This window comes from Klebsiella sp. 64 (genome assembly GCF_018223915.1).
In the GTDB taxonomy this organism is placed as follows: Bacteria; Pseudomonadota; Gammaproteobacteria; order Enterobacterales; family Enterobacteriaceae; genus Klebsiella; species Klebsiella pneumoniae.
Genome location: NZ_JAGRQZ010000019.1, coordinates 1 through 57,671 on the forward strand (window position 1 = coordinate 1; position 57,671 = coordinate 57,671).

Consider the following 57,671-nt stretch of genomic DNA (forward strand, 5'->3'; position numbering starts at 1 on the left):
GGGAGAGGGGACCGCCCGGTAGTCGTTGCAGCCTGGAGTATCCCCGTTACCGACCGGTAGCGCCGCGCTTACCCCCGCCGATGCGCCCACTCGCGCATACGTTGAAACAGTACATACAGCGACGGGATAAACAGGATGCCAACCATCGTCGCCACCAGCATCCCGCTGAATACCGTGGTGCCGATGATCCGCCGGCTCTGCGCCCCGGCGCCGGTGGCGAGCATCATCGGCATGATGCCGATAATAAACGACACCGCGGTCATCATTACCGCGCGGAAGCGGCGGGTAGCCCCCTCGCGCGCAGCGTCGACTATCGACAGCCCCTCCTCGCGCCGGCTGCGGGCGAACTCAACGATCAGAATCGCATTCTTCGCCGCCAGGGCGATCAGCAGCACCAGCCCTATCTGAACATACACATCGTTGGCATAGCCCGCGGTCCACAGCCAGAGCAGCGCTCCGCCGATGGCGAACAGCACCGAGAGCATGACGCTCGCCGGCAGCGTCCAGCTCTCATACTGCGCCACCAGGAACAGCCACGCCATCGCCACCGCCGCCAGCACGATCCACACCGCCTGATTACCGGTCTGCTGCTCCTGCCAGGAGATCCCGCTCCAGGCATAGTCATATCCCGGCGGTAGATGGGCCTGCAAAATCTGCTCCATGGCCGCCATCGCCGTGCGGCTGCTGACCCCCTCGGCCGCTGAACCGCTCACCGACACGGACGGGAACTGATTGTACTGCTGAATAAACGGCGCCCCCACCGTCGGCGTAATGGTGACCAGATTGCTCAGCCGCACCCGCTCGCCGTCGCGGCTGCGGACGTACAGCTCGCTAATCTGCTCAGCCCGCTCGCGCCACTGCATCTCATTTTGCATCACCACATGATAGACACGATTGTTACGGCTGAAATCGCCGGCGCGCGTGCCGCCGAACGCCGTCTGCAGGCTGCTGAAGATCTGCGCCACCGGCACATCCAGCAGCGCCGCCCGGTCGCGGTCAACCGTCAGGGTCAGCTGCGGCACGTTGCTGCTCCAGGTGGTAAACACCCGGCTCAGCTGCGAATGCTGGTTCGCCAGTTGGAGGATCTCCCGCGTCACCTGCTCCAGCTCCGCCGACGACTGACCGGCCTGCGCCAGGATGCGCAGATCAAACCCCGAGGCATTGCCCAGGCCCGGCAGGGTCGGCGGTGCGAAGGTCATGATCGTCGCCTCCGGTAGCGACAGCAGCTGGCGCTGAATATCCGCCATCACCGCATCCAGCGGCGGCCGCTGATGCCAGTCCTTGAGCATTACCGAGATAAACCCGCCGTTAGAGGCGCTGGTGCCGTTGAGAATGTTGAACCCGGACACCTGAATCACATCCTCCACCGCCGGGTTAGCCATCAGCAGCTTGCGCGCCTGGGCCATCACCGCTTCGGTACGCTCCAGCGACGCCGCCTCCGGCAGCTGCACGCTGGCAAACAGGTAACCCTGATCTTCCTGCGGCAGGAAGCCTTTCGGCATCGAGGTGAAGCTGAACGCCACCAGCGCGCCTGCCGCCACCGTCGCCGCCAGCGCCAGCCAGGGACGGCGGTTCATCCTGCCTACCAGCCGGCCATAGCCGTCGCGGGTGCCGTCGAGAAGACGGTTAAACGCCCGCCACACCGCCGCCGGCCGGGCAGGACGCGGGCGCAGCAGCAGCGCGCAGAGGGCCGGCGTCAGGGTTAGCGCCACCAGGCTCGACAGGGCCACCGCGGTGGAGAGCGTCACGGCAAACTGCCGGTACAGCTCGCCGACGATCCCCGGGAGCAGCGCCACCGGCACAAACACCGCCAGCAGCACCAGGGTCGTGGCGATTACCGGCCCGGCGATCTGCCGCAGCGCCTGGGTGGTGGCCTGCAGGCGATCCAGCCCTTCCGCCATTTTGGTTTCCACATTCTCCACCACCACAATGGCGTCATCCACCACCATCGTCAGGGCGAGAATGATCGCGAACAGGCTGAGGGTGTTGGCGCTGTAGCCCAGCAGATAGAGCACCGCAAAGGTGCCGATCAGTGACACCGGGATCGCCAGCACTACGATCAGCGTCGCCCGCCAGCTCTGCAAAAATAGCGACACCACCACGACCACCGCCAGCAGGGTCAGCGCCAGCGAGACGCCGATCTCTTTGATCGTCGCCGCCACAAAGCGGGTGGTATCGAACTTCACCTCCCAGGTGAGATCCGCCGGAAAGCGAGTGTGCAGGCGGTTAAGCTCCGCACGCACTGCGCTGGCGACCTGCAGGGCGTTGGCGGTGGGCGTCGGATAGATCCCCAGATAGGCCGACGCTTTACCGTTCAGCTGGGCGCCGGAGCTGTAGCTGCGGGCGCCCAGCTCAATGGTCGCTACGTCGGCGAGGCGCACCAGCTGCCCCTGCGCGCCGCGGCGGATAATAATCTCGCCAAAGCTGGCCGCCTCGTTCAGACGCCCCAGCCCGTTGATGGTCAGCGTCTGCTGCTGGCCGTTAAATACCGGCGGGGTGCCCACCTGCCCCGCCGCGCCCTGCACATTTTGCTCGCGCAGCGCCTGGGCGACATCATCCGTGGTGATGTTGAGCGCGTTCATGCGGTCCGGGCGCAGCCAGATACGCATGCTGTAATCCCGGGCGCCAAACATCTGCACCTCGCCGACGCCGGGCAGGCGGGCCAGCGCCTCGCGCACCTGGGTGCTGGCGTAGTTGCTGACAAACAGCGGCGTCAGTGTGCCCAGCGGCGAGTAGAGGCTTACCCCCATAAGCAGATTGCTGGCGCGCTTGCGCACCTGGACGCCATTCTGCTGCACCTCCGCCGGGAGCTGCGCCAGCGCCTGCGCCACCCGGTTTTGCACGTCGATCGCCGCCAGGTCGGCATCGGTGCCCGCCGCGAAGGTTATGCTCAGGCGGTACGTCCCCTCATCCGAGCTGGTGGACTCCATATACAGCATATGATCGACGCCGTTGAGCTGGGTCTCCAGCGGGGCGGCGATGGCTTCCGCCACGTCTGACGCGCTGGCGCCCGGCCAGCTGGCGCTGACGTTCACCACCGGGGGGGTGATCGCCGGGTACTGCTCCACCGGGATCAGCTTCAGCGACGCCGCGCCGACAAAGGTCAGCAGCAGCGCGATCACCATGGCAAATCGCGGACGACGGATAAAAAAGGTCAGCATCCCTTCTCCTTAGCTAGTTCAGCACCTGCACCGCGGCGCCTTCGCGCAACCGCTGCGCGCCGTCGGTGATCACCTGCTCGCCCGCCTGCAGCCCTTTCTCGACCGCAAACTGCTGCCCCTGCTGCCCCGCGAGGGTCAGACGACGCTGCCCGGCGGTGTGGTCCGGCTTCAGCACCCAGCTGAAAAAGCCCTGCGGATCCTGCTGCACGGCGGCGGCCGGGACCATCACTCGCGACGGCAGTTCCTGCGGACGGAACAGGATCGTCACGCTGCCGCCCGGCAGCAGACGGTGCTGCGGATTGGCGAACTCGGCCCGCACCGCTACGCTGCCGGTGCGGGCGTCGATCCGGTTATCGATAGAGGTCAACACCCCGTCGCGCCGTTTACCATCAACCTCAATCTGCGCCAGCCACGCCTGCTTCAGAGCGTGGATATCGGCGTGCTGGCCGGTTTTGCTGAAAAACGCGGCTTCGTCGAGGGCGAACGAGACCCGCACCGGATCCAACTGCACAATGTCCACCAGCACGCCGCTGGACGAATTGACCAGCGTCCCGACGTGAAAGGCGCTATGGCCCACGCGACCGGTCACCGGCGCCGCAATCTGAGTGTAGCTGAGCACAATCTGCTGGGCCTCGACGCGGGCTTTGGCCTGCTGTACGGCAGCGGCGGCGACGTCGCGCTGCATCCGGGCCGTATCGACGTCGTTGCGGCTGATGGAGTGATTGTTGATAAGCCGCTCGTAGCGAGTGAGCAACTGCTGCGACTGACGTAATGAGGCTTCGGCGCTTTTCAGCTCGGCCTGCGCCAGAGCCAGCGCCGCGCGGGGCTGCGCGTCGTCGAGGGTAAACAGCAGGTCGCCTTCGGTAACATACTGCCCGTCCTGGAAGTGGCGCTGAACAATCACCCCTTCGGTGCGCGCGCGAATGTCGACGGCGCGGATCGCCTCGACCCGCCCGGGGATAGCGCGTTCTTCAGCATGAGGAGCCAGTTCAACCGTGGCGACGCGGACCGGCACCGCCGGCGCGGCGGTCGCCGTCAGGGCACCGCCGACCAGACCGCAGGCCAGCAGAGCAAAGCGGAAGGTTTTAATCATAGAGGATCCTTGCGACAGTAACGCGCGCCTGCAGCGAGGCGCGCGAGATTGTTCAGGCCGTTTTGCGGAAGCGGCGCGTCAGACGCTTCTCGACTTCCACCACCAGGAACATGGCGACGCCGATGACCAGAGTGACAAACCAGTAGCGCAGCGGCAGCGCTTCCGTACCAAACATGCTCTGCATCAGCGGGACATAGATAATGACCAGCTGCATCAGCAGCAGGACGCCGGTCACCAGCCAGATGCCTTTGTTGCGCAGCAGACCCATGCTCAGGGAGAAGCTGTCGCTGCTGCGGCAGTTGATCATGTAGACCCACTGCGCCGTCACCAGCATCTGCAGCAGCACGATGCGGATAAACTCCGGACTGTGGCCGCGCGGCGCCAGCCAGGCCTCAAGGATAAAGGCGGCAATCGCGATCATCGACCCGACGAAAGCCACTCGCCACACGGCGAAACCATCCATCACATGCTGGCCGGTTTTACGCGGCGGACGGTTCATCACGTTGCGCTCTGCGGCCTCAAAGGCCAGGCCGAAGGAGAGCGTCGCCGACGTCGCCATGTTCATCCACAGGATCAGCACCGGGGTCAGCGGAATAATGTTCCCCGCCAGCAGGGCGATGATGATCAGCAACCCCTGCGCCAGGTTGGTCGGCATGATGAAGAGGATGGTCTTCTTCAGGTTGTCATAGACCCGACGGCCCTCTTTTACCGAGCTGGCGATGGTCGCGAAGTTATCATCGGTCAACACCATGTCGGCCGCCTCTTTGGTGACTTCGGTGCCTTTGATACCCATGGCGATACCCACGTCGGCCTGGCGCAGCGCCGGCGCGTCGTTAACGCCGTCGCCGGTCATGCCGACCACTTCGCCGTTATCCTGCAGGGCTTTAACCAGGCGCAGCTTATGCTCCGGGCTGGTACGGGCAAAGATGTCGTACTCCACCGCCGCCTTCGCCAGCGCCGCATCGTCCATGTGCTCCAGCTGGTAGCCGGTCATGGCCTGGCTGCTATTGGTGATCCCCAGCATCTGGCCGATGCTCATCGCCGTCTGCGGGTGGTCGCCGGTGATCATTTTCACGCGGATGCCGGCGGTCTGGCAGGCGTGGATGGCGTCAATGGCTTCCGGACGCGGGGGATCCATCATCCCGGCGATGCCGAGGAAAATCAGTCCCTCCTGCAGGTCCTCATGGTTGAGGGTGGTGGCATCAAGGCTGGCCGGCTTACAGGCCGCCGCCACCATCCGCAGTCCCTGACGGGCGAAGCGCGCCATCTCCTCTTCCCAGTACTGCGCCTCGAACGGCACCGCGCCGTGGCGGCTCATCTGCTCGCGGCACATGGCGAAGATAACGTCCGGCGCACCGGTGATCAGCACCCGGGCATTGCCATCGATGTGCTGCAGGGTCGACATATATTTGTACTGCGAGTCAAAGGGGATCTTGGCCACCAGACGGGCCTCCACCGCCGGGAGCTGCGCTTTCGCCGCCAGCACTTTAAGCGCCCCTTCGGTCGGCCCGCCGGTGATCCCCCACAGACCGCGCTCATCCTGGGTAAGCTGGCTGTCGTTACACAGGTCGATGGTGCGCAGCCAGGTCTCCAGCACGGTGCCGGGCTGAACCTGCACGGGCTCATCGCTCCCCTCGAGGAAGATCCGCCCCTGCGGCTCGTAGCTGTCGCCTTCCACCCGATAGCAGCAGTCGGCGGTGATGATCGCTTTGACGGTCATTTCGTTCATCGTCAGGGTGCCGGTTTTATCCGAGCAGACCACGGTCATGGCGCCGAGGGTTTCCACGGTCGGCAGCTTACGAATAATCGCCCGCTTGCGCGCCATCGTCTGCACGCCGAGCGACAGAATAATCGAGATGATCGCCGGCAGTCCTTCCGGTACCGCGGCTACCGCCAGGCTAATCAGCGACAGCAGCAGCTCGCCCATCGGGATATCCCGCAGCGCGAGGCTGAAGATAAACAGCGCCACCATCATGGCGAGAATAATGGCGAAAATCGCTTTGCCGAGCTTATCCATCTGCACCAGCAGCGGGGTACGGTGCTTCTCAATACCCGCCATCATCTGGTTGATATGGCCGAGTTCGGTCTGCGCGCCGGTGGCGGTCACCACGCCGACGCCGCCGCCGGCGCTGACGGTGGTCCCGGAAAAGACCATGTTCACCCGGTCGCCCAGCGGCAGATCGCCCTCCAGCGCGTCGGTGATTTTATCCACCACCGTCGACTCGCCGGTGAGGATCGCCTCTTCCACCCGCAGGTTGTGGGTTTCAATCAGGCGCATATCCGCCGGCACGCGGTCGCCGGCGCGCAGGATAACGATATCCCCCGGAACCAGGTCGCGCGTCGGGATAGTCTCATGCTTGCCGTTACGCTGGACGCGGGCATCGCTGGAGAGCATGTTGCGGATCCCCTGCAGCGATTTTTCGGCGTTGCTCTCCTGGATATGGCCGATCAGGGCGTTAATCACCGTCACGCCGAGGATCACAAGGGTATCGACCCAGTGCCCCATGATGGCGGTCAGCGCCGCGGCGGCCAGCAGCACGTAAATCAGTACGTCGTTAAAGTGGGCGAGAAAGCGCAGCCAGCCCGGTTTGCCTTTCTTTTCCGGCAGCGCGTTCGGCCCACAGGTATTCAGGCGCTCGGCGGCGTCTGCGGAACTTAACCCAGCGGCCTGGCTTTTGGTCTGCGCCAGCACTGCGTCAACGGTCTGCTGCCAGACCTGCCGTGGCGCGGTGTCGCCCGAGGGCGTCGTAAACTTTGGGTTATTCATCTTGGTCAATTTACATTTTCCTTATAAATTCCGTGAGTCGGAAAGCCTGAAATCATTCCTGGCCAATGAAGTAAAAGAGGGCAAAAATGCCGATAAAAATGTGAACCAATACAAGTCTAAATTTTTCGCAAAATAAAAATTTTGTGATAAGTTAATTCCACAAACCAACTATTACAGAATATTAATAAACCAATACTAAACGAGGTAAAATATGTTTGGAATCTACCGCGGGCGCCGACTGGCGCTGTACATCGCGTTAGCCATTATCATTGCTACGCTGGTGGGATATAGCACTTACAGTTTTGTAAAAGCGCTGGCATAATAATGACGTTAATTTACACCCGGCTGCAATTAACTTAATTACAAATTATTTCAGATTAATTAACATGAGAGCGAAAGGCAGGCGATAATATTTAAAATAGTCGTGTTATAGCGAGTAAAAAAACAAAGCATATTGCGTTAAGCATTATTTTACCGGACAATATGTTTTTTAACTGATGATTAACATGACATGAAACATCCACTGGAAACGCTGCTCTCCGCCGCCGGGATCTTACTGCTGGCCCTGCTCTCCTGTCTGCTGTTGCCCGCGCCTTCGCTGGGCCTGACGCTGGCGCAAAAGCTGGTTGAGACATTCCATATGATGGATCTCAACCAGCTCTATACGGTGCTGTTTTGTCTGTGGTTCTTAGCGCTGGGCGCCATTGAGTATCTGGTGCTGCGCTGGGTGTGGCGTCGCTGGTTTTCCCTCGAGCGGTAAACCAGGAGAGGCGCGCCTCAGTGGGCGCGACTGTGGTTCTCTTTGCGGTAGGCGCCCGGCGGCTGATTGAAGGTCCGGGTGAAGACGCGGGTAAAGGTCTGTTGCGAATCGAAGCCATACTTGAGGCAGATATCGTAGACCCGCTGATCGGTGTCGCGCAGATCGCGGGCGGCCAGCAGCAGCTTCCTTTCGCGAATATAGCGCCCCAGGCTCTCCCCTTTGTACTGTAAAAACAGCCGTTGCAGATGCCATTTCGAATACCCGGCATGGCGAGCGATATCATCAATACGCAGCGGTTGATGCAGGTTATCATCAATCCACTCGACGATAGTATCAATCACCTGAGCGGAAATCGTCATATGCTCTCTCCTCTGATACTGCACTGGCGCTTAGCGCCACCAGGCGTTAAATGATTGCGTCTTATCGGCGACCCACACCGGCTCGCCCTGCACAGGCGTCAGCAGACGCCAGGCCCTTCCTTCGCTGGCAGCCGCCAGCCGTTGATACGGTTCATCCCAGCTGTGTTTCGCCAAAACGAATCGTCCTGCATGCCCAGGCAGCACCGCGCGAGCGCGCAGATCGTCGGCAGCCTGAGCCGTTTCATCCGGCATCATGTGGATATATTTCCAGTCCTGGTCATACTGCCCGTTCTCCATGATCGCCAGATCGACCGGACCGAACTCATCGCCTATCGCTTTAAAGTGCGGCCCATACCCGCTGTCGCCGCTGTAATAAATCTTTTGCTGCGGGGTAACGAACAGAAAACTGGCCCACAGCGTCTGGTTACGCTTCAGCCCACGGCCGGAAAAGTGCCGCGCCGGCAGCACGTGGACGGTGAGCTCGTCGCTGGCCGGTACCGCCTGCTGCCAGTCCGCTTCGGTAATCAGCGCCCCGTCCATTCCCCAGTAGCGCAGATGCGATCCGACCCCCAGCGGCGTAATGACCCGCTTAATTTTCGGCAGTAAGGCGCGAATGGTGGCGTAATCCAGATGGTCGTAGTGATCGTGGGAGATGATCAGCAGATCGATCTCCGGCATCCCTTCCGCCCGCCACGGATAGTCGCCGGGGAAGGCTTTATTGATAAAAGAGAACGGCGCCGCGTAATCGCTGAACACCGGGTCGATCAGGATGCGTTTTCCCGCCAGCTGCAGGTACCAGGAGGAGTGGCCGAGCCAGACCATCACGTCCTGCCCGAGGGGCAGCGTCGCCAGATCGGTCTTCACCAGCGGCAGCGGTTGCGCGGGACGGGCGTTTTCCCGTTTGGTCATCAGGAAATCCCACCACGCCGCCAGCATATTTTTCTGCCCGGTGAACCCTGGCGTGGGCAATTGGTTATGGAACTGGCCATCCCGGTAGTGGGGAGACGCTTCCACCTGGCTAAGCTGTGCCCCCTGCGGCGCCTTACCAAAACCGGCATTAAGAACAAACGGCAATGTCGTTGCTGCTGCGAGTAACATGATGGCGACCACGCTGAAAGTGACACGGTTCATATCCTGACCAGACAAAAGCCCCCATCCCGGAGGCTTTATGATATAACTTGATTATGAGTGAGTACGCACTCATTATTAGGAAAGCGATGAAAGTCGTCAAGACGATTTTCAATTTTTGCGTTCCGCCGTTGCAGCGACCTGGTCAGACGTGCCAAGATCGGCGGTTTGTTTAAACCTGCGTGAGGAAAAAAGTAGTGGCTCGTCCAAAGAGTGAAGATAAAAAGCAAGCGTTACTGGAAGCTGCCACCGCGGCTTTCGCCCAGTCCGGCATAGCCGCCTCGACGTCGGCCATCGCCCGCAGCGCCGGTGTGGCCGAGGGAACGCTGTTTCGCTATTTCGCCACCAAGGATGAGTTGCTCAACGAGCTGTACCTCGCGATTAAGCTGCGCCTGGTGCGCACAATGATCGCCGGGCTGGATCCGGACGAGAAGCGCCCGAAAGAGAACGCGCGCAATATCTGGAACAGCTATATCGACTGGGGCGTGCGCAACCCGATGGAGCACAAAGCGATCCGCCGGATGGCGCTCAGCGAGCGCATCACCGACGAAACCCGCCGCCAGGTAAAAGAGAGCTTTCCGGAGCTCAACGAAATGTGCCAGCTGTCGGTGAAAGAGATATTCCTCAGCGAGGCGTACCGCGCCTTTGGCGACGCCCTGTTTCTGTCGCTGGCGGAAACCACCATCGAATTCGCCAGCCACGATCCGCAGCGCGCCCGGGAGATTATCGCCCTCGGCTTTGAAGCCATGTGGCACGCCCTGCATGAGGCGGACGCCTAATGACGCCGGAAACACTGCATCCCTGCGCTCACCGTATCGCCCTGAGCTACCCGTTTACCGAACACTGCTGGCCCTTTGGGCCAGAGTACGACGTGTTTAAGGTCGACGGCCGCATCTTTATGATCACCATGACTATTCGCGGGCGGGCGCTGGTTAATCTCAAGGCCGAGCCGCAGAAGTCGCTGCTGAATCAGCAAATTTATCGCAGTATCGAACCCGGCTACCATATGAACAAGAAACACTGGATCACGGTGGTGCCAGGAGAGGATATCAGCGAGGATCTGCTGGCCGAGCTGATTGACGATTCGTGGCATCAGGTGGTGAACAAGCTGAGTAAAAAGGCGCAGCAGCGCCTGCGTCCGCGCTGATTTTCAGCCAAATGCGATAAGTGTTATCGCATTTTTCACCCTTATCATTTTGCGATCTTCGCTGTACTCTTCCTCTCCTGAACGCACCGGTAAGGTGCTGTAAACTGTGAGGAAGAGTTATGGATATCGTATCGGTCGCTTTGAAGCGCTATTCCACCAAGGCCTTTGACGCCACGAAAAAGCTGACTGCCGGGGAAGCGGAACAGCTGAAAACGCTGCTGCAGTACAGCCCGTCTAGCACCAACTCCCAGCCGTGGCACTTTATTGTCGCCAGCACCGATGAAGGGAAAGCTCGCGTGGCGAAAGCCGCCAGCGGCACCTACGTGTTCAACGAACGTAAAATTCTCGACGCCTCGCACGTGGTGGTGTTCTGCGCGAAAACCGCGATGGACGACGCCTGGCTGCAGCGCGTGGTGGATCAGGAAGAGGCCGATGGCCGTTTCGCCACCCCGGACGCAAAAGCCGCTAACCACAAGGGTCGCACCTTCTTTGCCGATATGCACCGCAAAGAGCTGAAAGATGACGATCAGTGGATGGCGAAACAGGTGTATCTCAACGTCGGCAATTTCCTGCTGGGCGTAGCGGCGATGGGTCTCGACGCCGTGCCGATTGAAGGGGTCGATTTTGCGATCCTCGATGAGGAATTTGACCTGAAAGCCCAGGGCTACACCAGCCTGGTGGTAGTCCCGGTCGGCCACCATAGCGTAGAAGATTTCAACGCTACCCTGCCGAAGTCGCGTCTGCCGCAGTCGACGACCATTACCGAGATTTAATTCCCTTCTGCCGGGAACGCCCGGGCCATGGCGCAGCAGCGTCTCGCCCGGGACTTTTTTCATCCACTCTTTCCCCCCTCTTTTTCTGCCGTTTGTGCCAAGTTTCTGGCGCTCATAAGCCCGCTTGTGCCAGGAATAACGACTTTAGTGTGAACCAGACGATTTAATTAATTGATAAATAATATTTTTTATTTCTGGCACGCCCTTTGCTCTTAACAGATACCGCTATCTGGATGAAGGAGAAACCGGGTGAAACATATCTATGTGGCCAGCCACGGCCATTTTGCTCGCGGACTGGTGAACAGTTTGTCGCTGCTGATTGGCGACGAACACGGCGTTATCCCGGTCTGCGCCTATGACGAAGATATCGTGACCACCGAACAGCTGGAGCAAACCCTGGAGCATCTCATCGTCCAGGCGAATGGTGATGAAGTGGTGATCTTCACCGACCTGCTTGGCGGCAGTATCAACAATAGCGCCGTGAGCGTCTTGATGCGACATCGCAACGTTTTCGTGGTCGCCGGCATCAATCTGACTCTGCTGCTGGAGTTTCTGCTGTGCGAAGAAGCCACTACCGAGGCCGCGATTATCTACGCCACCAGCGCGGCGCGTGAATCCATTGTTTTCATCAATCCTCTAATAACACAACCATCCTCTGACCCACAGGGAGAATCTCATGATTAAACTCGTGCGCATTGATTATCGGCTGCTGCACGGCCAGGTGGTTTTTGCCTGGACCCGAGCGCTGGATATCGACCATATCATCGTCGCCAACGCCAAAGCCGCGGCGGATGCCTTCATTACGATGTCGCTTAACCTGGCAAAGCCAGCGGGCGTCACGCTGGACATCGCCACCGTTGAACAGGCGGCGGAAAAGCTTAACAGCGGCAAGTTGGATCATAAAAAAGTCATGGTGGTCCTGGGCAATACTGCGGAAACCCTCGCGCTAGTGGAAAAAGTCCCAGGAATTAGCGCAATTAATTACGGCGGTCTGCCACAGAAGGAAGGGGCAAGACAATTCGGCAAGGCCATCTATCTGACCGAAGAGGAAATCGCCCATAGCAGAGTGCTAAAAGAAAAAGGTATTCGGCTGGAGATGCGTCAGGTACCCGCCCACTCGGCTGAACTCCTTAACGACCAACTTTAACTTCGGAGGTCACTATGTTGCTCACCGCAACGTTACTCGGACTGATCGCTGCCCTGGGGATACTTGATGGCCGCCTGCTTGGGGTATCAATGATCGATCGACCGCTGGTGATGTGCGCCCTCACCGGTCTGGTCTGCGGTAATTTACATGAGGGGATTCTGATTGGCGCTACGCTGGAGCTTATTTTCCTCGGCAACGTCGCCATCGGCGCCGCGCACCCGCCAGATATCGTGACCGGCTCCGTATTGGCCACCGCGTTTTCGATCATGTCCGGTCGTGGTCCAGAGGCTGCGCTCACCATCGCCATCCCTGTCTCAATGCTGGCGCAGACGCTGGGAATCCTGGTGCGCGTGGTGAACGCCCGCTTTGGTCATCTGGCGGACCGCTATGCGGCACAGGGTAATACCCGAATGGTCGGCCTGATGCACCTCGCCGGTCCGACGCTACTCTATTTTTTAAACGGATTTCTACCGGTATTTTTTGCCATTCTGCTTGGTTCTTCGGCGGTAAGCTGGTTCCTGGAGGCCATTCCACCGGTGATAACCAATGGATTGATCGTCGCCAGTAAGATCCTGCCAGCGCTCGGCTTCGCCCTGCTGATCAGCATGATGCTCAGCAGCAAACTGATGCCGTACCTCGGTCTGGGATTTCTGATAGCGGCATATACCAAACTGGATATCATCGCCATCGCGCTGTTCGCTGTGGTGTTGGCATTTATCATCAGCCAGTTCCTTAATCTTAAGCAGCAGGAGAGCTAATCATGAGCGAAATGACGCAAACTGTGACTGGCGCTACCCAGCCGCAAAGCGATGATGCAAGCCGCATCACCGCCCGCGATTTACGCAGCGTGTTCTGGCGCTCCTTTACGCTACAGGGCTCCTGGAACTACGAGCGCCAGCAGCATATGGGCTATGCCTTCGCAATGTCGCCAGCCCTGAAGCGCATCTATCAGGACCCAACGGAGCTGGGGCGCGCCCTGCAGCGTCATCTGGTGCTGTTTAACACCACGCCCCATCTCTCGACCTTTATCTTCGGCCTGTCGATTGCCATGGAAGAAGAGAACCAGCGTAACCCCGAATTTAATGAGGAGTCGATAAACGCGATTAAAACCAGCCTGATGGGGCCGCTGGCGGGCATCGGCGACTCCATATTCTGGGGATCATTAAAGGTTATCGCCGCCGGGATGGGTATCTATTTCGCCCAGCAGGGCAGCCTGCTGGGACCGATACTGGCGCTGTTAGTTTATAACCTGCCGCATCTTTTGTGCCGCTGGTATGGCCTGAAGCTCGGCTACCGGGCGGGTACGACCTGGCTGATGAGAATTTACCAAAGCGGCCTTATGGACCGGGTGACCTATATCGCATCAATTGTTGGCCTCATGGTCGTCGGCGCGATGACCGCCAGCATGATAGATATCACCACCCCGCTCAGCTTTACCGCCGGGCAGACCACCATGAAGGCGCAGGAGTTTATTGACAAAATACTTCCTTCGCTGCTGCCGCTGCTTTTCACCCTTGGGATGTACAAGTTGATCCGCAAGGGAGTCAATATTAACTGGATCCTGCTAGGAACCGTCGCGTTTGGCATGGCGGCCAGCGCGCTAGGCCTGCTTTAAGAAGAGGAATATCACCTATGCACGTAGAAGACTATATGAATGAAACACCCGCCTGTCTGCTCGCTATGCTGACGCAGACGCGGGAAGATCTCTGGCAGGCGGCAAAAGCGCTAACGGAGCGCGGCGTCACGCGTATTATCCTGACCGGCTCCGGTACCTCTTATCACGGCGCGCTGACCGCCCGCTCGTTTATGCAGCAGTGGTGCGGGCTACCCGTTGATGTCTACTGGCCTTTTCTGCTGGATGATTCGGCGCTGACCCTCAGCGACAAAGCGCTGGTCATCGGCATTTCTCAGGGAGGCGGCAGCCTCTCTACCCTCGCCGCAATGGAACGCGCCCGGGCAGCCGGGCATCTTACCGCTTCCATGGCCGGGGAAGCGCCAGCCGTTATCGACCGGGCGGCAGATTTGGTCTTAACAGTACCCTGTGGAGAAGAGCGGGCTGGCGCCAAAACCAAAGGGTATCACTGCACCATACTTAATCTGATGCTGCTAACGCTTGCTGTCGCCAGTCGCCAGCGGCGCCTGAGCGATGAGGAGCGCAAGGCGCTACTCGTCCGCATGGATATCACGTTTAATCATTTGCCGACGCTCATTGAGGCCTCGCAGGCGTGGGCTCTCAATCATGCCCGACCGCTTATCGACAGCGCGGACATTCGCCTGACCGGTCCGGCAAGGCTGTTTGGCACCGTTCAGGAAGGTGCGCTAAAGATGCTTGAAACGCTACGCTGTCCGGTTGCCGGTTACGAATTTGAGGAGTTCATCCACGGGATCTATAACGCCTTCGACGAGCGCTCTACCCTGATCATGCTCGATCCGTTTCCCGATGAGCGTCAGGATCGCCTGGCGGAAATACTTGGCGGCTGGACTCAGCATATTTATCGCATTGGTCCACAAGTCGAAAATAACGGCAAAAATATGCCCTTCGCATTTATTAACGATCCCGACTTTGCGGTCTTTGAATATATTATTCCGTTACAAATGGTTTGTGCCCGACTGCCGCCAGTGAAGGGCATCGATCCCGCAATACCGAAGGATCCGCATTTCCACCAGAAAATGAAAAGTAAACAACTCAATTAATTGACGCATAGTAAAAGTTATCCGCGTTTCAGCGGAGGACCCGTTACATCCCAAGGAGACCAATATGTCTATAGCTCATCAAAACGCACATACTATTATTCGCGATATTTTATCTAAGCAGCACATTGAGCGCGTATGGTTTGTTGGCTGCGGTGGTTCATTAACCGGTTTCTGGCCGGGGAAATATTTTCTCGATTGTGAAGCTAAAAAGCTGGCCGTCGGCTATGTTACCAGTAATGAATTTGTCCATGCGACGCCGAACGCGTTAGGTAAAAACAGCGTAGTGATCCTCGCCTCGCAGCAGGGCAACACCGCTGAAACGGTGGAAGCCGCCCGCATCGCGCGTCAGAAAGGCGCCGCCACTATTGGACTGGTATATACCCCCGGCACGCCGCTGTGCGAACACAGCGATTACACTATTGAATACTGCTGGGCGCGCTATCCCGAAACCGTCGATCCGACGCAGCAAAAAGCGGCATACAGCCTGTGGCTGGCGCTGGAAGTGCTTGCGCAAACTGAGGGATACGCCCATTAAGATGAGATGGTCAGCGCCTTTGCCAGTTTTGAATCCGTGGTACGCGGCGCTCAGCAGCAGGTTCAGGCGGATGCGCGCCATTTTGCCGAAGCCTGGAAGACCGAAAAGGTCATCTACATGATGGGCAGCGGCCCCTCATTCGGCGCCGCGCATCAGGAATCCATCTGTATTCTGTTGGAGATGCAGTGGATTAACTCCGCCAGCATCCACAGCGGCGAGTATTTCCACGGCCCCTTTGAGATTACCGAAACGGGAACGCCGTTTATTTTATTAAAAAGCAGCGGCCGCACCCGCCCGCTGGATGATCGCGCGATCCGCTTTATCGAACGTTACCAGGGAAAACTGCAGATTATTGACGTGGAAAAGGTGGGAATCGACGCACTGCACGCCAGCGTGCGCGAATATTTCTGCGGCCTGCTGCACAACTGCGTACTGGATGTTTACAACCTGGCGCTGGCCACCGCTCGCAACCACCCGCTGACCACCCGCCGCTATATGTGGAAAGTCGAATATTGATTCGCTAACCGCCTGCCAGCCCCGGCGTAATTCTCCGGGGCTGCGTTGAGGATTACCAGCTAAAATCTTCAATACGTAATTCAAAAATATCGTGAATATAGCCAATTTCCGCTACCGGTAGCGCCACGTTATAGAGTATTTTCAGGCGCTGGAACGAGTGATTCACCATGGCAATAAATTCACCATGCTGGCGGGTAAATTGCTCAAGATCTTTATAATGGCTAATTTCATTACGCATTACCAGACGCTCAATCATACAGCTGAGATGCACATATAAACTGATAATTAAGTTATTATTAAAATGAAAACCAAGCGTATTTTGCCACTCAGCGATAATGGTTTCGATATGGCCCATGGTTTTTCCAGCATTCAGTATCGTCAGAGAGTTGACAACGTTATGCAGTGAAAACTCACGAACCATATTTTTATTAATCAGCGCAATTTGCTTTTCATTAAGATAGCCGCTTAAGAGCTGACTCAGATGTCGATGCCCCTGCTCGCCAAGTAGTTCCTCAATGCCAACCCAGGGCACTCCGGCCAGCTGCGGGTCGTGGGTACCCACGACCGCAATAACTTCATACTGGTGGAGCAACGATACCGCCGTACGACTGTTTTTTAAGCGCGTATACTCGCAGGCGATGATGTTAATATCAAAATCGTTGAGCAGGCTCTTCTCCATTAGATTTTTAAATTTAAATGCGATACCGATACCTGTAATACAGGTCACCAGCAGCACACGCTCTTTTTTTTCTGCGGGCCAGAACACATCCCAACGCGACTGATTAAGCGGCACGATCTCTTCGGCGATTTGTTCGATGTTTTTTCCCAACGCGATCTCGCTGGCAACGTTCAGCGCCATGCGGGTCGTTACGTTATCCACCACTACCAGCGGGCCGTTAATCACCGACAAAAGCGCATCGGCAATCTCCTTGGTGTAGCCCATATCAATAAGCACCATCACACCCGCACGCGTGTCCGTATGCTGGAGATAATCAACCACGGCGCGACTGACATCGTTAAACGCCACCTCCATCGGCATATCCATGGCCTGGTAGATCTTCTCGCCAATCAGGCGGTTGGCAACGCCGGCAATGCTGCTGGCGGTCGAATAACCGTGGGCGATTATCAGCGCTTTCACTTTTCCGCCGCTGGTCGCATCGATAGCATTACTGACAATGGCGGTAATCGCCAGACGGTCAAGCGTATCGATGAGCAGATCGTATTTATTATTGACGACATCCAGTAGTTTCTCCGCGATGCGTTGCGCCAGCCCCGCCGAGGAGTCCAGCCAGCGCTGCATCACCAGACGCACGGGCTCAGCAACGCTGCGCGGCGCCAGAGGGAGGCTGGTGAGGTAGCGGCCGGTAAGATAAGCGAATTCGACATTTAGCTGAAGGTCATAATTGACAGCGATTGCTTTGCCCACATCTTCAATAAAGCGCAGCCGTTTGTCCTGCAGAGAGACCGTACTCTCCTGATTCATCAGCGCATCAAGATAGAGCGTCACGTTCTGATAAATAAGCTTTTCAAAGGTCCGCACGCTAATATTATCCTGAGCCAACTCCTCGCACAGGCTACAAATATTTTCCGTTAGCCGTTGGTATTCATGGTGACGACCAGAAAAAAGAGGCTGCGCGTCGCCATCGCGGTAAATCATAACCCGCTCGCTATTTTGCTGAAGGGTAAAAGGCGCATCCGCCAGTAATCGGTCGGGCAGCAAACCCGCTTTTATATGTAAAAGACCGCTATCACGTTCGCCAAATGTCCAGGCGCTGGCGCAAATATTGCGAATCAAATTTTCCAGCCCACCGACATTTCCTTCAAGCGTTTCACGCATTAGCTGGCTGACGATTTCGCCATCCAGCGCCAGATCGTGGTTCAAACGCTGGGCTTCACGGCGGAAAAAGTGGTGGATAAACGCCAGCCGCTCGAATTGGCCGCGTTCAGCGATCGGCAGAATTTTTACAATCACCGGAATACGGCGAATAAAGGTCGCCAGGAAGTGTTTTTCCAGATCCTCGGTTGAAGCAAAAATTAGCCGCACCGTGGCGCTGCGCTCGTCGGCGCTCTCCCCCAGCCGGCGCCAGCTACCGTTATCCATAAAATGAAACAACTTTTCCTGGCCTTCGGGCGGCAGCCGATGAACCTCATCGATAAACAACACCCCGCCGTTGCTGGTCTCGATAAGACCAGGAACGGCCTTATCGGCGCCGGTAAAGGCCCCCTTCGCATGACCAAATAACTTCGAGGTCAGTAGTTCTGGATTATTCGCGTACTCGGCGCAGTTAAATACGGTAAAAGGCGCATCGGCAGGTAAAATACCTTCATCTATTGCGTAGTGCCAGAGCTGGCGAGCTAGAAAACTTTTCCCGGTGCCAGTAGGGCCCCGCAGCAGCAGCGGCAGACCTGCGCCAGGGTAGCTGATGGCAGCCTTGCACTGGCGCAATGCTTCCTGCAGGCTGCCCTGCGCGCCAATCAGCTGCGCCAGACTATCCTGACGATCCGCGCACAGCGCCTGAATGGAGGCGTATTCGCCGTGCCGAACCGCCAGGCGGTGATGATCGCGCAGAACGGTAACGGGTAAAAACAGCACCGGGCGACCGTTCACTTTGACCACCCGCTGCTTGCGATGGAGATTATTCAGATGATGGCTGATGATGCTGCGTTTTTGCTTCAAGCTATCGGCGATGGCCATAGCGTTAAACTCGCCCAGCGCTTCCGCCGTCAGCGCTCGCCCGGCGATCCGTTGTTCTAGTTGGCGAAAAATCGACTCCTTATTCATCTCGCTCCCCTGTCAAAAGCGTAAAATTCGCTTATACGACAATTCGCGCAGGACGTCGCTGCCGCCAGCCACACTTCTTTAAAAACGCTTAATTTTTCATGGCTTAACGTTTCCCGCATGCCAGATGCGCTCGGCATAGCGGCCAATCACCGCCAGCGAGACGGCAAGGATCAGGAAAAACAGCACTTTGTGCATCCCGTTCCAGAAAAACTCAAAGAAACGGGTATAGAGATTGATCGCCAGGAAGGTTAGTCCGAAGCCGCGCAGCATTCCGTCATCGGTTTTCAGGCTGATAAAAATGCAGACGCCGGCCGCTACGGCAAACAGCAGCCCCCACGGCAGGAGTCGCGCCTGGCTCACCTGGTACCAGCTGTCTGCGTCGTAATTGCCGAAAATCGACATGATCCACAGCGCAATAAACAGGTACGTGAGGCCCATCGCCTTGCTGACGGTAAACAGCTGCCGCTGGCGAAGCAGGGATTGCGCGCCGTAGCAGAGCGCCAGCAGCGCGCCGCCGAACAGGACGAAGCGAATCGGGTAGTTCATGCCCAGCCAGTAGGCGCCCCACCCTGAGACGTAGCCGGTTTCCGCGCCGAACCAGTTGCCCAGCGCCAGCAGAAAAAAGAGCCACACCAGCCCGGAGCGGGCAATATAGCCGATGGCGCCGTAAATCACGCATCCGGCCAGAAACAGCGGTGCGATATGGCCGCTGCCGTTATCCAGCCGTTCGCCAAGCTGCCATAGCGCCACGGCGGTAAAGACGACGCCCAGAAACAAAATCGCCTCGGTGCTGTAGTGCCACTGCGTCTCCCGCCGCTGGCGACGAAAACCCCAGCCGTAGCAGACGACTGCCAGCAGCGCAGGCAGCAGGATCCGCATCAGCGCCGAGTGGCTGAACAGGCTCAGCAGCCACGCCACCAGCTCGCTGTCGGCGAACAGACTGCCCAGGGAAATCAGCACGCAGGCCAGCGCGGTCCAGAAGGCATAGCGGCTCAGGCGCCGCCAGTCGAAGGGGGAGACGCGCATCGTTTGCGCCAGCCGCTGGCTGTCCGAGGGGGTTAACTCCCCGCTGGCCTGCCAGGCATTCAGCGCGCGCTGAATAATGCGCTGCTCTTTTCGGGTTACGTTCATAGGCATTCCTTGAGACTGATGACAAACCTGTTTTCGCTAATATGCTCGCCTTTCTGCCGGGCAGCGGCTGTCGCCCTCCCCGGCCTACTTAACCATTTATATATCAGATTGTTACTCCTTACCGTAAGCCCACGTAAGCGCAGCGCCGCCGAGCATGATATCAGGCACGGAGCCGCTTTATTGCCGGGTGGCGGCTGGCGCCTTNNGAGCCCGGGGGTACAGGGGGCGGCGGCGACTGGCGCCCCCTGTGCGCTCCCTGCGCCATGAGTGACATAACGCAGAAGGCGTATCGGGAGCGCAATGTGTGCTGAAGTCGTAGATCACATACAGGACTTCCCGACAGTGCTTTCCCTCCCCTACTCCCGGAGGGAAAGGGAACCGTCCAGCAGCGCCGGCCGGGCAATACCCGAAGATGGCACATTGCCAGCCATCTGATTCCCTGTGATTAATGTTGGTCCAGCCACGCCAACGCCTGCTCACCCGCCTCGTCCATCGGCAGGTAGACCAGCAGGCGCGAGCCGTTGCGCGGCGCCGAATACCAGTACATCTGCTGCAGGCTGAATCGCCCGAGCTGCGGGTGGTTAAAATGTTTAATCTGGTTTTCCACGCCGCGCACCTCGTAGCGCTGATGCCACAGCGCTTCAAACTCCGACGAGGCGGCGAAAAAGCGCGCCAGTTTGTTTTCCCACGCCGGATCGCCGCGGTGCTCGGCCATCGCGGCGCGGAAATAGGAGACGAAGGTCGGCAGCACATCGCGATTTTCGATCCGGCTGCGCCAGGTCTCATGGGTCAGATAGAGATAAATGCAGTTGCGATCTTCTTCCGGGAGGGTGGCGAAATCGATGCCCATCAGGCGGCAGAAGCTGTCGTTCCACGCCACAATATCAAAGTTCGGTTTCTGAATGCTGGCCGGCTGCGGCATCAGGCTGTCCAGCATCCGGCGGGTCCCTGGGCTGATGCCTTCGCACACCGTCACCTGGGTGGCTTCCGGCGGGGTCAGCCCGGCGAGCACGAACAGATGCCGGGTCTCCAGCGGACTGCACTGCAGGGCATTCGCCACCCCCACCAGCACCGCCTCCGACGGATTCACCTCCCGCCCCTGCTCCAGCCAGGTGTACCAGGTAACGCCGACGTCGGCGAGCATCGCCACCTCTTCCCGGCGCAGACCCGGCGTGCGCCGGCGGCCCACCCGGGGCAACCCCAGGCGCTGCGGATCGAGGCTTTCACGGCGGGCGCGCAGAAAGGCCCCCAGCTGTTTGCGTCGATCGTCCGGCACGGCGATCGTCGACTCCCGTTGCGGCATCGTGGTCATCACCCCTCCAGCATAGTAGTGCCAATACCAGTATAGACAGGAACTGGTACCCGTTTAATTTATCGGTAATGCTACGTCGGTCTGCTGAATGACGCAATGGAGAATCCCATGAATACGTCTGCTGTTTCACCCGGCCGCGCCGGTCTGTTGCTGCTGCTGAGCGGCCAGATGCTGCCGCTTATTGATACCTCGATCACCAATGTGGCGCTGGACGCCATCACCCACACCCTGGCGGCCAGCGCCACGCAGCTGGAGCTTATCGTCGCGCTGTACGGCGTCGCCTTTGCCGTCTGCCTGGCGATGGGCAGTAAGCTTGGCGATAACTATGGCCGCCGGCGCCTGTTTATGTGGGGCGTCGCCCTCTTTGGCATCGCTTCCCTGCTGTGCGGGATGGCGAACAGCATCGGCGCCCTGCTGGCGGCCCGCACCCTGCAGGGCGCCGGGGCGGCGCTGATTGTGCCGCAGATCCTCGCGACCCTGCACGTCACCCTCAAAGGCCCCGCCCACGCCCGGGCCATCAGCCTGTATGGCGGGATCGGCGGGATTGCCTTTATCGTCGGTCAGATGGGCGGCGGCTGGCTGGTGTCGGCGGACATCGCCGGGCTGGGCTGGCGCAACGCCTTTTTTATCAATGTGCCGATCTGCCTGCTGGTGCTGGCTCTGAGCCGCCGCTATGTGCCGGAAACCCGTCGCGAGACGCCGTCGCGGATTGACTGGCAGGGTACGCTGTACCTCGCGCTGATCCTCTGCTGCCTGCTGTTCCCGATGGCCCTCGGTCCGGAGCTGCACTGGCCGCTGTGGCTGCAGCTGATGCTGGTGGCGGTCCTGCCGCTGCTGTTCGCCATGCGTCAGAGCGCCCTGCGCCAGCAGCAGCGTGGCGACCATCCCCTGCTGCCGCCGCGTCTGCTGCAGTTGACCAGCATCCGCTTCGGGATGGCCATCGCCCTGCTGTTTTTCAGCGCCTGGTCCGGCTTTATGTTCTGCATGGCGCTGACCATGCAGGAGGGACTGGGGATGGCGCCGTGGCAGTCCGGCAATAGCTTTATCGCCCTCGGCGTGGCCTATTTTATTTCGGCGCTGTATGCCCCGCGGCTTATCGCCCGCTACAGCATGGGGCGGATCCTGCTGACCGGTCTGGCGGTACAGATCGCCGGACTCTTGCTGCTGTGCGCCACCTTCTCCCGCTTCGGCGTCGCCACCAGCGCCCTGACGCTGGTCCCCGCCACGGCGCTGATCGGCTATGGCCAGGCGCTGATCGTCAACAGCTTTTATCGGATTGGTATGCGCGATATCAGCGCCAGCGACGCCGGGGCCGGGAGCGCAATCCTCAGCACCCTGCAGCAGGCGACCCTCGGTCTCGGACCGGCTATCCTTGGTTCGCTGTTCCTGGCGCTGGCCCGTCGCGGCGGCGGCAACTATCCGCAGGCGCTGATTGATATTCTGCTGGTCGAGGTGGCCATGATGCTGTTGCTGGGGGCGATAGCGCTGTGGCTGCGCCATCACCTCAACCGACAGCCGGCGACGGTGGCCTCGTAATACCGGCGGCGGTAATTTGCATAATAGCTATCCAGCGGTCATCATACCCGCTGGATATTCAGGAGACGTTATGCAGGAATTAATATCGCAAATTGCCGCCTTAGGAATCGAAATAACCCCCACCCGCTCGCTGATGATTATCTTCGGCATTATCTTGTTCACCGCCGTGGTCGTGCATCTGATATTGCACAAAGTGGTCCTGCGCGCATTTGAAAAACGGGCGCTGGCCAGCAGCCATCTGTGGCTGCAAATCATCACGCAGAATAAACTCTTTCACCGACTGGCCTTTACCCTGCAGGGGATCATCGTCAATGTGCAGGCGGTGCTGTGGCTGCAAAAAGGCAGCGAGGCCGCGGAAATATTAACCACCGTGGCTCAGCTATGGGTGATGATATATGCCATGCTGTCCTTCTTCTCGCTGCTGGATGTCATTTTAAAGCTGGCGCAGAAATTTCCCGCCGCCTCACAGCTGCCGCTGAAGGGCATATTCCAGGGAATTAAGCTGGTGACGGCGATTATTATCGGCATTCTGATTATTTCGCTACTGATAGGCCAATCGCCAGCGATCCTGATTAGCGGGCTCGGCGCGATGGCCGCGGTGCTGATGCTGGTGTTTAAAGATCCGATCCTCGGTCTGGTGGCCGGTATTCAGCTCTCGGCCAACGATATGCTCAAGCTTGGCGACTGGCTGGAGATGCCAAAGTACGGCGCCGACGGCGCGGTGATCGATATCGGCCTCACCACGGTCAAGGTGCGCAACTGGGACAATACCATCACCACCATTCCGACCTGGTCGCTGGTCTCCGACTCGTTTAAAAACTGGAGCGGCATGTCGGCCTCCGGCGGCCGCCGCATCAAACGCAGCCTTAACATCGACACCACCAGCATTCATTTTCTTGACGAACAGGAGAAGCAGCGCCTGATCCGGGCGAAATTACTCAAACCCTATATGGATTCGCGCCACGAGGAGATTAGCGCCTGGAACCAGCAGTACGCCGGGGAACAGTCGGTTCTCAATGAGCGGCGAATGACCAATGTCGGCACCTTCCGCGCCTATCTGCAGGAGTATTTACGCCATCATCCACGCATCCGCCAGGATATGACCCTGATGGTGCGCCAGCTGGCGCCGGATGCCAACGGCTTGCCGATCGAGATCTACTGCTTCACCAACACCGTGGTATGGGCGGAATATGAGGGGATCCAGGCGGATATTTTCGACCATGTCTTCGCCGTGGTGGATGAGTTTGGCTTACGCATTCATCAAACGCCCACCGGCAACGATATTCGCGCGCTGACCGGCGCCTTCTCCCGCTGATCCTCAGACGCTGGCGCGGTCTATCACGCGCCAGTCCATCATCACCCGTTCGACGGCAGCGTCGGGATCGTCGATGCGTTTCATCAGTAGAGACACCGCCGTACGGCCGATCGCCCGGGAGGGCTGTTCGACGGTGGTCAGCTGCGGGGAGACCACTTCCGCCAGCTCGGTGCCATCGAAGCCGATCACCGCGATATCCCCCGGCACCCGCAGTCCGGCCTGGGCGATAGCCCGCAGCGCCCCGGCGGCGAGGGAGTCCGAAACGGCAAACACCGCATCGGGCTTCTCGTCTTGCGACAGCAGTTGCTCCATCGCCCGTTTACCGGCCGCCGCGCTAAGATCCTGCGCGTAGGTCACCTGCTGATACGCCAGACCGTGCACGTGCAGCACGCTTTTATAGCCGCGCTCGCGCAGGCGGGCATAGCGATAGCTAAGGTCGTGATTAATGAGCGCGATGCGGCGGCGGCCGCTATCGGCCAACCGGGATACCGCCCCCTGAGCCGCCTCAACGTCGTTAATCCCGACGCAGGAGATGCTGCCGGTGTCGGCATACTCCGCGCACTGCACCCAGGGCGCGTCGCCAATCATGGTGGTCAGTTCCGGCAGGCTGGAGAGCGCGTTCATGGTAATAATGCCGTCGACCATTTTGCCGGAGAGTAGCTGCAGGCCCGAGGTCGAGCGGGCCAGATCCGACCCGGAGTTACACAGCAGAATGCGATAGCCATTCTTCTCCGCCTCTTCTTCTATCCCCTTCACCACCTCGGCGCAAAAGGGGTTAGCGATATTGGAGACCATCACCAGGATCATATTGCTGCGGGCGGTTCGCAGCTGACGCGCCAGCAGGTTCGGCTGATAGTTGCTCTCTTTGATCGCCTGCAGTACGCGCTCACGGTTTTTGGCTTTTACCGTATCGCTGTTGTTCAGCACCCGCGACACCGTGGCCACCGAGACGCCGGCCAGACGAGCAATTTTCTGAATAGACATAAACCCTGCACTTCCTGCGATAGAGGTGGATCCTGCAGGCTATCATAAATGACCTCTGATTGGCCTGCCAGCCTGGCGCGAAAGCGTAGCTCAGCGAGACGGTGTCCCGGGAAACTATTAATAATCAGGGCTTCTCTCCCGCCCCGTTAACGCGCATCCTTTTGCCGTTTCATATTCTCATTAGCGCAGGAGGCGCAACAGACCGCCTGCGCCCCATTTTTTCTTTTATGATTAAGGATGATATCCCCATGAGGCTCACCACCGCGGTTCTCGCCCTCAGCTGTGCCCTGGCAACGATCACCGGCTGCACCTCGTCAAAATCGTCACCGGAACGCCATGCCTACGCCTTCGTCGCCCACCGCTCCGATTTTGTCGGCGGCAACTTCACCGTCAACCGCCAGGAAAATTACCGTTTAAACCTGCCGACCTTTACGGCGATGTATGCCCGCGGACAGCAGGATAAAGCCGCTGGCATGAGCGAAAGCGATGCCCGCCGCACCGCGGAAGCCATCAAACAGCAGGCGGCGCAGGGCACCCGCACCGAGCACGCTTTCACCGGCAATGCCAGCGACAAATGGGATAATGCGATGGAAAATAAAGATGCCGTCCTGTTCGGCAACGAGCTCTCCGGTGCCTATCTCGACGGCTATCTTGGGGTGAAATAATCCTGCGCCCCACCTGCGCTCAGCGTTCGACGCTGACCCAGCGCTGCTGCTGATGGCTTTTGACGATCGCCTCGATGATGTACATCACATCGGCGCCGTCGTCGAAAGCGGCGAAGCGCCGGGCCCCGGCCGCCGGCATCTTCCCGGCGCGCACCGCCTGATAAAAATGCCCCATCATATTCTTAAAGGCGTCCGGCCAGCCCTCAATATGGCCGCCGGGGTAATGGGCGCTGTCAGCGATTTCCGGCCGCAGCAGGCTCGGGTCATCGCTGAGCAGGCGATCCGGCTGCTCGCGGTGGCCGATCCACAGCCGCTGGGGCACTTCCTGATCCCAGGCCAGAGAACAGAGGCTGCCGTTAATCTCCACCGCCAGACGGTTTTTCCGCCCGGCGCTCACCTGAGAGACCATAAAGCTGCCTTTGCTGCCATCGTCAAAACGCAACAGCACCGAGCCAAAGTCCTCGGTATCGACAGGCCGCGTTTCATATGCCTGCGCCTCGTGAACGGCGCTGAAGGTCGCTTTGCCATTGACCGGCGCTTTACGCGTTGGCCAGACGATAGACAGATCCGCCATCACCTCGACAATCCGCCGACCGGTCATAAACTGCACGGTATCGCACCAGTGGGAGCCGATGTCGGCCACCGTCCGCGACGCGCCGCCCTGCGCCGAATCGACCCGCCAGTTGTAGTCGGTCTCCAGCAGCATCCAGTCCTGCAGATAGCTGCCGTGGGCCGCGAAGATTCTGCCGACCTCGCCATGGCGGATCATCGCCGCCGCCTGCTGGACCATAGCGAACTGGCGATAGACGAAGCTGACGCCATGCACCACGCCGGCCCGGGCGGCAAGCGCCACCAGTTCCCGCGCCTCCTCCGCCGTCATACACAGCGGCTTTTCCGAGAAGACGTGCAGCCCGGCGGCGAGGATCTGCCGATTAATCTGGGCATGTAGATGGTTGGGCGTACAGTTATGCACCACCTGCAGCCCCGGATGGGCCAGCAGCGCCTCCACGCTGTCGTAGGCATGGGCAATGTTCAGCGCTCGCGCCTTGCGCTGCGCCGCCTCAAGGCGGCTGTCGCACAGCGCCACCACCTCGACATCTCCCAGCCGCCGCAGCGCCTCCAGATGCGCCGGGCCAATAAACCCTGCCCCTATAATCGCGACCTGAATCATGTTATTCCCTCCCGCCGGCGGCAAAGTCATCGAAGGCCCGTCCGGCAACGGGAATGATATGGCGGCGGATAAACTCGCTGCCCTCGCGCGCGCCGGTCTCACTATCCTTCAGGCAGCACTCCCACTCCAGCACCGCCCAGCCGGCAAAATCATATTCGGTCAGCTTACTGAACACCCCTTTGAAGTCGATCTGCCCGTCGCCGGGAGAGCGGAAACGCCCGGCCCGCTGCTGCCAGGGCTGGTATCCACCGTAGACGCCATTGCGCCCGTTGCGGCGAAATTCGGCGTCCTTGACGTGAAACGCTTTAATACGCGCATGATAGATATCGATATAGGCCAAGTAGTCCATCTGCTGCAGATGCAGGTGGCTCGGGTCATAGAGCATATTGCAGCGCGGATGGTTATCCACCAGCGCAAGAAAACGCTCAAAGGTCACGCCATCGTGCAGGTCTTCGCCGGGGTGGATCTCATAGCAGACATCGACCCCCTGCTCGTCGAAGAGGTCCAGCAGCGGCCGCCAGCGCCGGGCCAGCTCGGCAAAGGCCTCATCCAGAAGCGGCTGATTATGCGGCGGCCACGGATAAAAAAAGGGCCATGCCAGCGCCCCGGAAAAGGTCGCGTGCGCCTGCAGCCCCAGGCGGCCGGAGGCTACCGCCGCCTGGCGCACTTTCTCCACCGCCCAGCGCTGGCGCGCCTGCGGATCGCCATGCAGCGCCGCCGGGGCAAAGGCGTCAAACGCCGCGTCATACGCCGGATGCACCGCCACCAGCTGTCCTTCAAGGTGAGTGGACAGCTCGCTGATCACCAGCCCATGCTCCGCCAGGATGCCGCTGACCTCGTCGCAGTAGGTCTGGCTCGCCGCCGCCCGCTCGACATCAAAAATCGCCGGGTGGTTGCAGGGGATCTGCAATGCCTTGTACCCCAGGCCGGCGGCCCACTGCGCTATCCCCGCCAGGGTGTTGAACGGCGCCTGCGGCCCGATAAACTGCGCCAGAAAAATGCCCGGTCCCTTAATCGTTTTCATACCCCCTCCTGAAAAATTAGTGCGGCTCTTTCTCGTTGTACTGGAAAGAGAAAAGGAAAATCAGCGCGATAACCGCGGCGGCCACCGCCGGGATCCACCAGAAGGTCACCCAGGCCTGAGGCACGCTCTGGCCGGCCACCAGATGGTTATACAGCGCGCCGGAGATCTGCGAGCCCAGCAGCATGCCGATCCCGTAGGTGAACATCACAATCATGCTCTGCGCCTGGCCTTTTACCTTCTCGCCCGCCACGCGGTCGGTGTAGATAAAGCCAACGACAAAGAAAAAGTCATAGCACACGCCGTGCAGCAAAATGCCCAGATAGAGCAGGAAGCGCCCCTCCTCGCTGACTCCGAGAGCGAAAAAGGCGTAGCGGACGAACCACGCCGCCATGCCGATGAGCAGCATGTATTTCACCCCGAGGCGACGGAACAGCAACGGGATCACCAGCATAAAGACGATCTCTGACATCTGACCGAAGGACATCGCGGTGCTGACATCTTTGACGCCGGCATCCGCCAGATACGACGCGGTATAGGCGTAATAGGTGCCTAACGGCACGGAAATTAAGGTGGCGCAGAGGGAGAAAATCAGGAAATGGCGGGTTTTCAGCAGCGCGAAGGCGTCCGCGCACAGCAGGTCGCGAAACTGAACCGGCATGCCTTTGGCCGGCGCCGGGGTGTGCGGCAGCGTCAGGCTGTAGAGCGCCAGCGCGACCGAACAGAGCGCCGCCAGCGTGAAGATGCCGGTGGTATCAGAGATACCGGTCACCCCGATGCAGATCCCGGCGATAATCCAGCCGATGGTGCCGAACACGCGGACCACCGGGAAGGTTTTATCGACATTGGCCAGGCTGTGGAAGGCGATATTGTTGGTCAGCGCCAGGGTCGGCATATAGCACAGCGTATAGCCGAACAGCAGGCCAATCAGCAGGGCGCCGTTCTGCGCCACCAGCGCCTGCGGGACAAACCACAGGATCGCCGCCCCGGCCAGGTGCATCACCGCCATCACCTTCTGCGAGGCGAAAAAGCGATCCACCAGCATCCCCAGCACAAAGGGAGACAAGATGGAGGCGATCGGCCCGGCGGAGAACGCATCGCCGATCAGCAATGACATCTCATAGCGGGTCATCACCAGCCCCAGGGTCACCGACCAGCTGCCCCAGATAAAAAACTGCATAAACATCATTAACGACAGCCGCGGCACCAGAAAACGGTGGCTCACGCGGACACTTTCCCGACCTTCTGTTGTTGTGACCATGTTGCTCGCCCTCAGAAAAGTAATCGATTACAAAACCGCTCAAAACAAAAGTAATCGATTACAAAAAGAAGATCGCCAGGCAAATGCGCCGCCTGCGAAGAGGATCACAATAAAAAGGCAGGCAGCCCCGCCGGACGGCGGGGCATCTCGCTTACGCCGGGCGGCGCAGCAGTTTGAAGGCGATAAACAGGAACAGGATCCACACCGGCAGCAGGATCGCCGACAGACGCATGCCGTCGATAGTGCACATCAGCGCCAGGATCAGCCCAAGGAAAGCAATGCAGAAGTAGTTGCTGGCGGGCGCCAGCAGCGCTTTGAACTTCGATTCGCGCCCTTTGCGGCGCTGGGCGGCGCGGAACTTCAGGTGCGCCATACAGATCATGATCCAGTTCAGCAGCAACGTCGCCACCACCAGGGCCATCAGCAGCCCCAGCGCTTCATGCGGCAGCAGGTAGTTCAGCACCACCACCAGCGAAGTGATAATCCCGGAGAGCAGCAGGGAGTTCACCGGCACGCCGCGCTTGCTGACGCGGGCGAGAAATTTCGGCGCATTACCCTGCACCGACAGGCCGAACAGCATCCGGCTGTTGGAGTACACACCGCTGTTATACACCGACAGCGAGGCCACCAGAATGACGAAGTTCAGCGCGGAGGCCACCAGGTTGCTGTCCAGATTATGGAAAATCATCACAAACGGGCTGCTGTCGGATTTGATCTCCACCCACGGGTAGAGCGCCAGCAGCACCACCAGCGAACCGATATAGAACAGCAGGATACGATAGACCACCTGATTGACCGCTTTGGGAATGCTCTTTTCCGGGTTTTGCGCTTCGGCGGCGGTGATGCCGATAAGCTCCAGCCCGCCGAAGGAGAACATGATCACCGCCAGCGACAGAATAAGTCCGTGCCAGCCGGTGGCGAGGAAGCCGCCGTGTTTCCACAGATTGTCGAACCCGGCTTTGCTGCCGCCGTGGCCGCCGAACAGCATCCACAGGCCGAAGGCAATCATGCCGATAATCGCCAGCACCTTGATCAGCGCGAACCAGAACTCCGCTTCGCCATACAAGCGTACGTTGACCAGGTTGACGGCGTTAATAATGATGAAGAAAGCCGCCGCCCAAACCCAGGTGGGCACGTCGGGAAGCCAGTACTGCATATAGATCCCGGCGGCGGTCAGCTCCGCCATCCCTACCAGCACGAACATCACCCAGTAGTTCCAGCCGGAGAGAAAGCCGGCGAACGGCCCCCAGTACTTATAGGCAAAGTGGGCAAAGGAACCGGATACTGGCTCTTCCACCACCATTTCGCCCAGCTGGCGCATGATCAGAAAAGCGACAATCCCGGCCACGGCGTAGCCCAGTAAGACCGCCGGGCCGGCCATTTGAATCGCGGGACCAATGCCGAGAAACAGGCCGGTGCCAATCGCGCCGCCAAGGGCGATAAGTTGAATATGTCGGTTCTGTAAACCGCGATGAAGCGTCGGGCCACTTTCCGTGACGGTCTCCGACGACGTTGACGCGTCTTTCACGTCGTTCCCCTGTGTGTTTTTGTGAAGGGGCACCTTTTATCACTTAGGGGGGATTGTCGCAAGTTGCGTGGGGCGAGCGTCAGCCGCCCGCCCCGCTTTTTTAGCGTCAGAAGTCGTAGCTCATTGAGACGCGGACGGTACGCGGATCGCCTTCGAACAGATAGGTACCGGTATCGTCAATGCCAGACCAGTACTTCTCGTTGGTCACGTTGGTCACCCCGACGCGCCAGATCATTTCGTTCTGGTCGGCGTTCAGACGCATACGATAGCGCAGGCCTAAATCCAGGGTGGTGTAGCTATCCAGCTTCTTGGTATTGGCCGCATCGGCATACTGCGAGCCGCTATGATTGACGCGCGCGGTCGCGGTCAGGCCTTCCACCGGCTTGATATCATACTCGGCGCCGAGCACCGCGTAGAAGTTAGCCACCCCGATGGCATCTTTACCGTCGGTGGCGCCTTCAGCGGTTTTAGTCTGTTTGGCATCCAGCCAGACGGTACTGGCGTTAAGACGCAGTCCCAGCATCGGCTCGCCAAAGACGTTCATCTCTACGCCGCGGTTACGCTGCTCGCCGTCGAGGCCGTAATTGCCAGCGGTATCGGAAATGGCGTTCGGTTTTTTGATTTCAAACAGCGCCAGCGATCCTCCGATCGTACCGTAGTCGATCTTGACGCCCACTTCGTCCTGCTTCGAGTGCGCGATCCCGGTACTCTGCCCGGCATTGGCCGCCGTCGTCGGCGCCACAGAGCCCGGCTGCAGCGCTTCGGTATGGTTAGCATACAGCGACAGCTGCTCCCACGGCTTGTACACCAGGCCAAACGTCGGCATCCAGCGGCTTTGGGTATAACGCGAAGAGGTATCTTCCAGCCCGGTGGCGTTGCTGTAGTTGCGCACAACCACTTTCTGATGACGAGCGGCGGCGGTAAACAGCACTTTATCGTTAAAGAAGCCGAGGGTATCACTCAGCAGCCAGCCCTGCGTACGGCTGCGCGAGGTGACCAGCGGATCGTGGTAGTTGCCGCCAAAATAGGCGTTATCCGGCATCGCCACATCACGGTTGTCATAGATATTGGTGGTCGGATTCTTCGCCGACATCCGCCAGGCGGTCGCATCGGTATGCACCTGCGCCGCATAGCCGAGGTTCACCTTATGCGAAATCGCGCCGGTATTGAAATCGCCGCGTACCCCGCCCATGCCGCTGATCGCGTCGATAATGCGGTTAGTATCCAGGCGGCCCACCGTCGCATCGCCGTTTTATTCAGAAGCTTCGGCGCGCTGTAGGTACCAATTTCATGCGAATGCTGGCCGCCGAGGGCGCTGTATACCGTCCAGCTATCGGTCAGGTCATATTCTGCCTTCGCCATGCCGAACTCGCTTTCAATATCGCTATAGCCCCACTTCTGGCTGTAGTTTTTGCTGTTGTCCGGCAGCGCCGGAACGAAATCCACGCCGCTGATATTGACGCCCATCGTACCGCCGTGGAACGTTTTCTTCTGATAGCCGAAATCGAGCGAGGAGCGGAAACGGTCGCCGCGGTAATCAAGCCCCAGCGAAGCCAGCGTGGTACGGCGTTTATCATTATCGATAGCGCCTTCACCCTCGCGGTGCACCAGGTTGACCCGGGCGCCGAACTGGTTGTTGTCGCCGAAACGGCGCCCCAGGTCGAGGGTGCCGCCCACCTGAGAATCAGAGGTATAGTCGACGCCAACGCGTGCGGTCGGCAGATCTTCCGCCCGCTTCGGCTCGAGGTTAATCATCCCGCCGACGCCGCTGCTGGCCGCGCCGTTAAGCAGGCTGTTAGCCCCTTTGAAAATTTCAACGCGCTCCAGCATCTGGGTGTCCATCACCTGACGCGGCACCACGCCCGCCAGGCCGCCCATCGTCATGTCATCGCCATCGAGCTTAAACCCGCGGATTCGATAGGTCTCGGCGAAGTTGCCGTAGCCCTGTACGGCCTGCACGCCAGCGTCGTTACTGACGACATCGGCGATAGTTTTCGCCTGCTGATCCTGAATCATCTTCGAGGTATAGCCGATGACGTTAAACGGGACGTCCATCGCTTTTTGTTCGCCAAGCATCCCCAGACGGCCGCCGTGGGCGATCTGGCCATCGAGGAATGCCGGAACCACCAGGTCGCCGCCGGATTTAAAATCGCTGGTTTCGTTAGCCTCGACGATGAGGGTCTCTTCGCCAGGCTGCTTCGCGGCGGCAGCGTCCGCGGCCATCGCCGTTTGACTGGCGGCGCCGATGGCTAAGGCCAGCAGCGTTTTACGCAGCGGGAAGGATGAATAGTGCGTGGTGTGCATAATTTGCCCCATGGATGAGGATAAATGAATCAAAGGGCCCGTCGCCGGACCCGTTATTTTTATTGCGCGTTCAGGTCGATACGTACGACGCTGTCCGGGCCTTTAGTGGAGTGGTCTTTATTGAAGGGCTGTTTGACGGTGACAAACAGCGTCTGACCATCGGCGGAAAGCAGCAAGCTGTTGGGATTGGCCGGCAGCGCCCAGCTTTTCTTCAGCGTGTAGCGGCTGGCGTCAAGGCTGATGACCTTGCCGGATTCACGCTGTGAAATATAAATTTCGTGGCGTTTCTTATTGAACTGCACCGCCAGCGAATCGCCGACGTCGAGCTGTTTAAGCAGCTTGCCGCTGTGGATATCCAGCACCAGAGTGGTTTTCGCTTTCGAGTTGTCGGTCACGAACAGACGGCCGGTGTCGCTATCTTCGGCCATATTAAGCAGCAGCGCCGGCTTGTCGCCCAGCGGCTTCCAGCGCTGTTCAATGCGTTGGTTACGCGGGTTGATCACCAGAATTTCACCGCTGCCGTTAGCGGCGTACACGCGACCGGTTTGCGCGGAGTAGTGCAGGCCGGTCATCCATTTACCGGTATTTTTAATCCGCGTTTTCAGCTTCAGGGTAGTGGCGTCAACCACCCAGATTTGCGCCGGGTCGGCGACCGCGCCAACGTAGAGAGTATTATTCAGCAACAGCAGCTGACGGGCCCCATAAGGGCGACCTTTTTCATTGCGCTCGCTGAACAGCAGGCGGTTTTTTACCTTGCCGGTGGCGGTGTCGATAGCGCTGATGCCGCCGTCCAGCGAATTGCTGACATACAGCGTTTTACCCTCCGCAGAGAGCTGTAAAGCGAAGTTTTTCAGATCGGTATGCGTCAGGCCGATGGTATTGAGGGTGTGCGGATCCAGTGTGTAAACCGCCCCGCCCTGTACATTTTTAAAGCCTTCAGCGCTGGCGACGTACAGCGCATCACCCTGCGGGCTTAACGCCATCTCGTACAGCCCTTCCGCTAGCTGGCGCTGCAGCGGTTGCGCCACGTTAGGGACTGGCGAGTCGACAACCGGTTGGGAAACGGCAGAGGAATGAGGCGTCGCGCAGCCGCTTAACGCCGCGCTGATGGCCAGCGTCAACGCCGGAAGTGTGTATTTCATTGGATCAACCCTATAAAAAATCAATGACCCGATGGACGCGCAGCGGCCGATATTGTGTGTTTCCAGCCTGCTGTCTTTACGTCACCCTACGCCTTCGCGACTCTTAGTGAACGACTCACTGGCGCAGCTCGAACCTTGCCAAAATTACGAATGAAAAAGAGAATGAGAACTATACTCATTATCTAATGTCAAACAAGTCCTGGCGGGCAAAAAAGATAATCTGCTGATTTTTTTTACGGCAATGGCGGATTAGGAGGGGAAGAAAGGATCCGTGACGGGAAAAGCGTCCCGGAAGCGATGCCGTGCACCGCCCGGGTTGCGGGCCAGAAGGCACACAATGTGTTGCCTATCTGGCGCAAAGCGACACATGACAGCGCTATGTCGCTGAACGGCGATTAATAGCGCACCATCACCGACTTCAGCTCCGTATAATCATCGATAAACGCGCTGCCGAATTCGCGCCCGATGCCCGAGCCCTTCATGCCGCCGAACGGTACCGCCGGGTCGAGGAAGGTATGCATATTGACCCATACGATGCCGGCCTCAATCGCCTCCGAGTAGCGTAGCGCCTGACGAATATTATCCGACCAGACGCTGGCCGCCAGGCCATACGGTGAGGCATTCATCCGCGCCAGCGCCTCTTCTTCACTGCGATAGCCGATAAAACTGCACACCGGACCGAAGGTCTCCTCCCGCATCAGGGTGCTCTCTTCGCTGCGCACTTTGACCGCGGTCGGCTGCAGGAAATAGCCCTCCCCCGGCAGCGCTTCGCCGCCGCAGACGATGGTATCGCCCTCGTCGCGGGCGGTCTGAATGAGCCGCAAAACTTTGTCATACTGCTGGCGGTTGGCCAGCGGCCCCATCAGCGTCCGTTCATCCAGCGGCGACCCCGGCGCAAAAGCGCTGAGCTTGTCTTTCAGCAGCGCCAGTACCGCATCCAGTTTTCCCTGCGGCAGATAAAAACGTTCCGCAGCGGCGCAAATCTGCCCCTGGTTCAGGTAGCCAGCTTCAATAATGCCGTTGACCATCGCCTCCGGCGTCAGGTCATCGAGGAACAGCGCGGCGTTTTTCCCCCCCAGCTCAAGGGTCACCCGTTTACCTGACGCACTGGCCGACTGCTGGACTTTTTCACCGGTGGCCACCGAGCCGGTGAAGCTCACCTTGGCGCAGGCCGGATGCGTAATCAGCCGCTGGGCAATCTCGCCGCCGGCGCCGTTGACCACGTTAATCACCCCATCCGGGATACCCACCGCTTTTGCCAGCTCCGCCACGCGCAGCAGCGTCAGCGGCGTATATTCGCTCGGCTTGAGGACGATGGTGCAGCCGCAGACCAGGGCCGCCGCCAGCTTCCAGATGGCAATCATGATGGAGAAGTTCCACGGCACGATGCCAACCACCACCCCAAGCGGCTGGCGGCGGGTAAAGGCGGTATATTTCTCCCCGGCCATCGATGGCAGCGAGACATCCAGCGTTTCACCGGTGACTTTCCCCGCCCAGCCGGCGAAGTAGCGCAGGAACGCCACCGACTGGTCCAGCTCGAGCATCCGCGCCAGCGTGATAGTTTTGCCGGAACAGAGACTTTCCAGCTGCGCCAGCGCTTCGCGATGCTCTGCCAGCGTGTCCGCCAGCTTCAGCAGCAGCGCGCCGCGCGCCAGCGTCGGCATCTCGCGCCACTGACTAAACGCCTGGCGGGCGCTCTCCATAGCGCGATCCGCCTGGTCACTATCCGCCGCGGTGACCTCGGCAATCGCCCGCCCGGTCGCCGGGTTGATCACCGCGAACGGCGCGCCGCGGCCCGCCTCACGTTGACCGGCAATAAACTGCCCGTGCGGCTGGCGTAAGAAGGCGGTCACTTCCGCCAGTAAGGTTATCTCGCTCATCGTCAGCACCCGTTTTTCAGCAAAGTTAACCCATCACAGCACGGCTTCCCGCCGCAGCCTATCGTTCTAAAGAACGTCATTCTTCCGGACGATATTCAACGCCCGCGCGGCGTGCTGTGATGAGGGTCTTGAGCCAGGCAAGACCACAGGGTAACGCGATGAACATCAAGATCGATGCGCTGAACTACTACGGCGCGACGAAGAAATATCACCTCCATTTCCCGGCGCTACGGGAAGATATTGAAGCCGATGTGGTAATTATCGGCGGCGGCTTCTCTGGCATTAACACCGCCCTTGAGCTGGCGGAACAGGGGATCACCAACGTGGTAGTGCTGGAGGCGCGCCATCTCGGCTACGGCGGCACCGGGCGCAACGGCGGCCAGGTGATGGCCGGTATCGGCCACGATATCGAAGCGGTAAAAAAGCACGTCGGCAAAGAGGGGCTGGAGACGCTGTTTAAAATCGCCAACCTCGGCGCGGGCATCATTCGCGAACGCATCCGCAAATACAACATCGACGCCGATTTCGTGCCCGGCTACGGCTATCTCGCCTATAACCAGCGACAGCTTAAAACGCTGCGCCAGTGGGAGAAGGAGTTTAAAGCCGCTACCCCGGATGAAGAGATCGAACTGTATACCGGAAAAGAGGTGCAGCAGGTGGTGGGCTCCGAGGTCTACTGCGGCGCGCTGAAACATATGGGCGGCGGCCAGATCCATTCACTCAATATGCTGCTCGGTTCGGCGCAGGCCGCCCACTCGCTGGGGGTGAAGATTTTCGAATCCTCGCCGGTGGTGGAAGTGAATTACGGCAAACAGGTGCGGGTACGCACCGCGATGGGCAGCGTCAAAGCCGCCAAACTGCTGTGGGCCTGCGACAGCTTCCTCAACAATATGGAGCCGGAGATCTACAACAAGACGCTGGTCACTTACTCCTACCAGGTGTCGACCGAGCCGCTCTCCGATGAACTGATCGAGCGCATCAGCCCGCTGCGCGGCGCCTTCAGCGATATTCGCCCGGTAATTAACTACTACCGCGTCACCCGGGAAAACCGCCTGCTGTTCGGCAGCGCCACCCGCTTTGTGGAGTATACGCCGAACGATTTCGCCGCCTGGAACCGCACCTTGCTGGCGGAGGTCTTCCCCTATCTCAGGGATGTGAAGATCGATTTTGCGTGGGGCGGGCCGATGGCCTGTAGCGCCAACCTGTTCCCGCAGATCGGCACCTTACGCGACCATAACAACGTCTTTTACGTCCAGGGGTACTCCGGCTTCGGCGTCACCCCGTCGCACATCGTGTGCAAAATCCTCGCCGAAGGGATCAACGGCGGTTCCGACCGCTATCGCCTGCTGAGCAGCATCCCCCACGCGACCATCCACGGTCGTGACAGTCTGCGCTTGCTATTAGTCACGGCCGGAAAACTGATGCATCAAACCGCCGGTTTCTGGAAAGGCCGGAGTTAACCAGGAGAACGCTATGCACGCTTTTAAACTTAAACACCCGGTACCTGATCTGCAGCCGATCGGCAGCGTCAGCCTGCTCGGCGCGACGCCGACCGCCGGCGACCCGCAGGTAGCGGGCGCGATGATCTACGGCGAGCCGCAGGACGCCTTTACCTGCGGACTGTTTTCGTCCACTGAGGGGAGCTTTACCATGACCTATCCGTTTACCGAGCACGCCACCGTGCTGGAGGGCGAAGTGGAGCTGACCGTCGCCGGCGGCGAGCCGCAGCGCTTTGCGCCGGGCGACAGCTGGTTTGTTAAACAGGGCACCGAAGTGGAGTGGAAAATTCTGACGCCGCGCTTTGTGAAGCACTACCTGGCGAACGTCGAGACCCGCTAACAAACTGATAATGCCCGGCGGCGCATTACGCCTTCTCCGGGCTACCAAATCGCACAGCGCTGTAGCCCCGGTAAGCGGCAGCGCCCACGGGGGGGGGTTGAGGCCAAATTAAAGGCAGGCCGCACGGACCGTAGGCCGGGTAAGGCGCAGCCGCCACCCGGCAGAAACAGGCGCAATGTGACAGGACGGATGGCCCCGGTTTTCGGGGTCATATTGTTTATCCGCCGCGACATTCATCGACTGCGTCACAGAATCATGCGCCGCCCTCCACCTTCCGGACGATATTCGTTGAGCAGGATGCCCGCCTAAATTATGACTATCCGGGAGTGGCGCTGGCTATTCCCTGCCCTACCCCATTATTGTGCAGAGGTTGACTATGTTTAGTAACAGACTCGCCAGCCATCTTGAGCGCGGCGTCGTCGGCTTCCCGACCACCCTCGCCAGCTCCGTCGGGCTGATCATGGCCAGCCCGGTGATCCTGACGGTCACCAGCGGCTTCGGCATGGGCGGCGATACCTTCGCGCTGGCGGTGCTGCTGGCCTTTATTATGATGCAGGCGCAGGTCACCACCTTTGCCGAGGCGGCGACGCTCATTCCCACCACCGGTTCGGTGTACGACTATATCTCCTGCGGCATGGGCCGCTTCTTCGCTATCACCGGCGCGCTGTGCGCCTATCTGATCGTCCATATCTTCGCCGGGACGGCGGAGACGATCCTGGCGGGCATTATGGCGCTGGTGAACTTCGAGTCGATTAACGCCCAGATGGCCGCCCACCAGAATACCTGGATGGTGGGCGTCGGCATGGTGGTGATTTTCGGCTTGCTCAACGCCATCGGCGTGGAAATCTTCGGCAAGGTCGAAGTGGTGCTGACCTTCGGCATGTGGACCACGCTGACCATTTTCGGCCTGTGCGGCATTTTTATGGCGCCGGTGACTCATCTTTCCGGCTGGTTCGGCACGCCGCTGAACGTTAGCGATATCAACGGCCTGTTCGGCTATATCGGCATGGCGATGTTTATGTTCGTCGGTTGCGAACTGGTGACGCCGATGGCGCCGGAGATCAAACAGGCCCACCGCACCATACCGCGGGCGATGGCGCTGGGCCTGCTGGGGGTCGCCAGCTGCATGTTTATCTACGGCGCGGCGATCAACCGCCAGGTGGAGAATACCGTGCTCGACGCGGCCAACAACGTCCATCTGCTGGATACACCGATGGCGATCCCGGCCTTCGCCGAACGGGTGATGGGCCACGCCGGCCAGTACTGGCTGGGGGTCGGGCTACTGTTGGCCGGCTGCGCCACCATCAATACGCTGATGGCCGCCGTGCCGCGTATTATCTACGGCATGGCGCTGGACGGCGCGCTGCCCCGTTTCCTGACCTGGCTGCATCCGCGCTTTAAGACGCCGGTGATCGCCATTGCCATCGGGGTGGCGATCCCCTGCCTGCACGCCTGGTATCTGAACGGCGATCTGGACCGCATCGTGCCGCTGATCCTCGCCGCGGTCTGCGCCTGGGGCGTCGCCTATCTGCTGGTTACTCTGTCGGTGGTGATGCTGCGCATTCGCCGCCCGGACCTGCCGCGCGCCTACCGCTCGCCGTGGTTCCCGCTGCCGCAGATTATCTCCAGCGTCGGGATCATCATCGCTATCGTCAATATCACGCCGCCCGGGATGGACAGCCGCCAGGTGCTGGTGCCGTTCGGCATAATGCTCGGCCTGACCGCCGCTTACGCCCTGTTCTGGACGGTGTGCGTGCAGCGCGTCAATCCGTTCAAGCCGCTGGTAGTGGAAGAGGTGGTGGAGCGCGCCATCAACAATTATGAAAAACAGACCCGCGGGGAGATGACGCCAGATGTCCTCCGTCCCCTGGTTTGAAACGCCGTTAATGAACGCGGTGCAGCGCGATCTGGCGGGCTGGCCCAGCGAAAAGCTGAGCGAACGCAGCGCGCTGCTGCGCTTGAACGACGCCATCGCCGTCACCTTCAGCGTGCGTCAGAAGCGGCTGTTTATGGCCAGCATTCACAGCTGCGAGTTTGTCGTCGAGGGGCCGGTGACCCGGCCCGCTCGCGGCAAGATCCGCGCCCACCAATCCGGCTGGCTAAAACGCCTGCCAATCCGCTTTATCGGCAGTAAAGAGAGCGCGGAACTCGCTGGCTATCTCAACGGTTTTCCTAATCTCCAGCAGACCTTAAGCGAGCTGGACTACCGCCGCTTTTCGTTGACCTTTGACGATAGCGGCTGGCGCTGCGGCATTGAACCCTGGGCCGCCAGCGAAGTGGTCTGTAAAATGCCGCCGCTGCGCCGTTATCTGCGGCTGGAAGCCCAGCAGCGGATGCTGCTGCTCAGCGTGCTGGCGATGATTAATCAGGCGGTAAGTCAGTGGATGCGCGGTGAAATCGCAGAAGAGAAAGCATTGACTTCCCCGCCATCACCGCGGGGAAGCTGAGGTGGTTTATAGCAAACCAAACTGCTGCGCCAGCCGATCGATGGCCTGGCGCTGGAACTGCGCGAACGTGGCGCGCGGCTGCTGCTGTTGAATAAATTCCAGCAGCGGATCCTGGACCTCAGTGCGGATGCCGCTCAGGGCTTCCATCACCGCCAGGCCGCAGAACGGCACGTAGGATTCGGCGTAGCCGCCCTCGTGCACCATCACCAGTTTCCCGCCGCACAGGCGATCCGCCGCCTGCTGGACCTGTTCGGTCATCGCCCGGAAGCTATCGCTGTGCAGCTGCATCCGCGCTAATGGATCCATGGCGTTGGCGTCATAGCCGCAGGCGATAATAATCAGCTCCGGCTCAAAACGCGCCAGCGCCGGAATAACGATAGTTTCCAGCGCATAGCGCCAGCTGTCATCCCCCGCCCCGGCCAACAGCGGAATATTGATGTTGTAACCTTCGCCCGCGCCCACGCCGCGATCGTCCTCGCCGGCGTAGCCCGGCGGGAAGCAGCCGTCCTGATGCAAGGAGATAGTCAGTACATCGTCGCGCTGCAGGTAGATATGCTGGGTGCCGTTGCCGTGGTGAACATCCCAGTCAATGATCGCCACCTTGCCCAGCCCCAGCTGCGCTTTCGCTCGCTCGACGGCAATGGGAATATTGGCGAGGAAACAAAATCCCATCGACTGGTCCGGCAGGCAGTGGTGTCCGGGCGGGCGCGACAGCGAATAGGCGTTATCCAGCTCCCCCTTCAGCACCGCTTCCACCGCCGCACAGGCCAGCCCGGCGGAAAGACAGGCGATTTCATAACTGCCCGGCCCCAGCGGCGCCTCTTTGCCGAGCATGCCGCCGCCGTTATCGCTTATCGCCTTGAAGCGCTCCAGATAGCTGTCGGGGTGGATCCGCCGCAGGTCCTCAAGGCTCGCCGGCGCCGCGCTGCGCAGCGCCAGCTGCGGCGTCAGCCCGGAGACATCCATCAGGTTTTTCATCCGCCGTTTGGTCTCTGGCGATTCAGCATGACCGCCGCCGGCGGGCGGCTGTACCCACCCGCCCACCGGCAGCGTCACCGCGTGCAGACCGGTACTGTGCCGGAAACAACGTTCATCAAAGAAGAAACCGGTTTTTCTTTTCACTCTATCCTCCCGTGGGCTAAGCCTTCCCGGCGGCGGACGCCGCCACAATTAAAATCAGTGACAGCAGCGCGCAGACGCCTGCCGCCGCCAGCAGCGGGTCGGCGCTGGCGAAGTGTTGCAGTAAGGCCCCCGCAAGCGCCGGGCCAGCCGCCATGCCGCCGCCGATCACCAGATTGATGCTGTTCATTAGCCGACCGCTGTTATCGAGCCCGGCCACGCGGGCGAGAATAAAGGGCAGCACGAAGGTCCAGGTGAACTTAAACAGCAGCGCCGCGATGGCGTAACGCACCAGCAGCGGCTGGCCGATCAGCAGCCCAACGCTGACGATCAACAGGCCGTAGCCCAGCCACACCGGTAAACGATCGGCCCGCCGGGTGCCGCGCAGGGCCGCGCCGCCGGCGCCGATAATGCCGCAAACCGTCGCCGCCGCCAGCACCAGACCGACCTGCGTCGGGCTCAGCCCCGCCGCGCTGCCGATGGTGCCGATAAAGGTCCACACGGCGCTGAGGCTGATATAGAAAGTGAGCACCGCCAGCGCCTGACGCCACAGCGCCGTCGACGGCTGCTGGCGGGAGACTGAAAGCGGTTGAAAGCGCGGAGGGAAAGCGGATACCAGCGGCAAACAGCAGAGCATGATGGCGGCGAGGATCAGATACACCACCTTCAGGCCAAAGGTCGCGAACAGGCCGGGCAGCGCCAGCAGGCCAAGCATCCCTAACAGCAGTTGCCCGAGCACCCAGAAGGCGTAGACCCGCGACGGGTTCGGCGTTCCGGCCGCGCAGCTGATGCACAAAATCATCAACGTGCCGCCCGCCAGCGAGGCGATAAAGCGCGCCGCCAGCAGCGTCTCGTACTGGGTGACCACCGCCGAGGCGAGGTTGGCGGCCAGAAACACCACCCCGGCCGTCAGGGCAACCCGCCGCCAGTCGAGGCGGCTCATCCACCACCACGCCGGGAGCGTCGCCAGGCTCATCGCCCCCAGCTCCGCTGAGAACAGCCAGCCGATCTGCCCGGGTTTTAGCTGCCATTCGCTGGCCAGCTGCGCCGCCACCGCCGGCGCGGTCATCAGAATACCCGGCGCAATAGCGGCAAAAATCACGATCGCCGCCAGCAAACGCAGGGACACCATCAGCCCGGCGGGCCGGGAAAGCGCATTATCAGTGAGAGGTGTACTCGACATCGTAGGGCGTGCTCCGGTCAAAAAAGCCTCCCCCCGGAGGATCCTCCAGGGAGTGATACCCACAGGCATCAGGAAAACGCCGTGCTGCCACGGCGCGCGCGGGATGCGAAAGTCAGATTACAGATGCAGCGTACGCTGAGCGGCCGGCATCCAGGTTCGGGAAACCAGTTCGGTACGATTGACCACTTCGGTCTTGGCGAAAATATTGCGCAGGTGCGTTTTTACCGTCGAGAGCGAGATATCCAGCTGGCGGGCAATCAGCTTATTGCTGGCGCCTTCGCGCACCATGCCGACGATTTCCCGCTCTTTCGCCGTCAGGATGGCGGGCAGATCATCTTCTTCCTGCAGGCAGTCGCGAATGGCCAGCTCTACCAGCGGCAGCACCGCCTGGGCCCGCTGGCGCTCTTCGCTGGAGAAAGGCACGTCGCGCATCAGCGAGATACCGGCGACGATCCGCCGCTCGCGGCGGATAAAGATCTCGGTCATGTCGCGCACGTTATTCGGCAACATAAATTCATGATAGTAATGCCGGTTGCGGTCGCAGAGCCGCGGCGTCATCGCCGCCACGGTGGTGTTCTGGTGGCTAAAGTGCGACGGCAGAAGCGGATCCAGCGGCTGGAAGTTTTCCAGATATTGTTGGTGCGTATTATCGGAAATATTATGCAATATATAGTTTTCGGGTTTTAAACGATTATTTACTCGATAAAACACCGCTGAAGTTAGTGGAATTAACTGGGAAATAGTCTGTAAACAACGGGCTATTATCGCATCATTACGGCTGGCTTTTAACAAAGCAGACATGATAGGGCCTCCCCGTCGAGATGATGGTACATGACACATGGATGACTACTGATAATTGAAGCATACATTTCACATTTAAGTAACACAATCATTAACATATTAACAATGTGATAGCCGTTACAAAATTTTCAGCAATACACTGTTATATAAAGCATTTAAAAAACACCCCGGCCATGCTTTACGATAGCGGCGTTAAAACATAAACAAATAAGATTAACACCCGGCGTACCTGCCCCTGGTGATAAAAAAACCCTATTCCCGACGCGTGATTCTCATCCTAAAGAACGATGGATTTTTGTTTTTTTTCACTTATACCCTTAACAGGATGCAATTAATTTTCGCCGCGGCTTAATCATGTGATTACGCCAGACCCGCTGTTGCCAAAATAATATCAACAGCACCGGTCATTAACCGAGGATAAGCCGATGCTGAATATCGCCGCCCTGCGCCAGCAGCAAATTCCGCTGGCCGCTGAGCCGCGCTCGCCGGTGCCGTTTCATATTCTGATGAAGCCGATTGGCCCCGCCTGCAATCTCGCCTGCCGCTATTGCTATTACCCGCAGGACGAAACGCCGGTCAACAAGATGGATGACGCGCGGCTGGAGCAGTTTATCCGCCGCTATATTGCCGCCCAGCCCGCCGGCGCGCGGGAAATCAACTTTGTCTGGCAGGGGGGCGAGCCGCTGCTGGCCGGCCTGAGCTTCTACAAAAAAGCGCTCGCCCTGCAGGAGCGCTATGCCCCCGACGGCGTGACTATCAGCAACAGCCTGCAGACCAACGGGACGCTGATCAACGACGCATGGTGCCGACTGTTCCGCGAACATGGCTTTATTATCGGGTTGAGCCTCGAAGGCAACGAAGCGCTGCAGGACTACCATCGTCCGGATAAACGCGGCCGGTCGACCTGGTCGGCGGCGCTGCGCGGCATTGACCTGCTCCATCAGCATCAGGTGGACTTTAATCTGCTGGTGGTGGTGCATAACGAGATGGCGGCCCACGCGGCGGCGATTTATGACCGGCTGGTCAGCCTCGGCGCGCGCTATCTGCAGTTTCAGCCGCTGATGAGCGAAGGCGCGGCCCTGCGCGAAGGATACCAGCTCAGCGCCGATAACTGGGGACGTTTTATGGTCGGCATCTGGCGACAGTGGCGGAAGCGCTGCGATAGAGGGCGGGTGTTCGTTATCAATATCGAACAGGCGTGGGCGCAGTATTTCACTCATACCAGCGGCAGCTGCGTGCACAGCGCCCGCTGCGGCAGCAACCTGGTGATGGAGCCCGACGGACAGCTCTACGCCTGCGACCACCTGATCAACGCCGAACATCGGCTGGGCCGCCTTGACGAGCAGACGCTTGCCGCCGCGGTCGACGCCTCGGTGCAACTGCCTTTCGGTCAGCAGAAAAGTCTGCGCCGCGAATGCCAGACTTGCTCGGTAAAAATGGTCTGCCAGGGCGGCTGCCCGGCGCATCTCAACGCCGCAGGCAACAACCGCCTCTGCGGAGGCTACTACCGCTTCTTTAGCGACATCCTCGCACCATTACGCCCCTTTTCCCGCGACCTTAATGGCCTGAAGGCCTGGCGGGCCGCGTTTGTTGGGACTGCGCATACTGCGTAGCGCCTTACCCTGATGATATCCCCCTCTGAACAGGAGAGTCAGTCGTGAACAAAAAAGCCATGGCCGCGGCGGTCAGCATGATCCTCGCCGGTGGCGCGCACGCCGCGCAGCAGGAGCGTCCAAACGTCATCGTGATTATCGCCGATGATATGGGCTACTCGGACATCAGCCCCTTTGGCGGCGAGATCCCCACCCCCAACCTGCAGGCGATGGCCGAGCAGGGAATGCGCATGAGCCAGTATTACACCTCGCCGATGTCGGCCCCGGCGCGCTCAATGCTGCTCACCGGCAACAGTAACCAGCAGGCTGGGATGGGCGGCATGTGGTGGTACGACAGCACCATTGGCAAGGAGGGCTACGAGCTGCGGCTGACCGACCGCGTCACCACCATGGCCGAGCGCTTTAAAGACGCGGGGTATAACACCCTGATGGCCGGTAAATGGCACCTCGGTTTTGTTCCCGGCGCCACGCCGAAAGATCGCGGCTTTAATCACGCCTTCGCCTTTATGGGCGGCGGCACCAGCCACTTTAACGACGCGATACCGCTGGGGACCGTTGAAGCCTTCCACACCTACTACACCCGCGACGGCGAGCGCGTCTCCCTACCGGATGATTTTTACTCCAGCGAAGCCTACGCCCGCCAGATGAACAGCTGGATTAAAGCGACGCCGAAGGAACAGCCGGTCTTCGCCTGGCTGGCCTTCACCGCCCCTCATGATCCCCTGCAGGCGCCGGACGAGTGGATTAAGCGCTTCAAAGGCCAGTATGAGCAGGGTTACGCCGAGGTCTATCGCCAGCGCATCGCCCGCCTGAAAGCGCTGGGAATTATCCATGACGATACCCCGCTGCCGCATCTGGAGCTGGATAAAGAGTGGGAAGCGCTAACGCCAGAGCAGCAGAAATATACGGCGAAAGTGATGCAGGTGTATGCGGCGATGATCGCCAATATGGACGCGCAAATCGGCACCCTGATGGAGACGCTGAAACAAACCGGGCGCGATAAAAATACCCTGCTGGTCTTTTTAACCGATAACGGCGCCAACCCGGCGCAGGGTTTCTACTACGAATCTACCCCGGAATTCTGGAAGCAGTTCGATAACAGCTATGACAACGTCGGCCGCAAAGGATCATTTGTCTCCTACGGCCCCCACTGGGCCAACGTCAGCAACGCCCCCTACGCCAATTATCACAAAACCACCAGCGCCCAGGGCGGCATCAATACCGACTTTATGATCTCCGGTCCCGGGATCACCCGCCACGGTAAAATCGACGCCTCGACGATGGCGGTGTATGACGTGGCGCCGACGCTATATGAGTTCGCCGGCATCGATCCGAACAAGTCGCTGGCGAAGAAGCCGGTGTTGCCGATGATCGGCGTCAGCTTTAAGCGCTATCTCACCGGCGAAGTACAGGAGCCGCCGCGCGGCAACTACGGGGTTGAACTGCATCATCAGGCGGCATGGGTCGATGGCGAATGGAAGCTGCGACGGCTGGTGCCGCGCGGCCTCACCGCCGGCGACGCGCCGTGGCAGCTGTTTAATCTGCACGACGACCCGCTGGAGACGCATGATGTCGCGGCCGAACATCCCGATCGGGTCAAAGCCATGAGCGAGGCCTACGAGGCATTTGCTAAGCGCACCATGGTTACCAAAGCGCAGGGCAAAATGATCGACTACGTCGGCATCGACAGCAAAACCGGGCGCTATCTGGCAGTCGACCCCGCCACCATGAAGCCGGTGCCTGCGCCGCAGGCGATCCCTGTGAGCGAGATCCATTAACCACCACGGCTATCGTTCTTCCGGGCGATAGCCGGGACCTGACGCGCTTTTTAAGGTAATCGGAAACCCCATTACAGGAGAGTGCGGATGGCGAGAGTCGTGGTAATTACCGGCGGTGGAACCGGAATTGGCGCCGCCTGCGCGCGGCTGATGCGCGCCGCGGGCGACCGGGTGTTTATTACCGGACGGCGCGAAGCGCCGCTGCAGGCTGTCGCCAATGAGACCGGCGCCACGGCGCTGGTGGGCGATGCCGCCGACGGCGAGGTGTGGCGCCAGCGGCTGCTGCCGGCCATCCTCGACCAGACCGGCGGGATTGATGTCCTCATCTGCAGCGCCGGCGGGATGGGCAACAGCCCCGCCGCCGAGACCAGCGACCGCCAGTGGCGCGAGGCGCTGGACGGCAATCTCACCAGCGCCTTCGCCAGCGTTCGCGCCTGTCTGCCTTCGCTGATTGCCCGCCGCGGCAATGTGCTGTTTGTCGCCTCCATCGCCTCTCTGGCCGCCGGGCCGCAGGCCTGCGGCTACGTCACCGCCAAACACGCTTTAATCGGCCTGATGCGCTCCGTCGCCCGCGATTATGGCCCCAAGGGGGTACGCGCTAACGCCATCTGTCCCGGCTGGGTCACGACGCCGATGGCGGATGAAGAGATGCACCCGCTGATGCAGGCGGAAGGGCTGTCGCTGGCTGAGGCTTATCAGCGGGTCTGTCGCGATGTTCCGCTGCGCCGCCCCGCCAGCCCCGAGGAGATAGCCGAGGCCTGTCAGTTTCTCTGCTCTCCGCAGGCCGCCATCATCAGCGGCGCTACGCTGGTCGCCGACGGCGGGGCCAGTATCGTCGATGTTCCCACTCTGGCGTTTGCCTAACGCCCTACTCTGTTCAGGAGCCCCTATGACTTCAGAAGCCGTATTTATCCAGGTCGGCGCGCTGGCCGATGGTTTTGCGCCGCACGGTAACCTGCTGGCTACCGCCAGCCTGCCCGCCGGCGAAAACTTTACCTTTTATGTCGCCGGGAGCGAGCCGCAGCAGCTGGTTATCGAAGATGAGCAGACGCTAAGCTGGAACGGCAAGCGCGCCCCCTGGCGAGCGACCGCCCTGCGCCCGGACATTCTGTTTATCGACTTCCTTGACCCGGAGCGGGATAACGCCAGCATTAGCGCGGTATGCAACCTGACGCAGCGCAATGCCACGCTGGTATACGGCCAGCTACCGGACGAAGCCGCCGCGCGGCTGGACGCCTTCAGCCGGGTAGAACAAGGGTTGCCGCTGACCGCGGTTGAGGCCCGTTTCGTCTTCGCCCGCCTGGATGCCCAGCCGGGGCCGCTGCCGGGCTTTACCGATGCGCTCATTGGCATGCGCAATCAGTACACCTACAGCCCGACCGAGCGTTATGAACACATCTATCTCAACGACAATTTTTACGCCTGGCAGTGTCTGGACGGCGTGGAAAAGGGGCTGGCGGATGTCGATCGCTGCCACTATGTGCAGGTGGCTGAGGATCTCTATCTGTTCGTCTGGCGGGAGAAAATCATTCCCACGCTGGGGGTGATCCTCATCGATCTGCAGCAGATGCGCACTGACGGCAAGATCATGGGCTATCAGGGCAGCGATTTCGGCGCCCTCAGCAATTTTCCGGTCGGCGCCAGCGCGAAGATCCTCAACGTCACCCGCCATCAGGAATAGTAGGGCGCCGCCGGGCACGCTTTCAGGCACCGCACCCGTCATTTCGCCGGGTGGCGGCTGCGCCTTACCCGGCCTACCGGGGCCTCTCACAGGCTCACACCTCGCAGGCCCGGTAAGCGCAGCGCCACCGGGCGATGCTATCAGGCACAGAGCCGCTTTATTGCCGGGTGGCGGCTGGCGCCTTACCCGGCCTACAGGAGCCTCTCACAGGATCACACCTCGTAGGCCCGGTAAGCGCAGCGCCACCGGGCGATGCCATCAGGCACAGAGCCGCTTTATTGCCGGGGCCCTCACAGGCTCGCACCCCGTAGGCCCGGTAAACGCTGCGCCACCGGGCGATGCCATCAGGCACGGAGCCGCTTTTATGCCGGGTGGCGGCTGGCGCCTTACCCGGCCTACGGTCCGTGCGGCCTGCCGTTAATTTATTCACCATTCTTGCTGAAACTGCCGCTGTTGCGGCCTCAACATCGCTGAGACGTTCCCGGAAGGCCGGGGCAGCCCGCATGGATGCGGGCTGAGGGCCGTGTTTTGCACGGACGCTGCCTCGGCCCGACCCGAAGCCTGCAGGGATAAGTCGAAGGTACCGCGCAGCGGCGATGTTGCTGGCCGGAGCCCGGGGGTACAGGGGGCGGCGGCGACTGGCCGCCCCCTGTGCGCTCCCTGCACCATGACTGCCATAACGCAGACAATTAACCGGGAGCGCAATCGGCCCGGAAGTAACATAGAAGCTGTAGCCCTGCTAAGCGCAGCGCGGGCAGGGACATTTCCGGTTGCGCCGTTATTTTGCCGGGTGGCGGCTGGCGCCTTACCCGGCCTACGCTCCGCGTCATGTATAGCCTTCCCCCCTCTCCCCGCCGGGAAGAGGGATTGCCTCAGGCGCTGGCGCCGTCCAGCCGCGCCACTTGCTCCGCGCTCAGGCTCAGCGCCGCCGCGCGGGCAAAACTCTCCACCTGAGCCACGCTGGTGGCGCTGGCGATCGGCGCGGTCACCCCTTCGCGGCCGATCAGCCACGCCAGGGCCACCTCAGCCGGCTTCGCGCCCTGCTCGTCCGCGACCGCCGCCAGGGTATCGATAATCCGCATGCCGCGCGGATTCAGGTACTTACCAATCCCGCTTCCGCGCTGGCTCTGTGTCAGATCCGACGGCTGGCGGTACTTACCGGTTAAGAACCCCGAGGCCAGGCTGTAGTAGGTCACCACCCCGATATCGCGGCTGACGCAGAGATCGCACAGCGCGCCTTCAAACGCAGAGCGGTGGTAGAGGTTATATTCCGGCTGCAGCACCTGCCACGCAGGCAAGCCGCCCTTACGCGCCACCTCCAGCGCCCCCGCCAGCTGCATCGCATCGAGGTTAGAGGCCCCCATCGCGCGGATTTTTCCGGCCTGCTGCAGGCTGTGGAAGGCCTCCAGCGTTTCCGCCACCGGGGTTTGCGGATCCGGCCAGTGGGAGAAGTAGAGGTCGATATAATCGGTATTCAGGCGACGCAGAGAGTCGTCAACCGCCTGTTGGATCCAGGCTTTGCTGAGCCCTTTATGGCCGGGGAGGCCGAGATCGGAGCCGACTTTGGTGAAAATTTTGACTTTATCACGCATGCCGGGGCGCGCCTGTAGCCAGCGGCCGATTATGGTTTCAGATTCGCCGCCCTGGTTGCCCTCCGCCCAGCGGGAATAAACATCCGCCGTATCGATAGCGTCAAAACCGTGGTCAACGAAAGCATCAAGAAGAGCAAAACTGGTTTTTTCATCGATGGTCCAGCCAAAGACGTTGCCGCCAAAGACTAATGGGGCGATGGAAAATCCGGTTTTGCCCAAAGGACGTGTCATCATGCCGAGTACTCCTTAGCTTATATTCTGCTTCCCTCAGGTAACCACAGGGGTCAGGAGAGGAGGTCGATTGGATAATCAGAAAAGGAATCTTACGGCGGGCGCTCCACGCCCGCAGGTACACTCTGACATTATGTCCCGGAATAAACATCAAAGCTAAAATATTTGCCAGCTAATTTTTTATAGGTGCCGTCGGCAAGAATCTTCGCAATCGCGCCGTTAATTTCCTGACGCAGCGCCTCATCGTCTTTACGCAAACCTATCGCCGCCCCGGCGCCAAACAGCGTATCGTCCTGCAGATGGCCGCCGACAAAGGCGAATTCCTTACCCTGCGGCTGCTGCAGGAAGCTGTAGTCGGCCATCATCCCGGAGAGCACCGCGCCGTCGATGCGCCCCGACTCCAGGTCACGCACCACGCTATCGGCCCCCTGGTAGGCCACAATGTTTATCCCCTGCGGCCGCCAGTGCTGGTTAACATACGTCTCCTGCGCCGAGCCCTGCTCCACGCCGATGGTTTTGCCCTTCAGCTGTTCCGGCGTATTGCCTTGCAGGGTATTTTTACGCGCCACGAGGAACACCGGTCCGTTATACAACTTGTCGCTAAAGGCAATCTGCGCTTTGCGCTTCTCGGTCATGTACATCCCGGAAAGGATCGCGTCGAATTTACGCGCCTTCAGCGCCGGGATAATGCCGTCGAAATTGCTTTCCACCCACACGCATTTCGCCTGCAGCTGCTGACAAATGGCGTTGCCTAAATCGATATCAAACCCCGCCAGCTTGCCCTGCGGATCTTTCCATTCAAACGGCGCGAAAGTCGGGTCGACGCCGAAGCGGATCTCCTTTCCCCCTTCGGCCAGCGCCGACGTCGACGCCATTAATGCCAGCCATAGCAACAGTGATTTTTTCATTCGCGTTCTTCTCCAGAGATTAGCGACAGTGTTTTTCCACCAGACGGGCGAACAGCGTCGCGCCGGTGGTGATAATGTCATCGTTAAAGTCGTAGCCGGGGTTGTGCACCATGCAACCGCCCTTCTCCCCTTTCTCGCCATTGCCGAGCAGGAAGTAGCTGCCTGGGCGTTCGCGCAGCATAAAAGCGAAATCCTCGCTGGCGTTCATCGGCGAGACCGACTCCAGGACCCCTTCGCGGCCAAACACCTCCAGCGCCAGCGCCCGGGCGAAATCGGTCTCTTCAGGACTGTTGGTTAATACCGGATAGGAGTCGTAAACCTCCACTACGCTGCTGGCGCCATAGCTTTTGGCGGTAAAGTCAGCGAGCTCGTGAATACGCTTGATCAGCAGGTCGCGGATTTCCGGCTTCATCGCCCGCACGCTCAGCTCCATCACCGCGCTCTCCGGAATGACGTTGGAGGCGATACCGGCCTGGAAGGTGCCGACGCTGACCACTGCCGTTTCCCCCGGCGGCACGTTGCGCGCCACAATGCTCTGCAGGGCCATCACCAGCGCCGCACCGGCGACGATCGGGTCGACGGTGCGCTCGGGGTGGGCGCCGTGGCCGCCGTAGCCGGTAATCGTGATTTTGACGGTGTCCGCCGAGGCCATGAAGTTGCCGGCGTAGAAGCCCAGCTTGCCTACAGGCAGGCCTGGCATGTTGTGCAAGCCAAAGATGCGTTCGCAGGGGAACTGCTCGAACAGGCCGTCTTTAATCATTAAATCCGCGCCGCCGATAGCCTCTTCCGCCGGCTGAAAAATCAGATGCACCGTGCCGTTGAACTGACAGGCCGGAGAGGCGATATATTTCGCCGCCGCCAGCAGAATGGTGGTGTGACCGTCATGGCCGCAGGCGTGCATTTTTCCTGGCGCCGTGCTGGCCCAGGGTAAACCGGTGGTTTCCTCGATCGGCAGGGCATCCATATCGGCGCGTAGGCCGATGGTGCGCGGAGAATCGCCTTTGCTCAGGCTGCCGATCACGCCGGTCTTGCCGAGACCGCGCGTCACCTGATAGCCCCACTCCGTCAGCTTGCTGGCGACCAGTTCGCTGGTATTAAACTCTTCAAGACTTAATTCCGGATTGGCATGTAAATAATGACGGATAGAAATCATTTCCGCTTCCGTCGCTTTAATTTCTGGAATTACATAATCACTCATGCCGCTCTCCGGGAAATAAATTAAGGACTTATCACGGTATCGCGATGAAAAGTTTATGCAAGCAGCATTTCTAATACCTGGAATGGACGCATCTTATTTAATAATCCACTCACCACAGCGCAATGAATAATCAAAATAGTGCAATTAAAAAATAAAAGTTTATTTTTTTGAGGGTTTCCCGTTATTTACCCTACCCTGCACGGCCACATCCAGCGTTATATAAAATAAATGGGCAGGCAATTACAGAGGCTTTTCCTTCTCGCTATCGTCACGCTGGCGGGCTGCAGCGCGCCGATCGCCGCCGCCTCCAGCGGCGTGGCATCAGATACCGCCTCGTTGCTCTCGAAGGTCAACGTTTATCATCTGACCGAAAAAGAACTGTCCACCTAGGCAACGATCAATGGTTATAAATACTGGCCGGATGATGCGCTGGATCCGTAGCTTTCCGCGAGTGCGCCATCGCCGGATCAGGCTTTTCCTGACCCGGCGTCGCGGAGCAGCGCATTTAGTGGCCGAGGGCGCCGCTCACCAGAATCGAGGTGATGATCCCGGTCGCCGCGGCGATCAGCACATAGTTACCGTCGATATAGGACCAGTGATGGCCTTCCGGCGGGGGCGGCAGGCCGCGGTCGCTCCAGTCGCGGACGCGATATTCATCGCCACGGAACGGCGCCGGAGCCGGGTGGCCTTTGCGGAAATCGTTCCCGCGCCAGGCGAAATGGTCCTGCTCATGACGTGCCAGATCGCGTTTGTCATGGCCGTCGCGATCCGGGCCACGCTGGTCATGGTCGCCCTGATGATGCGCGTCAGGTCCGCCCTGCGGCGCATGCCCGTCATGGTCCGGACCGTTCTGCCACACCGTGGGTTGCCCCGGACGATGGCCGTCGTTCGGGCCATCGGCAAAGGCCGGGACGCTCAGCACACAGGATAAAATTACTGCCAGAGAAATCATCTTTTTCATGGTACACCTCCTGATTCAGCTCCTTTGTACCGGGCAAATGTGAAGAAAGAGTGAGTAACTGGTTAACCAGGACGATTCCTGGCATTGGCTGTCGGGAAGAGGTTGTGCTGATGGCGGGGCAATAAAAAAGGCCGCTTTCGCGACCTTTATTCAGACAGGTTAAAGGACTTATTCAGTCACTTTATTTTTTAATTCTTCGGCGCCGGTTTTGGTTTTATCCCAGCCCTTTTCCGCACCGGATTTGGTGGCATTCCAGCCTTTTTCACTGACCTCTTTGGTCTTATCCCACCCCTTCTCGGTGCCTTCTTTGGTCTTGTTCCAGGTTTTCTGCGCGCCTTCGCTCACCTGGCTGCCGACGCTGTCCTGCTTGCCTTCGGCGGCGTGTTTCGCCTTCAGCTGCTGCTCTTCGCCCTCGTGCTGGGCCTGATGCAGCTTCTCTTTAGCGGTGTTGGCGTTGGCATTCGCCGCCGCGACGGTATCATCTGTTGCATGTGTTGTCGCAGCAAAAACCGGAGCCGCAACCAGAATAGCCGATAACGCAATCATTGCTTTTTTCATAATATCCTCTCTCACGTGTCGTGTTATGAGTCGCATTCAGGATGGCACAACGAACCGGGGATGACATTAGGAATTAGCCTGAAAAACGTCTTCGACCTCCAGCCTTGGCAGAAAATGCTGCCGCCGCGCGCGCCCTGTCGGCGTTGGCATAATTTCCAACATGTTTGTTACATTTTATGAAATTTGCCCTTGATATACTTGCCGTTGACGTTTACTCGAGAATAATTCTCAGAATCATTATATTTATAAATTGGCAAACGGAACTCATTTTATGGCAAGAAAATCAGTAAGATCGCTGTTACTTACTGCGCTGCTCGCGACGCCCCTCCTCAGCTATGCAACCCAATATCCCCTGACGGTCACGGACCTTGACGGCCGGCAGGTCACCCTCGCCAAAGAGCCGCAGCGTATTATTTTGCAGGATGGTCGCGACATTATGACCCTCGCCCTGCTGGACCGGGACAATCCGTTTAAACGGCTGGTGGCATGGAATAATCTGGCGAAAAAGCAGGATGTTGCCACCTGGCAGATGCTGAAAACGACGTGGCCGCAGTCGGCCACGATCCTTGACATGGGCTTCAGCGATAAAGGGAACGTCGATCTTGAAAGCGTCATCGCCCGTCAGCCGGATCTGATGATCGCCCAGCTGCGCGCCAGGCCAGCGCTGATGGAGAGCGGCGTCATCGACAAGCTCAGCGCCCTGCACGTTCCGGTGCTGTTTGTCGACTATGAGATCGACCCGGCGAAAGATACCGCCCCCAGCATCGACCTGCTGGGCAAAGTCCTTAACCGCGAGAGCCAGGCCAAAGCCTTTACCGATTACTATCGTCAGCAGCTGCAGACGATTCGCCAGAAAACCGCGGCCATCACGCCGAAGGCCAACGTCTTCGTGGAAGCGCTGGCCGGCAACAGCGACGCCTGCTGCTTTACTCATGGCCACAGCGGCTGGGGCGGGCTGGTAGAGGCGGTCGGGGCGAACAATATCGGTTCGCAGCTGCTGCCGGGCGCCTCCGGGTTCGTCTCGCTGGAGAAAATCATCAGCATGAAGCCCGACGCCTGGATCATGACCGGCTCGAAGCGCGGCAACAGCCAGGTGCTGCCCCTGGGTTATGCGGTTAAGCCAGAGGCGGTGAAGGCCCAGGCGCAGACGCTGCTGGCGCGACCTGGGGTCAGCCAGATCCCGGCGGTACAGGAAAAGCGGGCCTATGGCGTTTATCACCACTTCTATAACCACCCGTGGAATATTGTCGGCATGGAATACCTGGCGAAAGATATCTACCCGCAGGCTTTCGGCGATCTCAACCCGGATGAGACGTACCATTATATCGTGCGCCATTTCACCGACCTGCCGGACCAGCCGTTCGTCTTCTCCTGGCAGCAGAGCGAGTAATCCGGCATGCGTTTAACCTCCGACTCCGTGCTCGACGGGCTGCCCGCCGGGACCTCTGGCGTGATGAATGATTATCGCCGTATCGTGCGTCGCCGTCTGCTGCTGATCCTCCTGCTGGCGCTGTTGATTGTCGCGTCGCTGCTGCTCGATTTTATGCTCGGCCCCTCCGGTCTGCCGCTGCAGAACCTGTGGCAGACGTTAACCGATCCGGCCAGCGCCGATCCGGGCACGCGCGCCATCGTCTGGGATATCCGTCTGCCCTATGCGGTGATGGCGATTATCGTCGGTCTGGCGCTGGGACTGGCCGGCGCCGAAATGCAGACCATCCTCAATAACCCGCTGGCCAGCCCGTTTACCCTCGGCGTCTCCTCGGCTGCGGCGTTTGGCGCCGCGCTGGCGATTGTGCTCGGTATTGGCCTGCCCGGTATTCCCGGCCAGTGGTTTATCTCGGCCAACGCCTTTATCTTCGCCCTGCTGGCTGCCCTGCTGCTGGACGGCATCACCCGCTGGACCCAGGTGGCCACCTCCGGCGTCATTCTGTTCGGCATCGCGCTGGTCTTTACCTTTAACGCTCTGGTCTCGATGCTGCAGTTCATCGCCAACGAAGACACGCTGCAGGGGCTGGTGTTCTGGACCATGGGCAGCATCGATCGCGCCTCCTGGAGCAAAGTCGCCATCCTGTTGGTCGCCCTGGCGCTGGTGATGCCCCTGTCGCTGCGCAGCGCGTGGAAGCTGACCGCCCTGCGGTTGGGCGAGGACCGGGCCATCAGCTTTGGCATTAACGTTCGCCGTCTGCGCCTGACCACGCTGCTGCGGATCAGCATTCTGTCGGCGCTTTCGGTGGCCTTTGTCGGGCCAATCGGCTTTATCGGCCTGGTGGCGCCGCATATTGCGCGGATGCTCTTCGGCGAAGACCATCGCTTTTACCTGCCCGCCAGCGCGCTGATCGGCGCCCTGGTGCTCTCCCTGGCCTCCATCGCCTCGAAAAACCTGATCCCCGGGGCCATTATTCCGGTGGGGATCGTCACTTCCCTGGTCGGGGTCCCGTTCTTTTTGAGCATCATTTTACGTCATCGGGGGCAGGTATGAGCGACCAGACATTATCCGGGCTGTCGCTGTCTCACTTCAGCGCCGGCTACCCCAGACGCAAGGTGATCGAGAACCTGACGGTTCCCCATCTGCCGCGAGGGAAAATCACCGCGCTGCTGGGGCCAAACGGCAGCGGTAAATCAACGTTAATGCGGGCGATGGCGGGTCTGGGCCCCTGCCGCGGCGAGCTGCTGCTGGAGGGGGAAAATCTGCTGACGCAGCCGTTCTCACGTCGCGCAGAGCAGGTGGTCTATCTTCCGCAGACGCTACCCGCCGGCGTGCATCTGCATGTGCTGGAGTCGATAATCGTTGCCCAGCGCGCCGCCGGAGGACGCCACAGTCCGCAGCGCCAGGAGGAAGTGATGGCGCTGCTGCGACAGCTGGGGATTGCCCATCTGGCGATGAGCTACCTCGATCAGCTCTCCGGCGGGCAAAAGCAGCTGGTGGGTCTCGCCCAGTCGCTGATCCGCCAGCCGCGCCTGCTGCTGCTCGACGAACCGCTCAGCGCCCTTGACCTCAACTACCAATTTCACGTGATGGATCTGGTGCGCCGGGAGACCCGGCGGCGCAACATCGTGACCCTGGTGGTGGTGCACGACATCAATATTGCCCTGCGTCACGCCGACCACGTGCTGATGCTCAAGGCGGGCCAGCTGCTCGGCGACGGCACCCCGGCCGCGGTCATCACCCCCGAGACTCTGGCGGCCGTCTATGGGGTGCGCGGGCGTATTGAACCCTGTTCGCAGGGGGTGCGGCAGGTGATTATTGACGGCCTGGTGGACAGCGAGGCCTGACCGCGGCGCGGGGCGGTTCGTCCGCCCCGCGCCCGCCGGCTTAGTGATCGAGATAGATATAGTTTTCCCAGCTTTTCATACGGATCAGGATCTTCCTGATCAGCGACAGCTCTTTCAGATGATCCGAGTAGACCGCCGCCTCGAGGGTAGCCCCCTGCGGCAGAGCGTATTCGGCAAATCGCGGATCGGTCACCTTCAGCACCACCAGCGCCCGGCCATGGGTATTGAGCGCGTCTGTGGTCAGCAATTTGCCCTGCCCCTGGAACTGGCTCTCGCCAATCGCCGGCAGCACGTCGGCCACTTCTCCGCGAAAGACGGTGCCCGGGATAGCCGGAAACATCAGCTCCGCGGGCTCGCCTTTGTGCAGACGCTGCAGG

General features: G+C 59.7%; 48 protein-coding genes and 2 pseudogenes (1 of these 50 running past the window's edge). 24 read left to right on the forward strand and 26 right to left on the reverse strand.

Annotated elements, in window-relative coordinates; all coding sequences use genetic code 11:
* Window positions 1-68: 68 nt before the first annotated feature.
* The 3 genes from KHQ23_RS14690 to KHQ23_RS14700 are packed head-to-tail and all read right to left on the reverse strand — an operon-like array spanning window position 69 to window position 7,030.
* On the reverse strand, window positions 69-3,161 hold the full coding sequence (locus KHQ23_RS14690; protein ID WP_073553758.1) for an efflux RND transporter permease subunit: 3,093 nt from the start codon (window positions 3,159-3,161) through the stop codon (window positions 69-71).
* A 13-nt stretch (window positions 3,162-3,174) separates the two neighbouring features.
* Window positions 3,175-4,254 (reverse strand): efflux RND transporter periplasmic adaptor subunit, encoded by a 1,080-nt coding sequence (locus tag KHQ23_RS14695; RefSeq protein WP_014907946.1) that lies wholly within the window; start codon window positions 4,252-4,254, stop codon window positions 3,175-3,177.
* Between the two features lie 52 nt (window positions 4,255-4,306).
* A complete protein-coding gene (locus KHQ23_RS14700; RefSeq protein ID WP_211776809.1) occupies window positions 4,307-7,030 on the reverse strand; it encodes a cation-transporting P-type ATPase in 2,724 nt (907 codons plus the stop codon).
* A 502-nt stretch (window positions 7,031-7,532) separates the two neighbouring features.
* Here KHQ23_RS14700 and KHQ23_RS14705 point away from each other — a divergent pair.
* Window positions 7,533-7,781 (forward strand): DUF1158 domain-containing protein, encoded by a 249-nt coding sequence (locus tag KHQ23_RS14705; protein WP_002893037.1) that lies wholly within the window; start codon window positions 7,533-7,535, stop codon window positions 7,779-7,781.
* Window positions 7,782-7,798: 17 nt separating this feature from the next.
* On the opposite strand, the gene KHQ23_RS14710 is transcribed toward KHQ23_RS14705, so the two are convergent.
* Both KHQ23_RS14710 and KHQ23_RS14715 read right to left on the reverse strand, forming a co-directional pair.
* Window positions 7,799-8,140: a RamA family antibiotic efflux transcriptional regulator gene (locus KHQ23_RS14710; RefSeq protein ID WP_002893035.1), complete on the reverse strand. Its 342-nt coding sequence runs from the start codon at window positions 8,138-8,140 to the stop codon at window positions 7,799-7,801.
* Window positions 8,141-8,170: 30 nt separating this feature from the next.
* Window positions 8,171-9,286: an MBL fold metallo-hydrolase gene (locus KHQ23_RS14715; RefSeq protein ID WP_020316605.1), complete on the reverse strand. Its 1,116-nt coding sequence runs from the start codon at window positions 9,284-9,286 to the stop codon at window positions 8,171-8,173.
* Window positions 9,287-9,465: 179 nt separating this feature from the next.
* Between KHQ23_RS14715 and KHQ23_RS14720 the strand changes: the two genes are divergently transcribed.
* The 9 genes and pseudogenes from KHQ23_RS14720 to KHQ23_RS14760 all read left to right on the forward strand — a co-directional run bounded on the left by KHQ23_RS14720 (window position 9,466) and on the right by KHQ23_RS14760 (window position 16,080).
* Window positions 9,466-10,047: a TetR/AcrR family transcriptional regulator gene (locus tag KHQ23_RS14720; RefSeq protein WP_004176968.1), complete on the forward strand. Its 582-nt coding sequence runs from the start codon at window positions 9,466-9,468 to the stop codon at window positions 10,045-10,047.
* Complete coding sequence (locus KHQ23_RS14725) at window positions 10,047-10,415, forward strand: MmcQ/YjbR family DNA-binding protein (RefSeq protein ID WP_032421096.1); 369 nt, start codon at window positions 10,047-10,049, stop codon at window positions 10,413-10,415. The genes KHQ23_RS14720 and KHQ23_RS14725 overlap by 1 nt, the downstream gene beginning before the upstream one ends.
* A gap of 119 nt (window positions 10,416-10,534) precedes the next feature.
* On the forward strand, window positions 10,535-11,188 hold the full coding sequence (nfsB, locus tag KHQ23_RS14730; protein WP_004178896.1) for an oxygen-insensitive NAD(P)H nitroreductase: 654 nt from the start codon (window positions 10,535-10,537) through the stop codon (window positions 11,186-11,188).
* Between the two features lie 249 nt (window positions 11,189-11,437).
* Window positions 11,438-11,872: a PTS sugar transporter subunit IIA gene (locus KHQ23_RS14735; protein ID WP_002893017.1), complete on the forward strand. Its 435-nt coding sequence runs from the start codon at window positions 11,438-11,440 to the stop codon at window positions 11,870-11,872.
* Window positions 11,865-12,335, forward strand: coding sequence for a PTS sugar transporter subunit IIB (locus KHQ23_RS14740; RefSeq protein WP_002893014.1), 471 nt, complete (start codon window positions 11,865-11,867; stop codon window positions 12,333-12,335). The genes KHQ23_RS14735 and KHQ23_RS14740 overlap by 8 nt, the downstream gene beginning before the upstream one ends.
* 14 nt (window positions 12,336-12,349) lie before the next feature.
* Window positions 12,350-13,093: a PTS mannose/fructose/sorbose/N-acetylgalactosamine transporter subunit IIC gene (locus KHQ23_RS14745; protein WP_004183295.1), complete on the forward strand. Its 744-nt coding sequence runs from the start codon at window positions 12,350-12,352 to the stop codon at window positions 13,091-13,093.
* A gap of 2 nt (window positions 13,094-13,095) precedes the next feature.
* Entirely contained in the window at window positions 13,096-13,950 is an 855-nt protein-coding gene (locus KHQ23_RS14750) for a PTS system mannose/fructose/sorbose family transporter subunit IID (protein WP_004176976.1), read from the forward strand.
* Window positions 13,951-13,967: 17 nt separating this feature from the next.
* Window positions 13,968-15,029, forward strand: a complete 1,062-nt coding sequence (locus KHQ23_RS14755; protein ID WP_032434164.1) for an SIS domain-containing protein — start codon at window positions 13,968-13,970, stop codon at window positions 15,027-15,029.
* Between the two features lie 64 nt (window positions 15,030-15,093).
* Window positions 15,094-16,080: pseudogene (locus KHQ23_RS14760) on the forward strand (SIS domain-containing protein).
* 52 nt (window positions 16,081-16,132) lie between these two features.
* Here KHQ23_RS14760 and KHQ23_RS14765 read toward each other — a convergent pair.
* The 3 genes from KHQ23_RS14765 to KHQ23_RS14775 form a co-directional block, all read right to left on the reverse strand.
* Window positions 16,133-18,862, reverse strand: a complete 2,730-nt coding sequence (locus tag KHQ23_RS14765) for a sigma 54-interacting transcriptional regulator (RefSeq protein WP_117049180.1) — start codon at window positions 18,860-18,862, stop codon at window positions 16,133-16,135.
* A 96-nt stretch (window positions 18,863-18,958) separates the two neighbouring features.
* Window positions 18,959-19,993 (reverse strand): DUF2157 domain-containing protein, encoded by a 1,035-nt coding sequence (locus KHQ23_RS14770; RefSeq protein ID WP_002892998.1) that lies wholly within the window; start codon window positions 19,991-19,993, stop codon window positions 18,959-18,961.
* A 445-nt stretch (window positions 19,994-20,438) separates the two neighbouring features.
* Window positions 20,439-21,305: a helix-turn-helix transcriptional regulator gene (locus KHQ23_RS14775; RefSeq protein WP_004151823.1), complete on the reverse strand. Its 867-nt coding sequence runs from the start codon at window positions 21,303-21,305 to the stop codon at window positions 20,439-20,441.
* 108 nt (window positions 21,306-21,413) lie between these two features.
* Between KHQ23_RS14775 and KHQ23_RS14780 the strand changes: the two genes are divergently transcribed.
* The gene (locus KHQ23_RS14780; RefSeq protein WP_032410977.1) at window positions 21,414-22,841 is read left to right on the forward strand and encodes an MFS transporter; all 1,428 of its coding nucleotides are present in this window, start codon (window positions 21,414-21,416) and stop codon (window positions 22,839-22,841) included.
* 70 nt (window positions 22,842-22,911) lie between these two features.
* Entirely contained in the window at window positions 22,912-24,156 is a 1,245-nt protein-coding gene (locus KHQ23_RS14785) for a mechanosensitive ion channel family protein (protein ID WP_032410975.1), read from the forward strand.
* 3 nt (window positions 24,157-24,159) lie between these two features.
* Here KHQ23_RS14785 and KHQ23_RS14790 read toward each other — a convergent pair whose 3' ends face one another.
* The gene (locus KHQ23_RS14790; protein ID WP_002892939.1) at window positions 24,160-25,140 is read right to left on the reverse strand and encodes a LacI family DNA-binding transcriptional regulator; all 981 of its coding nucleotides are present in this window, start codon (window positions 25,138-25,140) and stop codon (window positions 24,160-24,162) included.
* 248 nt (window positions 25,141-25,388) lie between these two features.
* Between KHQ23_RS14790 and KHQ23_RS14795 the strand changes: the two genes are divergently transcribed.
* Window positions 25,389-25,805: an Exc2 family lipoprotein gene (locus KHQ23_RS14795; RefSeq protein ID WP_004151814.1), complete on the forward strand. Its 417-nt coding sequence runs from the start codon at window positions 25,389-25,391 to the stop codon at window positions 25,803-25,805.
* Window positions 25,806-25,824: 19 nt separating this feature from the next.
* Here the strand turns inward: KHQ23_RS14795 and KHQ23_RS14800 are convergent, their stop codons facing one another.
* The 7 genes and pseudogenes from KHQ23_RS14800 to KHQ23_RS14830 all read right to left on the reverse strand — a co-directional run bounded on the left by KHQ23_RS14800 (window position 25,825) and on the right by KHQ23_RS14830 (window position 36,112).
* Entirely contained in the window at window positions 25,825-26,976 is a 1,152-nt protein-coding gene (locus KHQ23_RS14800; protein WP_004183287.1) for a Gfo/Idh/MocA family protein, read from the reverse strand.
* A 1-nt stretch (window position 26,977) separates the two neighbouring features.
* On the reverse strand, window positions 26,978-28,000 hold the full coding sequence (locus KHQ23_RS14805; RefSeq protein WP_016946856.1) for a sugar phosphate isomerase/epimerase: 1,023 nt from the start codon (window positions 27,998-28,000) through the stop codon (window positions 26,978-26,980).
* Between the two features lie 16 nt (window positions 28,001-28,016).
* A complete protein-coding gene (locus KHQ23_RS14810) occupies window positions 28,017-29,222 on the reverse strand; it encodes an MFS transporter (RefSeq protein WP_004198867.1) in 1,206 nt (401 codons plus the stop codon).
* 187 nt (window positions 29,223-29,409) lie between these two features.
* On the reverse strand, window positions 29,410-30,786 hold the full coding sequence (gene pheP / locus KHQ23_RS14815; RefSeq protein WP_004151811.1) for a phenylalanine transporter: 1,377 nt from the start codon (window positions 30,784-30,786) through the stop codon (window positions 29,410-29,412).
* Between the two features lie 106 nt (window positions 30,787-30,892).
* Window positions 30,893-33,090 (reverse strand): annotated as a pseudogene (locus tag KHQ23_RS14820) (TonB-dependent receptor).
* Between the two features lie 59 nt (window positions 33,091-33,149).
* The gene (locus KHQ23_RS14825; protein ID WP_004147457.1) at window positions 33,150-34,232 is read right to left on the reverse strand and encodes a YncE family protein; all 1,083 of its coding nucleotides are present in this window, start codon (window positions 34,230-34,232) and stop codon (window positions 33,150-33,152) included.
* Window positions 34,233-34,627: 395 nt separating this feature from the next.
* Complete coding sequence (locus KHQ23_RS14830; protein ID WP_004178887.1) at window positions 34,628-36,112, reverse strand: aldehyde dehydrogenase family protein; 1,485 nt, start codon at window positions 36,110-36,112, stop codon at window positions 34,628-34,630.
* A 158-nt stretch (window positions 36,113-36,270) separates the two neighbouring features.
* Between KHQ23_RS14830 and KHQ23_RS14835 the strand changes: the two genes are divergently transcribed.
* The 4 genes from KHQ23_RS14835 (at window position 36,271) to KHQ23_RS14850 (ending at window position 40,398) form a co-directional block, all read left to right on the forward strand.
* Window positions 36,271-37,572: an FAD-binding oxidoreductase gene (locus KHQ23_RS14835; RefSeq protein ID WP_004176990.1), complete on the forward strand. Its 1,302-nt coding sequence runs from the start codon at window positions 36,271-36,273 to the stop codon at window positions 37,570-37,572.
* Window positions 37,573-37,585: 13 nt separating this feature from the next.
* The gene (locus KHQ23_RS14840; RefSeq protein ID WP_002892824.1) at window positions 37,586-37,951 is read left to right on the forward strand and encodes a cupin domain-containing protein; all 366 of its coding nucleotides are present in this window, start codon (window positions 37,586-37,588) and stop codon (window positions 37,949-37,951) included.
* Between the two features lie 376 nt (window positions 37,952-38,327).
* Window positions 38,328-39,827 carry an APC family permease gene (locus KHQ23_RS14845; RefSeq protein ID WP_002892820.1) on the forward strand — a complete coding sequence of 500 codons (1,500 nt, stop codon included), beginning with the start codon at window positions 38,328-38,330 and terminating at the stop codon, window positions 39,825-39,827.
* On the forward strand, window positions 39,805-40,398 hold the full coding sequence (locus KHQ23_RS14850; RefSeq protein ID WP_032434162.1) for a DUF3156 family protein: 594 nt from the start codon (window positions 39,805-39,807) through the stop codon (window positions 40,396-40,398). The genes KHQ23_RS14845 and KHQ23_RS14850 overlap by 23 nt, the downstream gene beginning before the upstream one ends.
* 6 nt (window positions 40,399-40,404) lie before the next feature.
* On the opposite strand, the gene KHQ23_RS14855 is transcribed toward KHQ23_RS14850, so the two are convergent.
* The 3 genes from KHQ23_RS14855 to KHQ23_RS14865 form a co-directional block, all read right to left on the reverse strand.
* Window positions 40,405-41,520 (reverse strand): class II histone deacetylase, encoded by a 1,116-nt coding sequence (locus tag KHQ23_RS14855; protein ID WP_073553729.1) that lies wholly within the window; start codon window positions 41,518-41,520, stop codon window positions 40,405-40,407.
* Between the two features lie 16 nt (window positions 41,521-41,536).
* Complete coding sequence (locus tag KHQ23_RS14860; RefSeq protein WP_032434161.1) at window positions 41,537-42,700, reverse strand: MFS transporter; 1,164 nt, start codon at window positions 42,698-42,700, stop codon at window positions 41,537-41,539.
* Window positions 42,701-42,817: 117 nt separating this feature from the next.
* Window positions 42,818-43,501 (reverse strand): LuxR family transcriptional regulator, encoded by a 684-nt coding sequence (locus tag KHQ23_RS14865; protein ID WP_002892774.1) that lies wholly within the window; start codon window positions 43,499-43,501, stop codon window positions 42,818-42,820.
* Window positions 43,502-43,926: 425 nt separating this feature from the next.
* Here KHQ23_RS14865 and KHQ23_RS14870 point away from each other — a divergent pair, with 425 nt between their 5' ends.
* The 4 genes from KHQ23_RS14870 (at window position 43,927) to KHQ23_RS14885 (ending at window position 48,573) form a co-directional block, all read left to right on the forward strand.
* Window positions 43,927-45,114 (forward strand): anaerobic sulfatase maturase, encoded by a 1,188-nt coding sequence (locus tag KHQ23_RS14870; RefSeq protein WP_032434160.1) that lies wholly within the window; start codon window positions 43,927-43,929, stop codon window positions 45,112-45,114.
* Between the two features lie 44 nt (window positions 45,115-45,158).
* Window positions 45,159-46,892: an arylsulfatase gene (locus tag KHQ23_RS14875; protein WP_004893684.1), complete on the forward strand. Its 1,734-nt coding sequence runs from the start codon at window positions 45,159-45,161 to the stop codon at window positions 46,890-46,892.
* Between the two features lie 87 nt (window positions 46,893-46,979).
* Window positions 46,980-47,756 carry an SDR family NAD(P)-dependent oxidoreductase gene (locus tag KHQ23_RS14880; RefSeq protein WP_032434159.1) on the forward strand — a complete coding sequence of 259 codons (777 nt, stop codon included), beginning with the start codon at window positions 46,980-46,982 and terminating at the stop codon, window positions 47,754-47,756.
* A gap of 25 nt (window positions 47,757-47,781) precedes the next feature.
* The gene (locus KHQ23_RS14885; RefSeq protein ID WP_004151806.1) at window positions 47,782-48,573 is read left to right on the forward strand and encodes a MoaF C-terminal domain-containing protein; all 792 of its coding nucleotides are present in this window, start codon (window positions 47,782-47,784) and stop codon (window positions 48,571-48,573) included.
* 872 nt (window positions 48,574-49,445) lie between these two features.
* Here KHQ23_RS14885 and KHQ23_RS14890 read toward each other — a convergent pair.
* The 6 genes from KHQ23_RS14890 to KHQ23_RS14915 form a co-directional block, all read right to left on the reverse strand.
* Complete coding sequence (locus KHQ23_RS14890; protein ID WP_004147443.1) at window positions 49,446-50,399, reverse strand: aldo/keto reductase; 954 nt, start codon at window positions 50,397-50,399, stop codon at window positions 49,446-49,448.
* 128 nt (window positions 50,400-50,527) lie between these two features.
* Window positions 50,528-51,304, reverse strand: a complete 777-nt coding sequence (locus tag KHQ23_RS14895) for an ABC transporter substrate-binding protein (RefSeq protein WP_002892707.1) — start codon at window positions 51,302-51,304, stop codon at window positions 50,528-50,530.
* A 19-nt stretch (window positions 51,305-51,323) separates the two neighbouring features.
* On the reverse strand, window positions 51,324-52,502 hold the full coding sequence (locus tag KHQ23_RS14900; protein ID WP_032421086.1) for a M20 aminoacylase family protein: 1,179 nt from the start codon (window positions 52,500-52,502) through the stop codon (window positions 51,324-51,326).
* A 215-nt stretch (window positions 52,503-52,717) separates the two neighbouring features.
* A complete protein-coding gene (locus KHQ23_RS26335) occupies window positions 52,718-52,855 on the reverse strand; it encodes a hypothetical protein (RefSeq protein ID WP_032434158.1) in 138 nt (45 codons plus the stop codon).
* 152 nt (window positions 52,856-53,007) lie between these two features.
* Window positions 53,008-53,463, reverse strand: coding sequence for an RcnB family protein (locus KHQ23_RS14910; RefSeq protein WP_002892701.1), 456 nt, complete (start codon window positions 53,461-53,463; stop codon window positions 53,008-53,010).
* Window positions 53,464-53,631: 168 nt separating this feature from the next.
* The gene (locus KHQ23_RS14915; RefSeq protein WP_002892699.1) at window positions 53,632-54,021 is read right to left on the reverse strand and encodes a hypothetical protein; all 390 of its coding nucleotides are present in this window, start codon (window positions 54,019-54,021) and stop codon (window positions 53,632-53,634) included.
* A gap of 271 nt (window positions 54,022-54,292) precedes the next feature.
* Between KHQ23_RS14915 and KHQ23_RS14920 the strand changes: the two genes are divergently transcribed.
* From KHQ23_RS14920 to KHQ23_RS14930, 3 genes are read left to right on the forward strand one after another with little or no spacing between them, the layout of a single operon-like run.
* On the forward strand, window positions 54,293-55,411 hold the full coding sequence (locus tag KHQ23_RS14920; RefSeq protein ID WP_029602944.1) for an ABC transporter substrate-binding protein: 1,119 nt from the start codon (window positions 54,293-54,295) through the stop codon (window positions 55,409-55,411).
* Window positions 55,412-55,471: 60 nt separating this feature from the next.
* Window positions 55,472-56,500, forward strand: a complete 1,029-nt coding sequence (locus KHQ23_RS14925) for an iron ABC transporter permease (protein ID WP_072159394.1) — start codon at window positions 55,472-55,474, stop codon at window positions 56,498-56,500.
* The gene (locus KHQ23_RS14930; protein WP_002892698.1) at window positions 56,497-57,294 is read left to right on the forward strand and encodes an ABC transporter ATP-binding protein; all 798 of its coding nucleotides are present in this window, start codon (window positions 56,497-56,499) and stop codon (window positions 57,292-57,294) included. Before KHQ23_RS14925 ends, KHQ23_RS14930 begins: the two co-directional genes overlap by 4 nt.
* Window positions 57,295-57,334: 40 nt before the next feature.
* Here KHQ23_RS14930 and KHQ23_RS14935 read toward each other — a convergent pair whose 3' ends face one another.
* On the reverse strand, window positions 57,335-57,671 hold the end of the coding sequence (locus KHQ23_RS14935; protein ID WP_002892697.1) for an HlyD family secretion protein. Its footprint extends 806 nt past the window's final position; the window shows 337 of its 1,143 coding nt (coding positions 807-1,143); its start codon lies beyond the right edge, outside the window — the gene reads right to left on this strand; its stop codon occupies window positions 57,335-57,337.

Coding starts and splice junctions, on each gene's coding strand:
- nfsB (WP_004178896.1), top strand. CDS start 10,535: ATGGATATCGTATCGGTCGCTTTGAAGCGCTATTCCACCAAGGCCTTT.
- KHQ23_RS14765 (WP_117049180.1), bottom strand. CDS start 18,862: ATGAATAAGGAGTCGATTTTTCGCCAACTAGAACAACGGATCGCCGGG.
- KHQ23_RS14775 (WP_004151823.1), bottom strand. CDS start 21,305: ATGACCACGATGCCGCAACGGGAGTCGACGATCGCCGTGCCGGACGAT.
- KHQ23_RS14740 (WP_002893014.1), top strand. CDS start 11,865: ATGATTAAACTCGTGCGCATTGATTATCGGCTGCTGCACGGCCAGGTG.
- KHQ23_RS14770 (WP_002892998.1), bottom strand. CDS start 19,993: ATGAACGTAACCCGAAAAGAGCAGCGCATTATTCAGCGCGCGCTGAAT.
- KHQ23_RS14850 (WP_032434162.1), top strand. CDS start 39,805: ATGTCCTCCGTCCCCTGGTTTGAAACGCCGTTAATGAACGCGGTGCAG.
- KHQ23_RS14805 (WP_016946856.1), bottom strand. CDS start 28,000: ATGAAAACGATTAAGGGACCGGGCATTTTTCTGGCGCAGTTTATCGGG.
- KHQ23_RS14755 (WP_032434164.1), top strand. CDS start 13,968: ATGCACGTAGAAGACTATATGAATGAAACACCCGCCTGTCTGCTCGCT.
- KHQ23_RS14880 (WP_032434159.1), top strand. CDS start 46,980: ATGGCGAGAGTCGTGGTAATTACCGGCGGTGGAACCGGAATTGGCGCC.
- KHQ23_RS14745 (WP_004183295.1), top strand. CDS start 12,350: ATGTTGCTCACCGCAACGTTACTCGGACTGATCGCTGCCCTGGGGATA.
- KHQ23_RS14830 (WP_004178887.1), bottom strand. CDS start 36,112: ATGAGCGAGATAACCTTACTGGCGGAAGTGACCGCCTTCTTACGCCAG.
- KHQ23_RS14895 (WP_002892707.1), bottom strand. CDS start 51,304: ATGAAAAAATCACTGTTGCTATGGCTGGCATTAATGGCGTCGACGTCG.
- KHQ23_RS14750 (WP_004176976.1), top strand. CDS start 13,096: ATGAGCGAAATGACGCAAACTGTGACTGGCGCTACCCAGCCGCAAAGC.
- KHQ23_RS14825 (WP_004147457.1), bottom strand. CDS start 34,232: ATGAAATACACACTTCCGGCGTTGACGCTGGCCATCAGCGCGGCGTTA.
- KHQ23_RS14795 (WP_004151814.1), top strand. CDS start 25,389: ATGAGGCTCACCACCGCGGTTCTCGCCCTCAGCTGTGCCCTGGCAACG.
- KHQ23_RS14835 (WP_004176990.1), top strand. CDS start 36,271: ATGAACATCAAGATCGATGCGCTGAACTACTACGGCGCGACGAAGAAA.
- KHQ23_RS14910 (WP_002892701.1), bottom strand. CDS start 53,463: ATGAAAAAGATGATTTCTCTGGCAGTAATTTTATCCTGTGTGCTGAGC.
- KHQ23_RS14800 (WP_004183287.1), bottom strand. CDS start 26,976: ATGATTCAGGTCGCGATTATAGGGGCAGGGTTTATTGGCCCGGCGCAT.
- KHQ23_RS14710 (WP_002893035.1), bottom strand. CDS start 8,140: ATGACGATTTCCGCTCAGGTGATTGATACTATCGTCGAGTGGATTGAT.
- KHQ23_RS14920 (WP_029602944.1), top strand. CDS start 54,293: ATGGCAAGAAAATCAGTAAGATCGCTGTTACTTACTGCGCTGCTCGCG.
- KHQ23_RS14690 (WP_073553758.1), bottom strand. CDS start 3,161: ATGCTGACCTTTTTTATCCGTCGTCCGCGATTTGCCATGGTGATCGCG.
- KHQ23_RS14790 (WP_002892939.1), bottom strand. CDS start 25,140: ATGTCTATTCAGAAAATTGCTCGTCTGGCCGGCGTCTCGGTGGCCACG.
- KHQ23_RS14865 (WP_002892774.1), bottom strand. CDS start 43,501: ATGTCTGCTTTGTTAAAAGCCAGCCGTAATGATGCGATAATAGCCCGT.
- KHQ23_RS14780 (WP_032410977.1), top strand. CDS start 21,414: ATGAATACGTCTGCTGTTTCACCCGGCCGCGCCGGTCTGTTGCTGCTG.
- KHQ23_RS14845 (WP_002892820.1), top strand. CDS start 38,328: ATGTTTAGTAACAGACTCGCCAGCCATCTTGAGCGCGGCGTCGTCGGC.
- KHQ23_RS14885 (WP_004151806.1), top strand. CDS start 47,782: ATGACTTCAGAAGCCGTATTTATCCAGGTCGGCGCGCTGGCCGATGGT.
- KHQ23_RS14705 (WP_002893037.1), top strand. CDS start 7,533: ATGAAACATCCACTGGAAACGCTGCTCTCCGCCGCCGGGATCTTACTG.
- KHQ23_RS14840 (WP_002892824.1), top strand. CDS start 37,586: ATGCACGCTTTTAAACTTAAACACCCGGTACCTGATCTGCAGCCGATC.
- KHQ23_RS14870 (WP_032434160.1), top strand. CDS start 43,927: ATGCTGAATATCGCCGCCCTGCGCCAGCAGCAAATTCCGCTGGCCGCT.
- KHQ23_RS14915 (WP_002892699.1), bottom strand. CDS start 54,021: ATGAAAAAAGCAATGATTGCGTTATCGGCTATTCTGGTTGCGGCTCCG.
- KHQ23_RS14900 (WP_032421086.1), bottom strand. CDS start 52,502: ATGAGTGATTATGTAATTCCAGAAATTAAAGCGACGGAAGCGGAAATG.
- KHQ23_RS14725 (WP_032421096.1), top strand. CDS start 10,047: ATGACGCCGGAAACACTGCATCCCTGCGCTCACCGTATCGCCCTGAGC.
- KHQ23_RS14930 (WP_002892698.1), top strand. CDS start 56,497: ATGAGCGACCAGACATTATCCGGGCTGTCGCTGTCTCACTTCAGCGCC.
- KHQ23_RS14785 (WP_032410975.1), top strand. CDS start 22,912: ATGCAGGAATTAATATCGCAAATTGCCGCCTTAGGAATCGAAATAACC.
- KHQ23_RS14890 (WP_004147443.1), bottom strand. CDS start 50,399: ATGATGACACGTCCTTTGGGCAAAACCGGATTTTCCATCGCCCCATTA.
- KHQ23_RS14695 (WP_014907946.1), bottom strand. CDS start 4,254: ATGATTAAAACCTTCCGCTTTGCTCTGCTGGCCTGCGGTCTGGTCGGC.
- KHQ23_RS14860 (WP_032434161.1), bottom strand. CDS start 42,700: ATGTCGAGTACACCTCTCACTGATAATGCGCTTTCCCGGCCCGCCGGG.